The sequence below is a fragment of the Flavobacteriales bacterium genome, assembly GCA_021739695.1.
GTDB lineage: Bacteria > Bacteroidota > Bacteroidia > UBA10329 > UBA10329 > UBA10329.
In genome coordinates this window covers 57,672-115,342 of record JAIPBM010000012.1, presented here as the reverse complement: position 1 = coordinate 115,342, position 57,671 = coordinate 57,672, and the positions used below count along the sequence as shown (strand labels likewise).

Below are 57,671 nucleotides of genomic sequence, written 5' to 3'. Positions count from 1 at the left end.
ATTGGGAATTGCAGTGCGAACAGGACACCACTGTACGCAGCCGGTAATGAATTTCTTTGAAGTGCCAGGAACCGTGCGCGCCTCGTTTGCGGTATACAACACAAAACAAGAGGTGATCAGGCTTGTTGAAGGAATAGAACGCGTAAAACGAATGTTTTAATGGTAGGAACTGTGGGGAATATTGAACGGAAGGAACAAGAGATCATTGATGAGTTTTCACTTTTTGATGATTGGATGGATAAGTACGAGCACATCATTTCACTCGGTAAGGAATTGCCATTGATCGAGGAGGGCTTGAAGACAGAAGACCTGTTGATCAAAGGCTGTCAGAGCCGCGTTTGGCTACATGCCAAACTGGAAAATGGCAAAGTGATCTTTACGGCCGATAGCGATGCCATCATCACTAAAGGAATCATCAACCTGTTGATCAGCGTGCTTTCGAATGAAGAACCAGATGCGATTGTGAATGCCGATCTTTCTTTCATCGATCAGATCGGATTGAAAGAACATCTTTCTCCAACGCGTTCCAACGGATTGGTAAGCATGGTGAAGCAGATGAAATTGTATGCATTGGCATTCAAAACCCAATTGAACAACCCGTCATGAGTCTTTCGAACGAAGAAAAAAAGCAGATTGAAGAGCGCGTCATTGATGTGATCAGAACGGTTTACGACCCGGAAATTCCTGTGGATATTTACGAATTAGGATTGATCTATGAGGTGAAAGTGAACGATGACGCGCATGCAGAAGTACTGATGACGCTCACTTCTCCGTCTTGCCCAGTGGCAGAAAGCCTGCCTTTGGAAGTAGAAGAAAAAGTGCGTGGGGTGAAAGGTGTGCGAAGCGGAAAAGTAGAACTCACTTTCGATCCACCTTGGGATAAGGACATGATGAGTGAAGCGGCCTTGCTTGAACTTGGTTTTATGTAAAGAGCCCCTCCGACCTCCCCAAAGGGGGGCGGTTCCTCCTTTAAAAGGAGGTGCCGAGGAACGAGGCGGAGGATTTTATAAATGGCTTGAAGGATGACTGAAGAAAGCGAAATAAGAAACAAGGTTGCCGAAAGCAGCCTCATTACCTTCAACTTGGAAGACCTTTACCAAGTTGGTACTCGTCTTACATTCGACCTAAAAGATTTTTTGTTTGAAGGATTGATCCTACGGGAAAAGGACTACCGCGAAGAATTGAAAAACCTTGATTGGAGCGCGTTTCAATATGCTTTCGTGAACATTCAATGCTCGGCCGATGCCATTGTGCCGCAATGGGCATTCATGCTTGCAGCTACGTATTTGCAACCAGTTGCAAAGCGAGTGGTGATGGGAACTCCCGAAACCTTGGAAACCGTTCTGTACCAAGAATCGCTTGCCAATCTCGACTTAGAGCAATTCCGTGATGAACGCGTAATTGTGAAAGGTTGCAGCAAGTATCCTGTACCTACTTCAGCCTACGTTGAATTTGTCTCTAAACTCCGACCAGTAGCCAAAACCGTGATGTATGGTGAGGCTTGTAGTACGGTGCCGATCTTTAAGAAGTAACCACCACAAAAACAAAACCCCGCACGGGGCGGGGTTTCTTTCATTTTGATCGGTCTGATATTACTTGCTTCCAGTAAAATTCAAGATAACTGTTTGGCCATTTAGCGTTTGAGTTGCATTGAACGTAATCTGATTCCCGCTAAGAGAACCAGAACCTTCCATTGTGTAGGTTTGAACATCAACCACTTGTTGAAGCGGCATGTCGAATGAATTTGAGCCTGTAAGTTCGAAGTAATTGCTGCTACCTGTCAATCGGATACGCTGCACATTTCCAGAGAGCTCACTTAGTTCCAACGCACCGTTGGACGTTTGTCCATTCTGCGTATAAACGCCTACATAGTAACCGTAGAACTTCTCCCGCATTTCCACGCAGTCCTTATCTTCAAGTTCATACCAGTCATCACAGGTTTTCTTACATCCTGTTGTAGTTGTCAGCATCACAGCAGCAATACCGACCATCATCATTGCTTTTTTCATGGTTGAGATATTTGGAATCATTCATTTTGTTCAGCAATGATAATGAATGTTCGTCATAACGAACAAGTGTTTTTGCTAAAGTCCTCTCTTTCGGAAGGTGGATTCTGCCGAAAGACAAGTGTTGCAAAGATTAGGTGTGCGCATCAGGACGTTGCGTGAGCAACGTGGCATTGATCAGAAGCAATTTGCATTCGACTGTGAGATGAGTCGAACACAACTTCATCTAATTGAAAAAGGCGAGGCGAATCCACGTATATCCACTTTTATGAAGATTGCTAAAGGCTTTGAAATGGGACTTATTGAGCTATTCATGTGATAGAGACTAAACTCCGACCAATAGCCAAAACCGTGATGTTTGGTGAGGCTTGTAGTACGGTGCCGCTGTTTAAGAAGTAGTTCAAGGTTTAATGTTCAAGGTTCAAAGTAACGTTGACTTTGAACCTTAAACCGAGAAACTTACAGCTTCAAAACCCTGCTGGAAGTACGCTTGCCTGTTTCCAGATCCATTACCTGAATCAGGTAAGCACCCGCTGGAAGTTCGGTCAACGGAACATGGGTGCGTTGTTTCATTTTTATTGCGAACACCATTCTTCCCATGGCATCGTAAACCTCTAGCGTTTGGTCAGCATCTGAATTGGCAACAACCGTTACAACATCAGCGGCCGGATTCGGGTAGCACATAAGGTCGAAAGACGCTTCCATGGGTTCATCAACCGAAGTAACGGCACAGGCTATTGTAGATTCGATCGGTTCAGGTTCATAGTTGCCACCACCATTGGTTCCATTTGCCAACGGACCGGAATCATTATTTCCGCAGCCGAAGTAGGCGCCATCCGATCTTAGGAAAAGACTAATGTCGCCACCTGCAGCAATTTCAACGATGTTGCTCAACCCGCTCACCAATTGCACATATCCGTTTCCTTCAAACAGCGCATCATTGCCCAATTGGCCAAACAGGTCATCGCCAACGGTATAGACCGATCCGTCATTCAATAGGAACACCGAATGACCCCAACCTGCACTGATGGCACTTACCGAGCCCAGACCAATGGCAAGCACGGTGGGCGTATTGCCACCTCCGAAACCACCCAGTCCGAGCTGCCCCAGATCGTTTCTCCCACACGACCATGCCGTGCCATCGAACTTCACCATGATTGAATGCGCGAGACCTGCAGCGATCTTTTCCACACTGCTTACAACCATCTGAACGGGTACATCAGCGTTATTGTAGTTCTGCGTACCGAGCTGCCCGTCCTGATTGTAGCCACAGCCCCACACCTCGCCATTGGGCTTCAGAAACAATGAAAAGTACGAACCTGCAGCAATGGCACTTACTCCCGAAATGCCCACCTGCACCGGAACGTTGCTTGTGGTGGTACTGGCATTGCCGAGCGCACCGTAGTAGTTGTCGCCCGTGGCCCAAACAGTGCCATCGCTTTTGAGGAACAGCGAATGGAAATGCCCGGCCGAAACGGCAATGATGTCGGTGAGACCGGGTATCTGTAGCGGAACATTTGTACCCGTATAGTTGCCCAATCCGAGGCGGCCGTCCCAGTTTCGGCCACAGGCGTAAACCGTTCCATCCTCCATCAGGAAAAGTGTGTGCTCATCGCCAGCCGAAACAGCCGCAATGCCGGTCAGGTTCTGAACATCGACCGTTACGTTTGTTAGCGAGAGCAACTGACCCCAGCCCAATTGTCCGGCATTATTGCGCCCGGCCGACACGGCCGAACCAGTGGGGCAGATATAAACGGTGTGGCCGTTACCGGCAGCGATCGTTTGCGCATTGGCCGAACCAGCGCAAGCAAGCAAAAGGAAGAGTAGATATTTTTTCATGTTGAAGGAGTTGGAATTCAATCCCGAAATACGTTCAGACGGATTATTCTGTAAAAACAGAGTTTTACAAACATTAAAGGTCTGGAGCGAATCATCTAACTGAATTCTATCTTCGTTCCTTACACAAAATGGACGATTCACTGCGAAAACTGGTTAAAGGTCTGACGGCTTCTGAAAAGCGGTATTTCAGACTTTATGCCCAGCGTGGGGGCGATGGTGCCAACCATTTGTCGCTGTTCGAAGTGTTGGCAAAAGACCCACAGTTGGCCGATAATGACATACGCCAACGATACGGCTCAGAAAAGTGGGCCGCTAACCTGCCCGTAACCAAGAATCACCTCAAACACCAGATATTGGATGCGTTGGTCCACTTCGGTCGCGAAAGCGGAGAACGCAATTCCGTAGAGCATGGCATCCGAAAAGCTGGCACGTTGCACGCGCACGGTTGCACCGATGATGCCGTGGAACTGCTGAAAAAACTGGAGCAACGGGCAGCAGATGGCCTTTTCTGGAACACCGCGTTGCTAGCGGTTCAGTTGCTCAAGACCATGCAATATGGCGATGGAATCGTGGTGAATCGGCAGCTGTTGGCGCGCGAGCAGCAGTATCTGAACAACATGCTGAACGAATCGGCCTATTACGCGCTCATCCGCGAGCTACTCGACATCCGTTTGGGTTCGGGTTCGGTGAGGGATGAGGCAGAGCGGGAGCGACTTGAACAACTGATACAGCATCGGTTGGTGAATGATATGGAACGGGCCATGACACCTGTTTCCAAGTACTATTTCCACACGTTCTGGGGTATCTGCCATTCGCTTTTGTTGAATAGCGATGCCTCGGAACAGAGCTATCTGCAATCGTTGCAATTGCTGCGTAGCAATCCGGCATTGGCGGCAGGTCGCGCGCAGGATTACTTCAACCGACTGAACAGCTACGTCAGTAAACTCTCGGCAAAAGGTTTTACGCCCGAATTCACCGATTGGCTGAACGAACTGCGTGCTGCACCATCGACCCCAATCTTCAAAGATCTGGCGAACGTGAAGGAGTTTACGACCGTCTATGCTGCTAACCACGAATTGCAAGCCTATTTCCACGAACAGCGTTTCAATGATGGAGCAAAACGGGCCGATGAACTTTGGGCGGAGGTGAGGATAGCTTTTGCACCCGTGAAAGAGCCGTTCCGTTTGGTTTTCCTTTACAACGGAATGGTGTTGCACGTCATGGCCGGTGAGTATCAACGTTGTACCAAATGGATACGCGCCATCATTGATATGCCCGGTGAGGCGAGTATGCTGACACGGCAACTAGCTTCAATCTTAAACATCATCGTTCGTTATGAATTAGATGACCTTGAACTTGTAGAATCGTTGTTGCGAAGCCAGAAGCGTGATCCGCGAGGTTTTGGTTCAGCTACCGCGCAACGAACGTTGAAGCATTATGGCGATTTGCTTCGGGCCGATTCTTTTGAATTGAAAAAACTATGGCTGCAGTTGTATCAGGATTTCTCTGAGTTGGGAGATAAACCCGAAGAGAAGCCCTTGTTCGCGCTATTCGATTTCGGGGAATGGGTCAAGCGGTTCAAGGTCTGAATCAGACAAACGCCTGCATCTGATACAGCTTCTTGTAAACACCATTGTGAGCAATTAAACCTGTATGATTACCTCGCTCAATGATCTGTCCTTCATCGATCACAATGATCTCATCAGCAAACTGAATGGTGGACAAACGATGCGCAATGACCAACGAAGTGCGGTTCTCCATTAACTTGAAAAGCGCATCCTGAACGAGTTTTTCGCTTTCGGCATCCAAAGCCGAAGTAGCTTCATCCAAGATCAAAATCGGTGGATTGTGCAGGATGGCGCGTGCAATGCTGATTCGTTGCCGCTGTCCACCTGAAAGCTTACCGCCATCTTCGCCAATATTGGTGTGATAGCCTTTATCCAATTGAGAAATGAAATCGTGCGCATTGGCCACTTTGGCCGCAGCGATCACTTCGGCTTCTGTAATACCAGTCAGTCCGAAAGCGATGTTGTTGAACACCGTATCATTGAAGAGAATGGCTTCCTGTGTTACAATTCCAAGTTTAGCGCGAAGATCCCAAGCACGCACGTCTTGAATATCAATTCCATCAATGAAAACAGCACCTGCCGTAGGGTCGTAAAATCGCGGAAGCAGATCTACCAGTGTGGTTTTTCCAGCGCCCGAAGGACCAACTATGGCAATGGTTCTACCTCGCTTAACGATGAGGTTTATCCCCTTCAGAACGTTCACTCCGTTCTCGTAAGAAAAACTCACATCACGAAACTCAATTTCCTTTTCAAATGCAGGAAGCCCAATGGCGTTTGGTTTCTCCTGAATGGTCTCTTTCGCTTCCAGAACCGTGTCGATGCGCTCAACGGCTGCCATTCCCTTTTGTATCATGTACACGGCAGAGGTCAACGATTTGGAAGGTTGTATCAGTTGCGAGAACACCACAATGTAGCCAATGAACAGATCGGCCGTTAGGCCATCTCCACTAAGCACCAAAGAGCCACCGCGGTAAATGACCAACACCATCACCAGTGTTCCCAAAACCTCGCTCAGTGGGCTGGCCAAATGCTGCTTGCGGGTCATTCTGACCTTCAGGTTCATGTATTCTTGATTCTGATGCTGAAATTTCTGAATGGACGATTCGATGCCGTTGAATGCCTTGATGATGCGCAGCCCGGAAAGCGTTTCGATCATGGCCGAAACAAGCACGCCCATTTGGTTCTGAACCTTCTTGGAAGATTTCTTTAGACTCTTACCAATGCGACCGATTACAAGACCTGTAACGGGTAGAAGAATGAGCACAAACATGGTCAGTTCGGGACTCCAAACCACCAACGTTCCAAGAAAAAACACAATGGCGAATGGCTCCTTGAAAACCACTTCAACAGAACTCATGATGGAACTTTCCACTTCTTGCACATCGCTGGTCATTTTAGCAATGATGTCTCCTTTTTTCTCTTCAGAGAAATAAGCGATTGGAAGGTTCACTACCTTATGATACAAGCTGTTTCTGATGTCGCGCACCACGCCATTCTTAAGCGGAGCGCTTGCGTAAAGCGCCAAATAGCGGAACAGATTTTTGAGAAAGAAGGTGATGATGACGAAGATGCAGATGAACACCAACGCGTGCATCTGACCTTCAACGGTCACTTCGCCCGCATCATTCAGGATCAGTTGACTCACTTCGTAATAGAAGCGGTCTATCAGTGCATTTGGATTGAGTGTGAAGGCAGGTTTAACCGTTACAATGGGTTGAATGCCGAACAAAACGCCAAGCAGCGGAACCACCATCGTGAGTGAGAACAGCGAAAACACCACCGACAGAATATTGAAAAGCACCACGGTAAGCACGTGTCCTTTGTAATTCTTGAGAAGCCCGATGATGCCCCAATAATTCTGCATGGCGCAAATATACTTTTAGAAGAGCCTCTCCCAACCCCTCCAAAGGCGTGGAGAGACGGCCATCGGTCATTCTTTTCGGATTTTCATTTTTTCGGATTTGCCTGTTATAGCGAGTACTTTTGTACCAATGGAAACAACGCGACAGAAAAAGGTTTCGAGAGTGATCCTACGCGAGTTGGGCAATTACTTTCAGCGGAATGCATCGTTATACGCCAAAGGTGGTATGATAACCGTAACAGACGTGAAGGTCAGTCCCGATCTCGGTGTTGCAAAAGTGTATCTGAGCATTTTTGCGGTGGAAGACAAACAAGCAGTGGTAGACCTGATAAAGGAACGGAAGTGGGAAGTACGGAAGTTCCTAGCACACGAACGCAGCGAGCTTCGCGTAGCTCCAGAACTCATGTTTTTCATAGACGATTCGCTCGATCACATTGAGCGAATTGACAATCTCCTGAAGGGCGGATAGACCGATTCTTGAATCTTCCGATCCATATCGCCAAACGCTACCTCTTCTCTAAGAAGTCGCACAATGCGATCAATATCGTTTCTGGAATTTCGGTGGCCGGAGTGGCTGTTGTAACGGCTGCCATGGTTATTGTGCTGTCCGTTTTCAACGGATTTGAAGGATTGGTGATTTCGCTTTACAACGTGTTTGAAGCACCTATTGTCATCAAACCTACCGAAGGGAAAACGGTTGAATTGAGCGCCATTCCCACAGCAGAAATTCTTGCTACGGATGGCGTGCTCGGATATGTGGAGGTGTTGGAGGAAAGTTGCCTCATCCGTTATCGAGATAAGCAGTATTTCGCACGCATCAAGGGCGTTTCCGACAACTTTCTGGAACTGACCGACATGGATAGCATGATCGTGGATGGCGACCCTTTCATGCATGTGAATGGTGCACCGGCAGCGCTTATCGGTTCGGGCGTGGCCTATCATCTTTCGGCCAATGTGAACGACCCGATCAATCCCTTACAGATCTATGTGCCCAAGCGCGGTTCCAGTGCCACCATCGACCCGACAAAGGCATTCAACGTGAAACAGATCTACGCTACTGGTGTGTTTTCCATTCAGGCAGATTTTGACCTCAAATACGTGCTTACACCGATCAAATTCGTGCGCGAATTGCTTGATCACGAAGGCCGCGTTTCTTCCTTGGAATTGGCGCTAGACCCGAAGGCCAACATGGAATCTGTTCGTGAAGAAATTCAAGAGAAATTGGGGGCAGATTACGTGGTCAAAGACCGATTTCAACAGAATGAGCTGCTTTACAAGATCATGAAAAGCGAGAAATGGGCCGTGTTCATGATACTCTCATTTATCCTGATGATCTCCATTTTCAACGTCATCGGTTCGCTTACCATGCTCATCCTCGAAAAGAAAAAAGACATCAATATTCTGCGCAGCATGGGCGCTAGCGAGCAACTCATCCAACGCATTTTTGTGCTCGAAGGCATCTTCATTTCCATGATCGGTGCCGTTGGAGGACTCATCCTCGGACTTTTGGTCTGCTGGTCACAGATCCAGTTCGAACTCATCAAACTCAACTCGGGCGGAAACTACATCGTGCAGTCCTATCCGGTAGAAGTGCAGCCAATGGACGTGCTGTCCGTTTTCCTTGTGGTTGGCACCATCGGACTGCTGGCCGCCTGGCTTCCTGTCCGAAAGATCATCCGCCCTGCCGAGACGGTGAGGATTGTGGGGGAGTGATCTTGTAAAGTCGCGATGCATCGCGTCTCTACCTAGATGGATTCCTTAAATTTGATAGACGCAAAATTCCAACACCATGAAACAAGTGACCCTAAGAATTCCAGAAGACAGGTATGATTTTGTGATGGAGCTTATCCATAACCTAGGGTTGGAGGTGGAAGGCGAAACCGAGATTCCCGAATGGCACAAGAGTGTGTTGAACGAACGTGTGGAGCATTACCGCGCAAACCCAAGTACTGGTAGAGATGCCAATGAAGCGTTGGACGACCTCGAGCAAAAGCTATGAGTTATCAGGTAATACTTGAAAGTGTTGCCGAACAGGATATTACCGAAGCGGCCGAGTGGTACGAAACACAAAGTAAAGACTTAGGTAAGCGATTTGTTGCTGAGATAAGGGCTGTTTTTACTCAACTTCGAATGAATCCTCAATTATTTACAAAACGATATAGAGATATTCACACGGCCACGGTCAAAGTGTTCCCTTATCTGGTGCATTACCTTATAGAAGAACGTATGGTTATCATAATCGCGGTATTGCACACGTCAAGAAGTCCAAAGCGATGGTATTCCAGAGATTAGGGAGTTAAATTGTTTTACTTCTTGGCCATAATGTCGATCATCTTCTTCAGGTAGCCATTGTCTTCGCGTAGCTGGGCAAGCTGTGCTTTCAACTCATCTATCTGTTGCTGCAAGGCCAGTTTGTCTGCGTTCAAGGCTTCAATCTTTGCCGTGTCCGGGTTGGAGCGGATCTGCTCGGGCAGGTTGTCACTTAAGGGGCGAAAAAGGTCTACACCCATGGCAATGGACAGTTCGTGCAAGATGCTCGACTGAATGCTTTTTCGCCTACGCAGGTTCTTTATCGTGTTCGGATTGCGACATGTTCTGCGGGCTATTTCAGCCTGCGTCATCCGTGTCTTGCGCATGGCATCGCGGATAAGCGTAGCCGTATTGAATTCTTGGGGTATTGCCTTGCGCGTTAACTTCCCATTGCTTGTCGATTTTTTTCTGTTTCGGTACACCATGATCAAGAAATTAGTGAGTTGGCTCTATTTAAAACATACGTGATTATGTTTTAAAGATACATAACTGTGTCAAAAACAACGCTTACTATGTATAAAACATAGCTTGGTATGTGTAGAACACAGGTATTTATGTTTTATAGTAAGATGACTATTCTATAGCCATAGCTAACTATGCTATACACAGAAATGGCTATGTATTTAACATAGTTGTCTATGTTTTAAGCATAGCTATTTCAGCCCAATGGATGAAAGTATTGCGCGCGAAGCTGGGTGCTAAGAAGAATCCTGAGCACATAATGGATGATCCAATAAATGATTGGCTAACTCCTAAAACCTAAAGTCCAGAATCAGAACTTCCCTTTGGTTTTAGCAGCTTTCACAGAATCATTACGGGCCTTATCAGGCGCGCCATGTTCAACGATTTTCTTTACAGAAGTATCAGGCATGGTGCCTTCATACGCTGGTTTGGTGGATGCTGGTTTAGATTCCGGTTGATCGATGGCACCATCAACAGCAGGTTCTGCGGCTTCCATCACCACATTCTCCGAAGGAAGTCTTGCAGAGTCGATTCTGGTGGTAACAGCTGCTTCTTCGGTCTCGGTTTCTGTTTGTTTATCGGCCTTGCTATTGCAAACAGACAACAGCACAGACAGCAGACTAATTGATAATAAGCTTTTCATGTGCTAGAGTTTTTTCGTTGGATGTCACGTTGATCAAATAGGTTCCGCTGCTTAGCGCATTGCGGTTGAAGTGGAGTGTTTTCATTCCCGGTTTCATATTATCCTGTAGCAAAACCTTTACCAGATTTCCCTTGATGTCGTAAATGCTCACATCGATGTCCATGCGTTCCAACATTTCAAACTCAATGGAAAATCGTTCGATGGTCGGGTTCGGATATACGCGCAAGGCGGTGGACGCTTCCACATCGCCAACCGCTCCAGGCTGACCGCCATCGCTCAGCTCTGCAATCCACGTGTTCCAACCATTGTTCACGTTCCAGTGGTTGCCACTCATGCCGTAGCAGCCCGATGCCCAAACCGTTCGGCTTGCACCGTTTCTTCTGCTAATTCCCGTGTAATCGCCCCAACGGTCGGGGTTGTTTCCGCTGATGCTTACATCATCAGTGCCTTGCTTTATCAGCATGGAACTGCTCCATTGCATGTCGTGATCGCAGTTCACAGCACGGAATTCAGGAAAAATATCCTGTCCAGAGCGTAGGAACGCGATGATGACCGATTTATCGCTGGCAGATGAACCGGATGAGGCCACAGCGGGGTAGCAGTAATCGTGGGTTCCAACATTGCCAAAAGTGGAACTCTGCACAGAAAGATCGTTGGTGGCAATGCGTTTGTAATTGATGCCATTCCAACCTTGGCCAATATCGCTACAGAATACCAAGTGGATGATTCCATTCAGGTAGAATCCGCTCAATATACGGTTGTCGCCAATATCCAATTGCGTGCTCGAACCACTTTGAGCGGCATATCCACCCACATCGAAGGCCGATGTATTGGCGCTGTAGGCATTCAGCTGCTCATTGCTTGCGCTCATATCATCGGTAAGGTCAAAAAGCATGATCCGATCAGATGGTTCAGATGTTTCGTTGGCTGCCAACAGCACGCCTGGCCCGTAGTTTCCTTGCTGTCCCCAGCTAAGTGGAACCATGGTAAAGGCTGTTTCGCTGGTCTGGTCCTGCACGTTGGCCCAGTACTGATAATTGATGTTCTGACCATTGTAGCATGCATTTTTCTCAATCTGAAAAAGGATGTTCCCAGAGTTTTGTCCTGCATCGGTGAACATGTTGCCGGTAATGTAAAGCTCATTGTTGCTTACCGCAATGTTCGGGTAATCGAACCACGAACCAGGATGCGCCACATTGGCCTGAAGGCGGTATACCCACCAACTTCCCGTTGCGGGATTATTGGTCTGCGAAAAACAGATGAGCAACTCGCTTTGTTGCGAGGATGTTCCATGAAGGATCATGTAGATGAAACGGTCAGAACCACTATCGTAAAGTACTTTCGGGTCGTAGATGTTGGCTGTAGGAGCTGGATTCAGAAAACTGAAAAAATCGGAATGTGACGTAAGCGTGAAGAGATATGGATTCTGCGCATCGCCATTATACACTTCCATGGTAGAATTGTCTGCACTCACAATAATGCCTCCATTCGAAATACCCATGGTATTGTCTGTGGGAGTTCCTCCGAACATCTCATTGCCCAAAAAGTTGGTTCCTAATGTTGGCGTTACAGCCAAAGGGTTTGCCACTTCCGGGTTCTGATCGCGACTCGAATTCTCCAACTTCAATCGGGTTTTGGCGTCCTTTTTCAGTTGCAATGCCGATCTGTTTGGTGCACCATGGATCACGGCTCCAGAAGTAACCGAGCGCATCCACGGATCGCTAATGTCCGCGAAACTTCTCGAGCCCGAACACGGCAACGAGAATTCTTCTGATTTGATAAAATTGGCTTTTTGGGCCTGATGTTCGGCAGCCGAAGGTGTGACTTTGGCGTGCTGAGCCATTGCTCCTAAATGAATAATGCCGAAGGAACTTAGCAGTAGTAGACGTTTCAACATGAGTTCTAGACTAAAGGTTGGTCGTACTAAGGTAAAATGGATCTTGGAATTTTGAAATAGCGATTCCCAAAAATGCCAAGTGGAAAGCGCTATTCCTACGTGCTACTCCTTCATCACATTGATGGTCTGCTGCGTGCCTTGCTCCGCGTTTTCTACCGATATGATGTAAAGTCCAGTGGCCATTCCTTCAGTCGGAATGGTTTCGGTGTTGGCGCTTGTGTTGATCGAATACACCAACTTTCCGCTTGCATCAAGCATTTTAAGCACGTTTGTTCCCGAAAGGCCACTCACCGTTACACTTGTCTTCATCGGATTCGGGTATGCACTCAGCGCTGGCTCTTTTTCTTGGTCTTCAACACCCGTTACCACTTGGCCTGTCACACTCACATTATCGATGTTGGTGACGCAGCCATCTTTGGAAGCCGCCAATCCAACATAAACGGTTTGGTTAAGCGTCTGATTGAAGCTGTGATAAAGCGTCCAGTTCACACCATCGGCAGAATAATGCGTGGTGAGTTGGTTGCCGCTGCGCACGATCTTCAACCACATCGGCATCGGATAGGTGGTCACCAATTGGTAGCCCGTGTTGCCCGTATTGTTTGTGCGATAAATGTCGAACACACCTCGCGAATCGAGCGAATTGAGGAACAGATAGTTACTGTTTGCGGCCAGCGAATTACGCAGCATGATGCCGCCTGAATAGTTCCAAATGTCGGTCACGTCCTTCACACGGGCCACAATTTCGCCATCGCCCACCAATCCTTTAAAGATGAACGGGAAATTGTCGTTCGGATCGCTGATGCCTGAAGAATGACTGGTGATCTTGAAATTACCATCAGAAGGTGTGTAGCACACTTCGCTCGGTGTAGTAGTGGTTCCAATGTCAATATGGACCCATCCCGAAGGAAGGTCTTCGCAGCAATTTTCGGCTGTGTATGTAATGAAATCTTGGAGCGTTTGCGTGCTTGTCCCGTTCTCATCCGTCACAGTCAATGTCACATCGTAGGTGCCGGGCGTGGCGCCCAAATAACTCACCAAAGGCGTTTCCAGATTTGAAGTTGATGGTGTTCCGCCAGGAAAATCCCATTGATAGGTTGCACCGTTACCTGCATTGCTCACCACGCTGAAATCCCTGAACTGAACCTTTGGTTCTTGGCAAGTAGGCGTGAGGGTATTTGCCGATATCTGCGCCATGGTGTTCGAGCTTTCGTAGAGGTCGTGATCCCAAGCGCCACGGCTAGTTCCTATCAGCAGCTTGCCTTTGTAGTAATTAATGAACAGGAAGCGGATATCCATGGCAGGCAGTCCGTTGCCGAGTTCCACCCAATTGCTCATGGTATTGTTGCGGTAATAGATTCCCGATTCGTTACCCACGTAAACGCCACCATCTGTACCGCGTTGGAAGATCATTTTCGTAATTGGAAAGCTTGTAAGAACGCTTTGGGTGAGGTTGGTGTAGCTGCTGCCGCCATCGGTAGAATGCAGCACTTTGCAAGTGCTCTGTACGCCTGAGTAACTCACCCAAATTTCATTCGGATTCACATCGCTTACGGCAATATCGCTGATGTTGCGAATGGATGCACCCGTAACAGAAGTGGATGGCGTGATATCGGTCCACGTGGCGCCTCCGTCCGTGGTTTTCATCAACGAATTATTGGTAAGCCCCACAACCGCATAGATCCTGGACGTATCGCCTACACATATCTTTTCTCGGAAGAGTTGCGCGTTGAAGGTATGCACCACCGAAACGGTCAGGCCATTGTCATCACTTCGGATAAGTGAATTCTTCCAAATGTCGCGCGTTTCCTGCGGCACCGAACTTGGGTACTGCCCTGCGTGATGCGTGATGAGTGTATGATAACGATGCGGATGGAATTCCATCGAATTGAAATAGCTGTAAATGCCTCCCGGATCGATCTGCTGCGAACCGTTCACCCAATTCTGATTTCCAGTAAGGGTGATGTGATACGAATCATAACCCTGCGAATAGGCCGAAACGCTATCCAGCGGATTGAAATCGGAGTTGCCCTGATCGGCACCCAGAAGCGTGAACCAGCCGTTTGCACTTTCGCTATCGCGTACCATCAACGGACCATGATTTGTTCCGGCCGCCAAATGACTTGATTTGAAAGCCGAGCCGAATCCCCACAGTTCGTGGTTCGAAACGCTTTTGGTCACAATGCTGAAATGGTCGCCACCATCTGTCGAAACATCACCAGAACCATCCGTTCCTAATATCACTTTTCCGTTGTACATGTAAATACTGCGGAGGTCGGAATGAACAGAGGAAGTAGAGGTCGAAAAGCTCACGCCATTATTGGTGGAATACTGCACGTTCTGCTGGCTGTAAGATCCCCAAACAATCTTATTCTCATTGGTGATGTCCATGGCAATATCGCCATGATGCAGCGAAGTGGTAGAGCCATAATCTGTGTTGATGCCATCCACCATATTGATGCGCTGCAGATCAATGTTTCCGTTTGTTGCGTTCAGTTTGAATAGATGAACCGCCACATGCGAATAAGAAGAGGAACCGCTTCCGATCATGATATAAACCGCGTTCGTGTTATTGGTTGCTGTGCACACCTTCGACCATCCGGTCACGGTTCCGGTAGCATTTCCAGGCAGCGTAATGGTCTGAAAAAGGCTGAAGTTCTGTCCTGCATTGGTAGAACGGTAAACCGCTACTGAATTCTGACTATTGCCACGGTCGGTAGCATAAACAACGCTCGAATTGTTGTTGTCAAAATCGATCACTTCGCTGTTCAGGTTGCTGTCCCAAATGCTGAAATTCTGAAGACCTGTTTGCACTTCTGTCCAAACGGAGCCACCATCTGCTGTTCGGTAGATCTTCGTTCCCCAGCGCGCAATTACCACATTTGGGTCGCTTGGTGAAGCTGCAATATCGTAGGCCGTTCCGCTGTAGTTGGTGCTGTTCAAAGCGGTTGGCAACCACGATGCACCGCCATCTGTTGATTTGATCACTGCCGATCTGCTGATGGCATAGACCACATCGCTGTTGGCAGCGCACACATCAATATCGTAGTACGAATCTGCCGGAAGATTGGCATCCGTTAAACTCCACGAAACACCATTGTCGCTGCTCATCCACAGTCCGCCCGTCACAAATCCGCAGAAGAGTTTGTTCGTGTTGGTCGGGTCCATTCTCACACAATAGGCATAACCACCATTGTTGCCACCACCAGCACCCGGGCCGTTGTACGTATTTACGGGGCCGATCATGCGCCAATCGCCAGAATACGTATCCGTTGGCGCACCGCTCATCGCCCTTGGCTTGATGCGGTTCATATCCGCCTTTGGCGCATCCTGAACCCTTCCTTTCCTGTCGAGATAGAATATCTTGGTCTTTAACCAGCCAACGCCATATTCCTTAGGGCCGCTGCCTTCATCAGCATGCTCAGCAAAGTATTTTTCGTAGGCAGATTGCACCTTCGAATACTTGACGCGTGGCTTTTCCATCAGCTTATACCAACGTTGCTGTCCGTGCAAGATGGATGTTTCGATGGTCTCGTTTTCGTCTTTGTCATCTTCTGTGCGAAGCTGCTGGGCCCATACATTGGAAACGAGACTCAAAAACAAGACAGCAAGAACTAAGTGGCGGTATTTCATGAACGGCATGGTAAAGGATATAGCTTGAATGGCTGACAAGAAACTCAAACTTAACCTACGAACGTGTCGTCTCAAATTCCAATCAATAAAGAATTCAACACAGGAATGAAGATAACTGTTGAATGGAACCAACCTTCGTAGTGGCTAGAACTGAAAGTAGGTCAAAGGCTTCGCTTCACTACCAGCTATAGCCATCAACGGTCTCTTGGTCAGAGCAACCAACCCGACTGTTCCGTTGGGTGTGAAACTTCCAGCGCAAGGCAATTATACCCTTAATGCAAACAGCATCGCGGTGGTTGGAGACCACAAACAGAACAGACACACCGCGTATTACTCAACTAGCACGTCATTGCGAGCGAGATACGAGCGAGGCAATCTAGTTTAGACACAGATTGCTTCGTTCCTCGCAATGACGCTAACTCCTAATACCTATAACCTAAGCAATGAAAAATAAATACAGCAAACCCGCTGTCAAAAAAGTAACCATCGACAATGAGATAAGCATGGTGATGATGTCCTTCGGCCCAAGTTCGGACCCTGAGGCTTCTGTTATCAAAAAACTGAACCCACTCCGCTGGTGGAAGTGAAAGCGTTTTCCACATGCGGAACTGATCTGTTGTCCATCATCAGATTCTTATGAATACACACATATTGCAACCAATTCCGAATCTTGTCCATGGTTTGTCCATGGTTTGAGCGATTGCATTAATAGTTGGTGAGAGCTGACCAAAGTACCTTTGTTGGACTCAAAGGTTCGAGGTTATGCAATGTCTAAGATTGGCTCTATTTCTTCTGTTGTGGATTTTTCTATCCTACGATGCTTGGTGTCAATCAACAGGGGTGTTGGTAAGTGGGGCCAATGGTTCTCCAGATGCCTCTGCCATCATGGAAGTGCGATCGTCCGATCAGGGGTTTCTGTTACCACGTGTTGCCCTGACGGCTACCAATTCGGCCTCACCCGTTTCCAGCCCAGCAACATCTTTGCTTGTTTATAATACGGTAACGGCAGGTTCTGGGGCAACGCAGGTTACTCCCGGATACTACTACTGGTCAGGGGCGCAATGGGTACGATTGATTACCGCGGACAATTCGTTGACGGGTTCTGGAACTGCTGGTCAGGTGACCTACTGGTCGGGAAGCAACAGTTTGACAGGAAACAGTGGCTTTACGTTTGACGGAACCGACCTGACGCTGTCCACGGACGGCAATATCGTTATGCCAAGTAACACAAGCGAATTGCAATTCAACGGAAGCACGGGGCCACATGGGGTTTCGTTTGTCGGAGGCGAGGCGGCCATCTATTACCGCACTTCACCGAACAACCTTCTTATTGAAGACGCATTGGCCAATCCGATCTTCTCTGCCGATATCGATGACAGACAGGTTGGAATTGGCATAGATGAGCCTGTTTCCCTATTGCACGTAAGCGCTGGAACTTCCGGTGATGCGGAGTTGATTATTGAGGCAGATACGGACGATAGCAACGAATCTGACAATCCATTCATCACATTCAAGCAGGATGCGAACGCCAGCAATGGTTTCATTGGGCTTGAGGGTACGGACGGAACCCGATCAACAGGAACAACCGCCAATGCGTTGGTTATCGGTTCGGAAGATGCCGATCCAGATGTCCAGTTCATTACCGATGATTCGGTGAGGGTGACCGTGACAAACGATGGAAATGTGGGAATTGGAACTTCTGGTCCGCAGGGAAAGTTAGAGGTCATTGGGGATATTTGGATTAGCTCATCTTCTGATAATTCCCTTCGCATTCGACCTGACCTCGCGGCTGGAAGCCAATACGGTTTTGATGACACCTACGAGCATACCATGGCATTGGTGAATGAACAAGGGAGCACCAATCAGGCGATTGTGATCGGTGATTCTAATGATGGAGATGCCACCACATTATTCGGTGTTTCTGTGAACACGGGCGGAGCAAGCAATCCAAGTACAGGTTCGGAAGCTGAGTGGGATAAACGGTTTGAGATTCTTGGAACAGGCACCGTGAAGCTGAATGCGTACACCACAAATGGAGTTCTTACGGTTTCGGGAGGAGATGGAACTGTTTCCGTTGCTACTGGATCGGATCTCCCTTCTGGCAGCAACGACTACATTCAGAATCAGTTGGCCACCGACCAGGCAGCTGGATTTCGCATTGATGGCAATGGAATTTTCAATGGCGGGAATGTCGGTATTGGGCTCACAGCTCCATCGGCTCCGTTGCACGTATTGGAAGGACAAACTGTTTTGGGACGGTTTGAACAAAGCATCACATCAGGCGCAGACGCTAAACTGGAAGTAGTGGGAGCACGCAACGCCTGCACCACCTGCGAGATAGCAGCCATAGATCTGAACGATTACGATAGTAACGAAGGCAGTGGCACCGAATTCACCATGGCCCGTGTTTTCGGTGGAATGGCGGCTACTGGCGGACAACTGGGCTATTTGGGGTTCATGACAAACCCAGGTTCGGGCGTTGCCGAGCAAATGCGAATTTCCGAAATAGGTAATGTCGGGATAGGAGTTTCTGACCCAACGGCCAAATTACATATAGTAGGAACTACGGGCGGAGATGGTGGTTGGGACGATGGAGGAATTGTGGTTAAAAACACAGGAAGCAGTGGAGAGGCGGCCATTAGTTTCAACAACTCCGATGCTGGTTCAAATTATTGGATGATAGGTCTGAATCAGAGTGAACACTACGACATTTCATACGGGACCACATTCACGAATGGAAATACCAAAATGCGGATTGAAACAGGGGGAAATGTCGGAATCGGAACAGTTTCTCCAAATGCTCTCCTTGATGTGGAAGGAGATTTTCGAATTACGGGTGAAGACTCCAAAGTTGAGTTCAATACCAAGGAAAGCAACAATGGCTGGACCCTTATTTACCGTGACGATTTTAAAACCAGCAATGATGGCTGGAACCTCTACGAGAGCAACACCAGTTCATCGGTTGCAAGTGGTGAATTCCAACGGGACACCCCAGGAATTATTGGTGTAAGCTCGTTTCTGAACAACTATGCGAATGGTACAAACGACAGCGATAACAACAATGTTTTCAAGAAGCTATTTGACATGTCGGGGGTCAGTTGGACGGAGGCGCAGATAACCTTCGACTATTTCTTCATTGACAGTTGGGATGCTCGCGAGCGCGGATATGCAGGCGTGGCCAGCAGTCTTACAGGAAATCCGACCATTCTGTGGGTGGAAAACCATGACAATAGCGATGACACGCAGGGAAGGATCGATTACAGTTTTATCGGGGGCAGCGAAGGAGACCAAGTAAGAACAGCGATGCTTCATGTGCGAAATAATGTGATCGGAAACGGGAATTTTTATCTCATCATTGGTTCAACACTGAATGAAGACCGTAGTAATGAATCGTTCGGAATTGACAATGTGGAAATCTGGGCGCGGTGATACGCTGACCGTGATTTGATTCAATTCGATTTACTTTGGATTCAGATTTTTCTTAGCCGCTACAGACGTTGATTTTGAAACGAAAGCTTTTCATGCTCCTATCCGTGCTTACATGTATGTATGAGGCACAGGCGGGAAACATTGAAACGTATCGTGAGCGCCAGCAGGCAACGCAGAAACTGATACACAAGAACCCTGCGCAGGCCAAGGAAGACCTTTACGACCTGCTTGTGCAGAAAGCAGAAGTTCCTGATACCGTTTTTGCTTACACCTTGCAACTCGTAGGCGTCTATTATTGGACCACCAACGAACTGGATTCCGCTGAATATTATTTCAAGAAGAATATTGCCATCAATAAAGACCGACCGGAACATAGGGTCGGTAATCTCATAAATCTGGCAGCGGTATATAGCGAGTCTGGAAAGCTATCGGAAGCTGCCGACCTTTTGTTTGAGGCACTCGCGTTTTATCGACAATTTAAGAACGTTGCGGGTATGGCAAAATGCTATGTTGATCTGGCCAACGTCTATTCTTATTCAGGAGTTAATGATCAGGCCATCCAATACCTTCTTCAAGCATTGGAATTGTATGAACAGGACACGGTTGATCATGAACGTGACAAGGCGTTAGCCAATTTTAATTTGGCCAATTCCTTTACATCACAAAAGGATTACGAGTTTGCGCTGGAACGTTACAATAACGCGTTGCCCGTGCTTAAGAAAGACTTCGGAATGCTCACTTATTGCATTGGGCTGCTTACAAGATCGTATGTTCTTTCTCAGATCAACAAAGGAGCAGAAGCGTTGGAAACGACCGATTCCGTCATTGCCACCATAAATACGACCGAGGCCTTCAGCTATCTGATGGGTTATGCCCAAATGAACAAAGGGGTTGCACTGAAAAGTTTAGCGCGTAATGATCAGGCCATCGAATCATTCCGAACAGCTTTTTCTGAAGCACTGGTTGCCGAAGATGAGGTTTTGCTGATTACCACAGAGTATGTCTCATTTTTGAATGGAGTGGGCAAATTTGCCGAAGCCGATCAGGCGATCAAAAGGTTTGAGGAAACCACTTTTGAGCAGGACGAAAGGCTTGTGGACCGACTAAGGTACGAGGAGGTTAAGCTACAAACGCTTGAGGCGCTTGGTGAAGAGGCCAAGCAATTGGCCACGCTTAAAAAGATTGTATTGCTCAAAGACAGCCTGTCGGGTCTTTACGATCAATTTGTGGTCAAGGAACTGCACGAAAGGTACAAGTCGGAGATCATTGATGGAGAACGACAGCTTGCCCAGGCAAAGGTGGAACTGCTTGAGAAGAATAATGCACAGAATCGACTTTGGATCGCCATCAGCCTGCTGCTGTTTACGATTGCCACAGGCATCGGCATTTATCTATGGTACACCAAACGATTGAAACACCGATTGTCAGTACTTGAACTGCAACGCCTAAATGATGAGAAACGAGGTCTTGAAAAAGAAGCGCGGCTTCAGGAGGAGAATCTAAAACTGAGGGAAAGCGTTATTGAAAAGCAGAAGCAGGAACTGCTGGCAACCGCCATGGAAGTGAACAGCATCCGTGAGAACATTCGCAGAATACTTTCTGAACAGAAGGATGAAACAGATGCTAAAAGATTGCAAAAGTCCATCAGCACATTGGTGCGCGACCAGACATTCACGGAACGCTTGCTCGATAAGTTCAAGAGCATCGACCCGAATTTCATCAATCAACTCTCCAAGCAATTTCCAGACCTTACAGGTAGCGAATTGGAATTCTGCTCCCTACTTAAACTCGGGTTGCACAACAAGGAAATTGCGCATATTCTTCAGATATCGCACGACAGCGTCATTAAAAAACGCTATCGCATGGCGCAGAAACTCCGTGGTTCGGATGGCATGGAGGTGGATGAGGTGCTAAGAAACATCGACCGTCCATAGTACTTTGTGCTTGATGCTTGTTGTTGTCCATGTTTTGTCCATAAGTAGGGTATGGGTCGGTCGTTCGGTTTTCCTCAGGTTTGCAGCCAGTAATGATATGCTGTTGCCATAACCCGAACTCTTTCTAAAATGCCGGACAACGATTTGGATGTTTACAAACAATCATCTGCCGAAGAGGCTTCAATAAGGGGTATCGTCTCAGCCATGTTGACTGATGGAACGGAGACCATCTTGGCCGAGGTGCTGGTCACAGATACGGTATCTGACATAATCGCCCTGACAGATGAACGGGGTCAGTACCTCCTACCCTTGTTGCCAGAGGGCAACCGCCAAATCCGATTTTCCAAAGAACGCTTCGTGCCTCAGTACCACACGGTCGATATTACAGTTGGTCAGGTAACAGTATTGGACATAACCCTGCTGGAGATTGCTTCAGGTCATCTTTCAAACACTTGAATTAGAAATTGAATCCATTTAACCAAAAACTTCATCCATGAAAAAATTTTCATTCTTCATTTTGACCCTTTTGTCTGTGCTTGCGAGGGCTCAGGCGCAGCAGCAGATAACCTTGCTAAAGGAGATTTCTCCCGGCAGTGCCAGTACCAGTGTGTCAGGCTTTGTTGAATATGATGGTGCGTTGATCTTCACCGCATCGGAGGCTACTTACGGCAATGAGATGTGGAGAACAGACGGCACCGAGGCTGGGACCATGTTGGTAAAGGATATCCGTTCAGGAACTGGCTTTGCCAGCCCCTCTAATTTCACAGAGGTCAATGGTACACTTTTTTTCAGGGCTACCGATGGCTCCACAGGAGTGGAACTCTTTAAGACCGATGGTACTGAGTCGGGTACCGTTCTGGTTAAAGACATTTATCCTGGAAGTCAGCACTCAAATCCACAGAATCTTACCAATGTAAACGGAACTCTGATGTTTTCTGCCAAGGCGAGTAACGCTAACGGCATCGAACTTTGGAAGAGTGATGGTACTGAGTCTGGAACGGTCATGGTTAAAGATGTTTTCCCCGGTAGTGGCTCAAGTTCGCCACAGTTCCTCACAGAGCTTGGCGGAACGGTGTTTTTCCGTGCCAGTGATGGTGTCAGTGGTCTGGAACTTTGGAAAAGCGATGGTACAGAAACAGGTACTGTAATGGTAAAGGACATTCGCTCCGGCAACCTTAGTTCCAGTCCTGGTTCACTTATCAATTCAGATGGAGTGCTGTATTTCTCAGCCAATGAAGGAACCAATGGAACAGAGCTTTGGAAGAGTGACGGTACCGAATCGGGTACGGTTTTGATCAAATACATTAACACTGGTAGTAGTGGGTCCAACCCGAGTTATTTCGTCAATGTCAATGGAATCTTGTATTTCAGGGCCAATGATGGAACAAATGGAACGGAACTTTGGAAGACCGATGGTACTGAAGGAGGGACGGTTATGGTCAAGGACATCCAACCAGGTATCGGTTCATCGAACATCTCTTATCCCGTGGGTGCTGGCACGTCACTTTTTTTTGTTGCGGATGATGGTGTCAACGGTTCGGAGCTATGGAAAAGCGATGGCACTGAGGTCGGAACAGTAATGGTGAAGGACATTGGTCTGGGCAGTACCAACGCAGGGATTTCGTACATGGTCAATGCCAACGGAACTCTATACTTCAATGCCAATGATGGTGTCAGCGGTTCGGAACTGTGGAAAAGTGACGGTACCGAAGCTGGTACCGTAATGGTAGACGACCAGCCCGGAACAGATTTTAACCCGGCATTTCTTGCCGCCTTTGGCGATCATGTGATTTTCAAGGCCAATGGAGGAGCTGATACTGGAAATGAACTCTATCGCACTGCTATAAGACCGATCTGGGACGGCTCTACTTCTACCGATTGGAATACCGCTTCGAACTGGAGTTCTGATGCAGTTCCAACCGTTTGGGATAACGTGCTGATATCTACTGGCCCGAGCAATCAACCGCACATAACCTCTTCCTCCGGAACACCTGCGGTATGTAGGAAGCTTGAAACAGAAAGCGGGGCTATCCTCACAATTGACGTGGGTAAGGCCATGACCGTTGGCGGCAACATAGTTAATGAGGGTACCATTCTTGTCAAAGCAGATGCTTCTGGCATCGGTTCACTTATCACAGAGGGAGATGTCAGCGGTAGCGGCAGTTTCCAAATGGAACAGTATCTGACAGGTTCTGGGGGAATTACGCCAGATGGGCTCTTCTGGTACGTTGGCAGTCCGGTAGCAAGTGCAACCAGTAACGTTTATAACGCTGCTGGAACGGATAAACTCTGGAGGGCAGATGAGACCACGCAATCTTACCCTCAGATTGCGGATAACAGCACATCACTGAATGTGATGGAAGGATACGTTGCTCGTCTTGGTTCAAACAGTACTTTAACTTTTACCGGAGGAACATTCAATAACGGGAATCAGAGTGCGAGTGGATTGACCCGAACAGGAACCACGGAAACCAACCGCGGTTACAATCTGGTAAGCAACCCTTATCCGAGCACTGTAAGTTGGGATGATGCTAGCAGAACCAATCTGGAGACCACCATGTGGTACAGAACGCATCAGGGAAGTACCATGCTCTATGACACGTATAATGCTTCCAGCGGAATCGGTACCAACAACAATGGCAATGGTGCTGTAACAGGAGATGTTCCTCCAACGCAGGCATTCTGGGTTCGTGTTTCGGCAGATGGACTTACAGGGCAGTTGGATTTCACCAATGCCGACAGAAGCCACGGAACGTTGGCAGGCATTTATAAAACGGAAGCGCAGGATGGTCTTCTCAGAATGACGCTTTCAAACGGAAGTGTTTCTGATGAGGCGGTTGTGGCGTTCAATTCTGCTGCTCAGGATGTGTTTGATGACTATGACTCGCACAAGTTCTGGGCAGCTGCAAGTGTCCCACAGGTCTACATGAATGTGTTACAAGACACGCTGGCCATCAACGGACTTTATAGTACGGTTACCAACCCAATCGTTCCGTTGGGAGTGAAGATTCCCGCTTCAGGAGAATATTCGCTTACCGCAAACGATATTTCTGTAACGGGAGAAGACGTCTATCTCGAAGACCGCTATCTCCACTTTTTCCAAGACCTGAATTTGGATGCTGACTATACATTCACCTCAGATGTAGGCAACATTGGAGACCGTTTCATCCTTCACTTTGGAACGAGTGTTACGGGAGTTGAAGATGGTGCTTCGATGAACTCTCGCGTTTACACTTCCAACGGAAATCAACTGAACATCATTCTTTCTGAGAACACTAACACTGGAAACGTTCAGGTGTTGGATATGGCAGGAAGAATTGTCCGAACCGCAAACCTGAAAGCATCGCGCACTACCTTGGATATGAATACCTCAACAGGCATTTACCTCATCCGCGTGGAAACCGCCAAAGGAACAGAAACGCACAAGGTCGTCATTCAATAACCTACTTTGAACCTTAAACATTGAACCATGAACACCAAGAAGAAAACCTACAAAAAGCCAGAAGTCAAAAAAGTAACCATCGATAACGAGATAAGCATGGTCATGATGTCATTCGGCCCGGGCGGTGACCCCGAAGCATCGGTGATCAAAAAGCTGAACCCGCTGAGGTGGTGGAAATAGGTTAACTGCCTATTAGACGCCTTACCACATTTGACGGCAATCGGTCAAAAGCCACCTTTAGATCAACAACTGGGTCTTTCCGCAGTGCGTTTAGAAAATGTTCCTCGGAACCATCCCAGTCAAACAATTCGTTGGGCAAACAATCAAAGAACACACACAGCCGAGATAGCATCTTCATCCGAATTGATGTGCGTTTTGGGTCAAGCAATTTATTCGCCTCCATCTTCGTAAAACCGTTCAACTCTAAAAATCGTTGAGGATGTGGCTGTTGTCGCTCTTCTATCAAGCGCCTCACATTCACAAACAAACGTCCTTTCCCATTCGATGAAATAGGCGGCTTCGCTTTTAGTTCCAACTTCAGTTGTTCCAATAACAGCTGGACTTCTGCCTGAGACTTACCTTTCATCAGATCGTGCAATGGACGGACTGTTCCAATATTCAGCCGCTGAAACAGATCATTCTGTTTATCTGTCCAACTCATAAGATCATTCGGTTCGCACAAGAATGTTTCACACAACCGCTGTATCATGCTATCGCGAATAAGGCGAACACTCTTCTCGTTCATCAAGGTGCGAGCTTCTCGGGCCGTAAACCCGTGTTTGCGCAAAAAGGCCTGAGATTGTGTGAAGCCCTTGGCCTGTATCAATGGCGTGAGATTCAGCTTTAACATGTCGGAATTCTTGAATAGAGATAAGTCATAAACGCACATCTAAGCACGTTTAGTGTCCATCAGGCCATAATTTCCTCTCCTAAATGCACCTTTCCGCATTGGCATCGACTACTAACGATTGTTCCTAGACGGCTTCCGACTTCTCCCACGCTAGATTCGCCTTTGCACCGACTACTTAGGATTTGGAAAAGGCTGGTTAGACCTTGTCATAGACTGCTACGGATTTGACTTTGACTGGTTCCGACTGTTCCTTAGCATGTTGAATCTTCGAAACGATAAGATTAGACTTCGCTTAGACAGCTTGCTGACAAGAAATCGGGTCTTCCAGTTCCTCGCTCCTCGCTTACCACTACTCGCATCTCGATAATCATATCTCAATACCCCCTTCTCATTTCGGTTTCACCAGAATCCGCGGCTCCATCATATCAAGGATGGCATATTTCAGCCCTTCGCGGCCCAGACCGCTTTCTTTTATGCCGCCATAGGGCATGTGATCTACGCGGAAAGTCGGCACATCATTAATGATCACACCGCCACATTCAATTTTCTCGAATGCAAGGTTCATTTCAGCGATGCTATCGGTGTAAACACCTGCTTGCAGCCCAAACTTCGTATCGTTAAGCATGGCAATGGCTTCTTCAAATGCGTCAAAAGCCTCCACCGTTATCACAGGTCCGAAAACCTCTTCTGAACAGACGCGCATCTCCTTCTTCACATTCGTCAAGATGGTCGGAGCAAACATACCACCCTTCTCATAGCCGCCAGATACGACCTCAGCACCAGCTTTCACCGCTTCATCCAGCCATTCGGCTATCCTGTTTGTATTGTCTTTGTCAATCATAGCTGTGATGTCCGTTTCAGCATCGCTTGGGTCGCCCCATTTCAATGCTTCTGCGCCTGCCTTCATCTCCTCACAGAAATCTGCGAACAGCGAACGATGTACATAGAATCGCTGCGCGTGAATACATACCTGTCCTGAATAGGCAAAGGCTCCAACCAACAAGCGTGGCAAGGCTTTCGCTAGATTCGTCCCTTCGGAGATGATCACGCCTGCGTTTCCGCCCAACTCCAACACCACTTTCTTCTTGCCCGCTTGCTCTTTCATCTTCCAACCAACCACAGGCGAGCCCGTAAAAGAGAGCAGCGCAAACCGCTCGTCCGTCACCAACTGATTTCCCGTTTCTCTATCCATCGGAAGCACCGTCACACTTCCCTTTGGCAATGCGGTCTTTTCAATAATGCGCATCAATTCCAACGAAGAGAGTGGAGTAGAAGATGCTGGTTTGAGAATGATCGGACAACCGGCCGCAATGGCTGGCGCGATCTTATGCGCCACCAAGTTCATCGGGAAGTTGAAAGGTGCAATGCCCGCCACCAATCCCACAGGAAAGTATTTCACAATTCCCTCGCGCCCTTCACCTGCCTTGGTCGTATCTAATTGCAAAACCTCACTTGGCAAACGTTTCGCTTCTTCGCTTGCCACCTTAAATGTTTGCACCGAGCGATCAATTTCGCCCAGCGCATACTTCAAGGGCTTGGCACATTCCCGCGCAAGCAGCAACGCCAATTCCTCGCGTCTCTCGTGCAATTCATCCGAAATCTGTTCCAATGCCGCAGCACGTACATGAGATGGCAGATCCCAAAGTTCCTTCCGTGCTTTTTGCGCTGCGCTGATGGCGGCTTCCAATTCATCCTTCCCTGCCAGGTAACTCGTCCCTACAACCGAACCGTCAAACGGATTCTTCACCGTTAACACCTCCGATGTGGTCACTTCCTTTCCCTCAATGATCAGTTTGTATTCTTTCATAGTCATCGAAAGTAATAATCCCGTCTGTTGTCACCCTGAACTTGTTTCAGGGTCTCAATAAATCATGCTGAATGAGCTGTAATTGATGTCTTAAAACAAAAAAGGCCGCTATGCAGCGACCTTTTTCCGTACTCGTTTTTCATTTTCCCGTTTCTCTGCCAATTAGATCAGACCGAACAGATCATTCAACTTTAAGCAACGGTGGCAAGTTGCAATTCCCCCTTTAAAAGGGGGTGCCGAGGGACGAGGTGGGGGATTTATTGGAAACAGACCAGCAATCAACGTTCATCATACAACGACTAGCTATGCGCCTCATTCTCGTCTTTCACCTCATGAACAGCCTCCTCAGTCGTAGCCTCGTCTGTTTCAACCTCAGCATCATCTTCAACCACCGTTCCAGTGTAAATGCCGCCACCATTGGTGTTAGAAATGCACTTCAGAATATCTTCCTGAGAAAGAAGGCTCGCATCAAATGTGAAATAACCCATGCCTTCGTCAAAATTCACTTCGCTCTTGCCAACACCGGTCAGTTTTCCGCAATTTTCCTGAATTGGACCAGCACAGCCTGAAGGGCAACTCATGCCTTCGATCTTAACGGCCAATGTGGTCGGGGTCTTCATTTCATCAACGCTCATCATGTGCACCTCTTCGGTAGCTGTTTCGGTTGATGTTTGTCCGCAGCCGATCATTAATGCTGCTGATGCCATAATGGCGATTGATAAGATTCTCGTTTTCATTTCGCTGTTGCTATATAAACTTCTGAACTGTTGATATTTTCGATGATTGCTTCTGCATTGGTCTTGTTCGGGTCGAAATACACTTTCGCCTCTTTTTCCACAAGATTCACTTCGGCCGATTCTACTCCCTCCACTTCTTCAATCAGGTTTTTCACCGCATTGGAGCAATGGTTGCAGCTCATGCCCTCTACTGCTATGCTTGCTTTCTCACTCATTTCGTTTGTCAAAAGTAAAACATGTTCTGTGGTTTAATGTATGACGCTTGTCACATAAGCAACACTTACAATCAACAAAGGTTTGATCAGTGCAAGCAAGCTTTTCATAATCCGCCAACGACCCATAACCGCGTCACCCTGAACTCGTTTCAGGGTCTATGGCCTAGAAGTAAATTGCCACAGCTGATTAACCTGTCAAACTCATCTCCTCAACGCGTTTCTTTGCGCCATGCAAAATCCACTGCGCAATTGGCTCCTTCTTCTTCTCATAGGCGTCATTTGGGGTAGCTCTTTCATTCTGATGAAAAAGGGGCTGGTGGTTTTTGAAGACACCCAGATTGCGGCCTTGCGCATGGGCTTGGCCTGGCTGGTCACGCTCCCGTTTCTAATTGGGCGCTTCAAAGAGATCGCGAAGCGTCAATGGCTCATTTTGCTTTCCGTTGGTTGGCTAGGTAGCGGTATCCCTGCATTTCTCTTCGCCACGGCCCAGACCAAGATCGATAGTTCGCTCTCAGGAATGCTCAATTCACTCGTTCCTCTGCTCACCATGGTGTTCGGCTTGCTCTTTTTCGGCCTTAGAACATGGTTTTTGCAGGTAGTTGGCCTATTGATCGGATTGATCGGGGCGCTTCTTCTCATCGTTATGCCCGATGGTATCGATGGCTTCAAGCCGCAGGCCTTGTTTGTGGTCGCGGCCAGTACCTGCTATGCCTTCAATCTTAACGTAGTGCGCAAATACCTGAGCAATATGCCGTCCGTGCTTATAACTGCTGGCTCGTTTCTTTGGATCGGACCGCTATGCCTCATTTATCTCTTCTCAACCGATTTCACCTCACGCTTTGATCACGATTTTGCTTGGATGTCTTTCTCCGCCATTGCCGTTTTGGCCGTAGTAGGCACCTCCTTGGCCGTCCTCATGTTCAACAGATTGATACAATCTGGCGGAGCCTTATTCGCATCCATGGTCACTTACATTGTCCCGGTCATTGCCATTGGTTGGGGTGTGTTGGATGGAGAGCAAGTGAGCCTTTGGTCGATTTCTGGGGTTATTATAATCTTATTAGGTGTGTTTTTGGTTCAAAAGGCAAGAAAGTGACAGAATTATTCGGCTTGCATACTATTTTTGGAATTCAATTATTTCATGCCCCACACATTCAAATGAAAAAACAATTACTTCTCGCCCTTTTGGTGGCATCATTACCAAACCTTGTTTCTGCTCAGTCCACACTTCAATCAATTAGCAACATTTTTCAGGCAAATTGCACCACTGGTTGTCATAGTGGAGCAAATCCTAGCGCCAATTTGGATCTGAGTGGAAACCCCGCATCGCTTATTGCAGCCTTGGTTGGTGTAGATCCTCTCAATCCTGCCGCACAGACAAAAGGCTATAAGTTGGTGGACGCTGGTTATCCGCACAAGAGTTTTCTGCTATATAAGTGCGCTACAACAGACTGGGACGGTGTTTACGGAATGGATCTGGCAGAAGGCTCTTCAATGCCTCAGAATCAATCGGCACTTGCTAAAGAAGAAATTGAGCTGATGCGACAATGGATATTGGCCGGTGCACCACAGAATGGAACAGTAGTAGACCCTCAGGTCTTGGACGATTATTACAACAACAACGGAATGGCGCGTATAGCCGTTCCGGATGCTCCTGCTGCTGGAGAAGGTTTTCAGATGCACCTTGGTCCTTTTTTCTTAGAGCCGGGGCAAGAGGTCGAGTTCTATAAGAAGGAGAAGGTCAACAATCCGGAACTTCAAGACGTAGTTCAGTTCGAAGCCATATTCAACGATGAATCCCATCACTTTCTGTTGTTCGAATTCCTTCCAGGAACGGATGCTGGTATTGAAGAGGGCTTGCGTCCTGTAACTGTTCAGAATGCGTTCCAAGATGCAGAATATATGGTTGGTTGGGTAGATCCCGATATCACTTCGCTGCCTGCAGGAACTGCTTACAAGATAGATGAGAATGCAGTCATAGACCTCAACTATCACCTCATAAATTATGCGTCCAATGGCGATTCCATCTTGGCCGCTGAAGCATACATCAATTTCCACACTGACAATAACAATGCGAGTGAACTTATTGAAATGCACAGCGAATTGTTGATCAACCTGAACATTTTCATTCCTAACACCGACACCGAGGTGTCATTCACAGACCCTGTCACCTTTGGGCCAAGCGCTACCGATTCGCTTTACATTTGGTTCCTTTCATCGCACACCCATAAATACGGAACGGACTACGATATCTTCAAACGAAATCCTGATGGAAGTCAGGGCGATAAATTGTATGAGGGATTTTACAATACCACCTACGATTTTAATCAGGGATATTATGATTGGGAGCATCCAGGAAACCTATATCTCGATCAAGTTTATGGCGAGTTGGTGCCAATTGCTGAAAAGGATGGTGTGATCCAGGTAGCCAAATACCGAATTCCTGCGAGTGCAAACGAACCTGCCCTCTTCATCAATTTCGGACTGACAACAAACGATGAAATGATGCTTGCTTTCATTCAATACACGCGAGAACGTGTTCCTGCCAACCCGAACGGGATTTCTACTGTTGATGAAGAAGAACCTTCATTCATGTCGGTCTATCCGAACCCGACCAATGGAACTTCAAACATCAAATTCACCTTGCAAGAAACGGCTGATGTACAATTGAACGTGTTCAACAGTTTAGGACAGCAGGTAAAGAACCTCTATGGTGGTTCAATGGCTGCTGGTCAATCAACCTTCAGTTTTGATGCGGCAAACGGTTCAGACCCGAACGGATTGTACCTTATTCAACTCATCGTTAACGACAAGGTTTATACTGAAAGACTGCTTCATTTTAACCGTTGAACAAATTATTGTTTGCGGAAGTTGTAAGCAACACTTCTTTTTTTAAATTTGCAGCCCCGTTTTGGGGAGTTAAATACAATTCTGTTTTAAGATGTACGCAATTGTTGATATAGCTGGCCAACAGTTTAAGGTTGAGAAAGACACGAAAGTGTTCGCTCACCGTTTGGAAGGAAAAGAAGGTTCTAAAGTAACTTTCGATAAGGTTCTGCTTTTGGAGGAGAACGGTAAAGTATCTGTTGGAGCGCCAACAATCAGCGGAGCGACTGTTTCTGCTAAGATTGTTGCCCATCTAAAAGATGAGAAGATTGCCGTCTTCAAGAAAAAGAGAAGAAAAGGATACCAAAAACAAAACGGTCACAGACAAGCGTTGACTGAATTGTTGATTGAAGGTATTTCTGCAAAAGGTGGCGCTGCAAAAGCTGAAAAGAAAGAAGCTGCCCCAAAAGCTGAGGTTGCTGCTCCTGAAGTAGAGGCCAAATCAGACGAAAAAGAATAATAATCCGAATAAAAGAAAACAACCATGGCACACAAGAAAGGAGCCGGTAGTTCCAAGAACGGAAGGGAATCAGAAAGCAAACGACTCGGAGTGAAAATCTTCGGAGGTCAAGCTGCTGTTGCTGGTAACATCATCATCAGACAACGAGGAACACAACACCACCCAGGAGAAAATGTAGGTATTGGAAAAGACCATACACTTTTTGCATTGGTTGACGGTGTTGTAGAATTCAGAAAGAAAAAAGACAATCGTTCGTTTGTTTCGGTAGTTCCATTGAGCTAATCGAACCGATAAGATTATATAAGGAATCCCTTGTGCTTCGGTTCAAGGGATTTTTTGTTTTCAGTAGATAAATTTGCGCCACATTACAATTCATGTTACAGACCACATACATACAGGAGAATAAGCAAGATGTCATTGACCGTCTTGCAGTGAGAGGGATTGATGCAGCAGCCACAGTCAATCAGATCATTGCCTTGGATGACAAGCGCAAATCAACTCAGACCGACCTTGACGCTACGCTAGCAGAATCTAATCAGTTGGCGAAGGAGATCGGTGGCCTATTCAAGCAAGGAAAAGCAGAAGAAGCGAATGCCGCTAAAACAAAAGCTGCTGAGCTGAAAGAGCAATCTTCTGCTTTACAGGAAACGATGAATCAGGTTCAGCAGGAGTTAAATCAATTGCTATATCAACTTCCTAACCTTCCGCATACAAGCGTCCCGAAGGGAAAATCTGATACGGATAACGAAGTGGTTTCAACACATGGGGCCAAACCAAGTTTTGGGTTTGAGCCAGCTCCGCATTGGGAGTTGGTGAAGAAATACGATCTCGTTGATTTTGAATTAGGAGTGAAGATCACAGGTGCTGGGTTTCCAGTTTATATTGGAAAAGGAGCCAGATTGCAAAGATCGCTCATCAATTACTTCTTAGATGAAGCGAGAGACGCTGGTTACAAGGAATACATTCCACCATTTGTGGTGAACGAAGCCTCTGGTTTCGGAACAGGACAATTGCCTGATAAAGAAGGGCAGATGTATCACATGGAGGAAGACAACCTCTACATGATTCCAACAGCAGAAGTGCCGTTGACAAACATTTTCCGCGATGTGATTCTGAATACAGATGAACTTCCGAAGAAGCTGACTGCTTATTCTCCATGTTTCCGAAGAGAAGCGGGCTCTTACGGAAAGGATGTGAAAGGATTGAACCGCCTTCATCAGTTTGATAAAGTGGAAGTGGTGCAAGTGGTAGAGCCCGAAACCAGCTACGAAGTACTTGATACGATGGTGGCGCATGTAACGGGCCTCTTGGACAAACTTGGTTTGCACTATCGTGTGCTTCGTTTGTGTGGTGGCGATCTTGGTTTCACTTCTGCGCTCACATTTGATATGGAAGTTTGGTCAGGTGGTCAGGACCGATGGTTAGAAGTAAGTTCCGTTTCCAACTTCGAGACGTTCCAAGCAAATCGATTGAAGTTGCGTTACCGAAAAGGAAGCGATAAGCCGCAATTGGCGCACACGCTCAATGGAAGCGCTTTGGCATTGCCTCGAATCATGGCTGCTCTTATAGAGAACAATCAGACTGAGAATGGAATTGAAATTCCTGAGGTGTTGCACAAGTACACTGGATTCGACCGAATCGATTGATGGATATTCAACACGTCATTGCGAGGGAGGAACGACTGCGGCAATCTGTCTGCTGCAGCAAAGAGATTGCTTCGTTCCTCGCAATGACGGCTCTTTTGATAGTTGCGTTGACTAGCTGCAGAACGGATTTTACGGCAGAATCCAATGCAACGGAAAGTCTGCTGGGCGTGCTGAATAACGTGGAGCAGTCATCAAATGAAATTGATTCGCGGCTTGTACAGCAATACGTCAAAGACGTGTCTGAGAAATGCCAGAAGATTCAGAATGAGTTAACAGACACTCTGGAATTGGATCAAGCGCAAAAGTTGGTGAATTTCTGTGGTTTGCAGGAACATCTTCAAAGTTGTTTGCAGAGAAAGGAGTTGATTGATGCGCAAGTAGTTCAAACTCGGAACCAGCTTTTCAACCTAAAAACCGATCTGAAGGAAAGACGTGCCAATAAGGACAGCACAAACCTGTACATTGAGCAAGAATTCCTTTTTGTGGAAAGCTTGAATGAAGGAACAGAGCAGGTAGTAGCCGAACTGAACGCTTGTTTCGAAACCTACGCTGAACTAAAAGACGAAATAGACCGTTTACTGATCGCGTTGCCGAGCAAAGAGCTTGATGAAGCAGAATGAGATTGAAGAAATACATATCGATCGTTGTTTTGGTGCTTGCTCCGCTGTTGCTTTTGGCACAGACAGAGACAGACGAGCAATTGGCTGCGCAGTACTTTAAGAATGGCGAGTATGATAAGGCCGAGATCTATTATCAGAAGCTATATAAGCGCTACAACGATGAGTTTTTCTTTCAGTATTATGTTGATTGCCTGCTGAAACTTGAGAATTTCTCGGAAGCAGAGAAGACCGTAGAGAAGCGCATCAAGAAAGAGGAGAATCCTGTGCTTTACGTGTATCTGGGTTACGTGCAAAAGGCTGCTGGAGATGAGAAAAAGGCCGAACAGGCCTATACAAAGGCGATTCAAGAATTGCCACCTTTTCAGAGGCAGATTGATGCATTGGCGAATGCGTTTTCGGACAAAGGCGAATTGGATTACGTGGTACGTACCTATGACAAGGGCCGAAAATTGTTGAACGGTCTTTACAATTACCATTTCGAGTTGGCTAGCGTGTACAACGTTCAAGGGAAATTTGATTTAGCTGTAGAGGAATACTTGAACGCACTGGAAGAAGATGAGTCGCAGATAACGAAAGTGCGCACCGATCTTTTGGACCTTTTCATTGCTGATCAAACTGGCAAGAAGCAAGAGTATTTCGAAGAAGCTGTTGTGGGGCAGATCCAACGTCAACCTCAGCGAGACATTTATGCCGAATTGCTGATCTGGCATTTTGAACAACAGAAGAAGTTCATTCAAGCATTTGCCCAAGCGAAGGCTGTGGATAGAAGGAACAAGGAAGATGGGGCACGGATCATGCAGTTTGCGCACATCTGCCGCGGCAACGGATCATACGATCTTGCCATTGAAGCCTATCAGTATGTGATAAAAAAAGGACGCGACAGCTACTATTATCTGAGTTGCAAGAAAGACCTAGTGAACACACTCTACGAAAAGGCAGTGGCTGGCGGATCGTACACCGAACAGGAATTGCTCGACCTTGAGAAGACATTCCTGACAACCTTGGATGAATTTGGTCGCAATGGCAATGTGGCGAAGATGATGCTGAATTTGGCTGAGCTTTATACCTTCTACATCCACGATACGGAAAAGGGAATCAACCTGTTGTACGAGGTTCTCGATCTTCCGGGAATCAACAAGGAAGACCTTGCAATGGCGAAGATCCAATTGGCAGATGCCTTGCTTTTTACGGGTGAAGTGTGGGAAACCACGCTGCTTTATTCGCAGGCAGAGAAGATGTTCAAGACCAGCGAAATCGGTCGAACGGCCAAACTCAAGAACGCAAAACTTGCTTATTACACTGGCCAATTTGATTGGGCTCAAGCGCAGCTCAATGTGCTGAAAGCCGCTACCAGCGATTTTATCGCCAACGATGCGCTATATCTGGCCATGCTCATTGGCGACAATTCATACATGGATACGACCTATGCTGCGCTACGAACATTCGCTCGTGCGGACCTTCTCCTCTATCAGAACAAGCTCGATAGTGCTAAACTCGGGCTCGATAGCATCGAAGAATTCTATCCAGGTCACAGCCTACAGGATGATATTCTGTACAAACGAGCACAGATTGCTGAGCAGGAAGGCAATTACGAACTCGCTCAGGAAAATTATCACCGCGTTTGGAAAGAATATCCGACCGATCTTTTGGCAGATGACGCGGTTTACAGAATGGCACTACTCAACGAAAACCGTCTCAACAGTACTTCCAAGGCGATGGAATACTATCAGGAATTGCTGCTCAATTATCCAGGAAGTCTTTTCACAGTTGAAGCTCGAAAACGATATAGAACTTTGCGTGGCGACTTACTGAACTAATCCATCTGCAAATGATCATCTACAACGTAACCGTAAACATCAATGAAGAAGTGCATGACGAATGGGTAGCGTGGATGCGCGATGTGCATATTCCGGAAGTGATGGCAACAGGCTTTTTCTTGGAAAACCGCTTTGCAAAGGTGTTGCTAACGCATGATGAAGGTGGCGTGACCTATTCCATCCAGTATCTCTGTAAGAACATGGCCGACCTACAGTTTTACCAAGGTTCGCACGCACCACGTTTGCAAGCTGATGTAAAAGCGAAGTTTGATGGGAAGTTTGTGGCATTCCGTACAGTGCTTGAGACTGTAGAAGCCCCCTAAATCCTCCAAAGGGGGACTTGGCACCGCAACTGCTTCTGATGTTAGTTTTTCTTCGCGTTCTTTGCGCCAACTCTGCGTCTTTGCGGTTCAATTAATTGGTAATCCTTGGTCAAACCCAAAAAACATCTTGGTCAGCATTTTCTTAAAGACCAAAAAATAGCTTCTGATATTGCCGATGCGCTCACGGGTCACGGCAACTATAAACACGTATTGGAAGTCGGTCCCGGAACGGGAGTTCTCACGCAATACCTGTTACCCAAAGATCATACGATCCACGCCATTGAAATGGACCGAGAGTCCATCGCATATCTTCATCAGCACTTCATTCAACTCACCGACAACCTTATTGAAGGTGATTTTCTGAAGCTAGATTTCAACGACATCACTGATGGCCCACTTTGCGTCATTGGCAATTTCCCTTACAACATCTCTTCTCAGATTTTCTTTAAGGTCTTGGATAATCGAAATCAGGTTCCTGAGGTCATCGGTATGTTGCAAAAGGAAGTAGCCGACCGAATTGCGGCAGGTCCGGGTTCAAAGACCTATGGCATTCTGAGTGTATTGGTTCAAGCTTTCTATGATGTGGAATACCTTTTTACGGTTCCCTCAGAGGTCTTCAATCCGCCACCGAAGGTCAACTCTGCGGTGATCCGTTGCAAGCGGAATACCGTTGCTGAATTGGACTGCGATGAGAGTAAATTCAAGATGGTGGTGAAAACTGCGTTCAATCAAAGACGCAAGACCTTGAGGAATGCCCTCAGAAGCCTTACTTTTGCGACCGCTCCAGACGAGCATCTTCTAACACTCAGGGCCGAACGGCTTTCTGTGGCAGATTATGTTCAGATCACGAAGTGTTTGGCAGACTGATCCTTGAGCTAAGTTGAACGAATACCTACGCCCTTGAGCAATGCAGTTCGAGCTAACGAACGACTTCCTCGAAGAACTAAGAGAGGATATAGCAAGGTTTGACAGAGACACCGTTTCTGCCAAAGTAGGAGAACTGTACCCAGCCGATATTGCCGAAGTGCTTGATGAGGTCAACCTCACCGAAGCACGGTTCATCTTCAAATTATTGGATGATGAGCTAGGCTCTGAAGTGCTTATGGAATTGGACGAAGACGTCCGAGAACGATTCCTTGCTTCACTTTCCGATGAGGAAATTGCAGAATATGTCGATCAGCTGGATACGGATGATGCGGCCGACCTTATTGCCGAACTTCCAGAAGACAGGCAAGAGGACGTTTTGGCCCAGGTTGATGATGATGAACAGGCCAGCGATATTGCTCAGCTTTTACGTTATGATGAGGATTCTGCCGGTGGTCTGATGGCCAAAGAGCTAATCAAGGTCAACGTCAATTGGCCGATAGTCAATTGCGTGCGCGAAATGCGCAAGCAGGCAGAGGATGTGGATCAGGTTTTTACCGTTTATGTGGTCGATGACAATGACGTGCTGCTTGGAATTGTTTCACTCAAAAAGATGCTGTTGAGTTCAACAAGAGCACTCATCAAAGACATTTATAAGGAAGGAATCCTTTCTGTGGAGGCCAATATGAAGAGCGAGGATGTGGCCAAACTCATGGAGAAATATGACCTTGTGGTTATTCCTGTTGTAGATGGGCAGAAGCGACTTTTAGGACGAATTACCGTGGATGACGTCATGGATGTTGTCCGCGAGGAAGCATCAAAGGATTACCAGTTGCTTTCTGGTATTTCTGAGAATATCGAAACCACTGATAATGTTTGGGTTATGAGCCGTGCTCGGCTTCCGTGGTTGCTTGTGGCCATGTGCGGAGGAATTGCCGGTGCCATGGTCATTGGAAATTATGAGGATGAACTGCAGGTCAATCCGCAGATGGCGTTTTTCATTCCCTTGGTTGTAGGGATGGGAGGAAACGTAGGTATTCAGTCTTCAGCACTCATCGTTCAAGGTCTTGCCAACGATACGCTAAGCAAGGATGGAATGGTGAAGCGTATTCTGAAAGAACTTTCGGTAGGTCTTTTAAACGGATTGGCTTGTACAGCTGTCCTTATGGCTTATAGTTTCATGTTTGGATATCCGCTGGCGCTGAGCCTGACCATTGGAACATCTTTGCTCACAGTGATTCTGTTTGCAGCAGCTTTCGGCACATTTATGCCACTTACACTGAATAGGATGAAGATTGATCCCGCGTTGGCAACTGGCCCATTTATTACAACTACCAACGATATCATCGGTCTGTTTTTCTATTTTATGATTGGAAGACTGATGTATGGAATGGTTTTTTAAGCTCATTGCTTTGTTCTAATTTGCGCAGATGCACATCCTTTTCCTCGATACCGTTCACGAACACCTCGAATCACATCTCAAAAGGATGGATTTTGAATGCGAGGATGGTACTACATGGAGTAGGGCTGAAGTCCTTTCGCGTATCGGTCGATATGAAGGCATCGTCATCCGCAGTCGAATAAAACTGGATAAAGAATTATTGGACGCAGCCAGAAACTTGAGGTTCATCGCTCGTGCTGGCGCAGGAATGGAGAACATCGATGTGGATCATGCCAAGATGCTCGGAATTCAATGCTTCAATGCTCCCGAAGGAAATCGAGATGCGGTGGCCGAACACGCCATCGGGATGTTGCTTAGCCTTTTCAATAAGATAAACACGGCCGATCTTGAGGTTCGGAAAGGTCTTTGGCTGCGCGAAGAGAATCGTGGTGTTGAGTTGCTTGGAAGGACCGTTGGAATTATCGGTTATGGTAATACCGGACAGGCATTTGCCAAACGGCTAGCCGGATTTGGCGTACTTACTTACGCTTACGATAAGTTCAAGAAAGGATTTTCAAGTGATCTTGTCATCGAAACCAATCTTGAAAGCATTGTCCAAGAAGCGGAGATCGTTTCATTGCACGTTCCATTGACAAAGGAAACGCATCATATGATCAACGATGCTTTTTTCGAAAAACTCAATTATCCGATCTACCTCATCAATACCTCTCGCGGTCAAGTGGTAGATACTGAAGCATTGGTCCGTGCAATGGAAAGCGGAAAAGTGTTGGGTGCGTGTTTGGATGTGCTGGAGTTTGAAAAATTCAATTTCGAACAAATCGAAAACGAGCAGATTCCACCAGCCTTCCAATATCTGATAGATTCGCCTAGAGTTATCCTGACGCCTCACATTGCAGGATGGACCGTTGAAAGCAACGCAAAAATTTCGCACGTACTAGGCGAAAAGATTCAGCAGGCCTATTCGAAGGTTCACTGAGATTTAACCACCAACTGAGCCGAGGTGGCCGTTCGGTGATCCAGCAGCACTTTCATTCCTTTTGTGGTTCGGGCAATCGTCTCGTCATCGTAATAACGGATTGTAACCAGCTCAGCATTTTCAATCAATCCGATGTAGTACTCGCCACTTAATTGTTCTTGAAGCTGCTTCATTTTTACAGGGTCATCATTGGTACTGAATGAGAAGTTCACTGCAGAATTCTGCGCACAGTTGGCTTTCATTCTTATATCACTTAGCACAGAATAAATGTTGGTGAAATGCGCTTCCGTCACAAACGAATAGTCTTTTGGAGTGAGCGAAACCAACACCTGATTTGGCTTCACAATAAAAGAAGGAACGATTTTCAGACCTTCTTTATTTGAAACCGTTGTGCCAGGTGCTTCTGGATTGACAAACGATTTCACGTAAAGCGGAATGTTCGCGTTTTGAAGTGGTTTTATGGTTTTCGGGTGAATGACACTTGTACCGAAATAGGCCAACTCCATCGCATCGAAAAACGACATTTCAGGTATCAGAACCGTGTTGTCGTAATATTTCGGGTCAGCATTCAATACACCTGGAACGTCTTTCCAAATGGTCACATCATCTGCCTGTAGACAATGGGCCAAAATGGCCGCGGTAAAATCCGACCCTTCTCTACCAAGAGTGGTAGTGAAGTTTTCGCTTGTTCCACCTATGAAACCTTGCGTAACTACCACATTTGCTTTCTTCAAAGCAGCATCAATTGTAGCCGAGGTCATCGCACGCGTCTCATCCCATTCAATCTTCGCGTCCTGATAATTGTTGTCTGTTCGGATAAGATCGCGGGCATCGATCCACGTGTTTGCAACTCCTTGGAATTTGAGGTAAGCCGAAATGATCTTCGTGGAAAGCATTTCACCGATGGAGACAATCTGATCATACTGGAAATGGCGGTTCAATCCATCTGGATCGTCCAATGCCCATTCCACCTCAACCAAGGTATTGTTGATGTCTTCTAGAACGGGTTCTGAAGCATCACCGAACAATTCCCTCACAATATCGCCATGGCAATTTCTCAGGTCTTCTAAAATGGCTGCGGTGGGCTCTTTTGCGAAGTATGCATTCACTAGCGCCTCCAATTTATTGGTGGTTTTGCCCATGGCTGAAATAACCACGATCAATGGCTCCTTATCGAAACTTGAGATGATCTGGTGCACGTTGCGCACACTTGGCGCATCCTTAACCGATGCGCCTCCGAATTTAAAAACCTTCATGCTAATTGAATTCTTGAATCTGTTCGCGGGTGAGTTTCCCGTTCAACCACTCTCCATCAAGAGTGGCTTTATATTTCTTATAAAAGTTGATGGCGGGCTCGTTCCAATCCAACACCTGCCATTCCATACGTGCTGAATTCCTTGCCTTTGCCACTCCTACCACGGCCTCAAAAAGTTGGTGTCCGATTCCGTATCCGCGTTTGCTTTCTGTAACGATGATGTCTTCCAAAAAAAGGCATCGGCCCTTCCAAGTAGAGTACTTTTCGTAGTACAGCGCGATTCCCACGATCTGCGATTCGTGCTCTGCCACGAACAGACCGTATATCCGTTTTGGACCAAATCCATCAGCTCGAAGTTCTTCCAAAGTCAAGGTTACTTCGCTGGGTGCTTTCTCATAAAGGGCAAGTTCTTTAATCATGCCAAGCACAGCTTCGGCATCATTTTCAGTTCCTTTTCTTACAGAAAATCCAATGGCTTTGTTCATCCCTCAAATGTAGAAATTGCGGCTTAGTTGAGATTGTTGGGCCTCACGGTCGGTTTCAAAAAGAAACCTATATTTAACCGTCCAAAAAAATAGTGTTTTTACTATTTACTGGACGTACTTGAACCAACTAGATTTACAATGTTAAGTATTTTGAAAAGTGCTGGTTTTCTAACCGTTCTGATGGCAATTTTGACCACTTCGGTGGTTGTTGCTCAAACAGACAATGTGGGAATTGGAACAACAACGCCTGCTCCATCAGCAATTCTTGATGTTGCAAACCCTTTCAACGTCATTTTAGGAACTCCTTCAAAAGGACTTCTTATTCCTCAGGTTAATCAGCTTCAGCGAGACCTTATGGAAAGTCAATATAACGACACGTTGGCAAACGGTCTTTTGGTCTATGAACCAGATTCTGGAAATTTCTGGTACTACCGTTACGATTTTCCAGTGCCTTCAACACCTCCTTTTGGTAACTGGATTAAATTGAGCACATCTGTTTCAGTTGCCAACAGCGGCATGCCAACAGGTGGAATCATCATGTGGTCCGGTACAATTGCTTCTATTCCTTCTGGATGGAACCTTTGCGATGGGTCAAATGCCACACCTGATCTCACAGATAAATTCATCATTTCTGTGGCCAGTTCGGCTGAAAACCCAGGAACAGCACCAGTGCCAGGTTTCTTTGTAAATGTGGATGCTGGCTCGACCATTGCACCAGATAGGCGATTCTTCAAATTGGCCTATATCATGAAACTTTGACAATAGAGATATAGAAAGTACCTAAGGCCTGCTTCGTGCAGGTCTTTCATTTTAAAATACATCCAACAACGATAATGGGCAACGTCACTTCCTTAGGAGAATTCATTGTAGAAAAGCAGGACGATTTTAAATACGCCAAAGGCGAGTTGTCGCGCTTGCTAAGTGCCATTGGTTTGGCCGCGCGCGTGGTTAACCGAGAAGTGAACAAGGCTGGGTTGATGGAGGATATTATGGGCGATGTAGGTGGAATAAATGTTCAAGGTGAAACACAGAAGAAATTGGATGTGTATGCCAATGATGAATTCATTCGCGCCTTAAAGGATAGAGGAGAAGTCTGTGGACTTGCTTCGGAAGAGAATGAAGGAGTAATTGAATTCAAATCGGGTTACGCGGTTGATGGACAGTATGTAGTTGCCATCGATCCATTGGATGGTTCTTCCAATATTGATGTGAATGTATCTATCGGAACGATTTTCTCCATTTACAGAAGAACCTCTAAATCTGGCCCTGCAACCTTTGAGGATTTTATGCAAAAAGGAACAGAACAGGTGGCAGCAGGATACGTGATCTACGGATCGAGCACCATGCTTGTTTACACCACTGGAAATGGCGTGAATGGCTTCACTTTGGATCCATCAATCGGTGCATTTTTCCTTTCGCATCCTAACATGAAAATTCCAAAATCTGGAAAGATCTATAGCGTGAATGAAGGTAATTATGCACGTTTTCCTGAAGGCGTGAAAAAATACATTAAGTATTGTCAGGTAGAGGATGAGGCAACTAGCAGACCTTACACTTCTCGCTACATTGGATCTGCGGTTGCTGATCTTCATCGCAACCTGATCAAAGGAGGAATCTATATTTATCCAACCACTACATCATCGCCAAAAGGCAAATTGCGTTTGCTTTATGAAGCGAATCCTTTCGCTTTCATTTTAGAGCAGGCAGGTGGCTTGGCAACAGATGGATTTAATCGCATTCTCGATATTCAACCAACATCGCTGCACCAGCGCGTACCACTTTTCATTGGTTCGGAAGACATGGTGAAAAAGGCGATGGAATTGATGGCGGAACATTCACCCAACGCCTAGGTTTAGTAGGTAAAACGTAGCATGACAAAGGATGAACTGGTAGGGCTCTTTGAGAAATCAAAGACACTGGAATCTATTCGCCTGACACTAAAGGACAACAGTGCTAAGATCAGGCTGAGAGGTGTTGCTGGTTCTGCTTACGCATTTCTGGTTTCGGAAATAATAAAAACCACTGATCAGGATCACTTAATAGTTCTCTCAGACAAAGAAGAAGCCGCCTATTTTCTGAGTGATCTGGAGCTGCTTACGGGGAAGAAAAAGGTTCTTTTCTATCCAATGTCGTACAGACGAGCGTACGAATTGGATGAGACAGATAACAGTAATGTCATTCAGCGTGGCGAGGTGCTCAATGCACTGCAGGTCGGCACTTCGCAGCAAATAATTGTGACTTACGGACAAGCGCTTTCAGAGAAAGTCATCTCTAAAAAGATGCTGCGCAAAAGCACCTTCAACATTGGTGTTGGCGAGCAACTCGATCTCGATTTCATCAACGAAATGCTGCACGAGTATCATTTTGAAAGGGTTGATCAGGTTTATGAACCAGGCCAATTTGCTATTCGAGGTGGTATCGTTGACGTGTTCTCATTTGCCCAAGAACTTCCATATAGGATTGAACTTTTTGGCGATGAAGTGGATAGCATCCGAGCCTTTGATCCTGCTGAGCAGCTTTCAGTTAAATCGCTGCGAAAAGCCACGATTGTACCGAATGTGCAAGACGAGATTCTGCTGGCCGAAAAAGTGAATTTCTTTGAATTCCTATCATCCAAAACCATTGTATGGGTAAAAGATGTGGAAGATGTGAAGCTCCAAGTTGAAAAAGAACTTCGCGAAGCGAAGCAGGCGTACGCTGCTCTCAGTTCAGTCATCAATCAAACTCCACCCGAAGCAAAATATGCGTCTTCGAAAGAGGTGATGGATTCCATTACAGAAAGACGTGTAATTGAGTTTGGACAGCGAACGTATTTCTCGAATGCTGAGGAATTCAAGTTCGATATGGCGCCTCAGCCAGCTGTCAACAAGGATTTTCACCTGCTCCAACAGATTCTTATCGAGAATATAAAGCAAGGATACAAGAACATAATGTTGGTGGATAATCCTGGTCAGGCCACGCGCTTGGACTCCATCTTTGATGATCTTCCGTTGCCCAAAGGCGTAAATGTGGCAAAGCCATATTTCACACCGATGTTGTTGTCAATCCATGAAGGATTTGTTGATCACGATCTCAAATTGGCGTGTTTTACCGATCACCAGATATTCGAACGGTATCATCGTTTCCGAATGCGTCAAGGATACAAACGCGGAAAGGAGGCACTTACGCTAAAAGAGATATCAGGACTCAATCCGGGCGATTTTGTTACGCATATTGACCACGGTGTAGGAAAGTTTGCCGGATTGGAAAAGATCGATGTGAACGGAAAGATGCAGGAGACGATACGGCTTGTCTATAAAGACAACGACATTCTCTATGTCAGCATCCATTCGCTTCATCGCATCACTAAATATTCCAGCAAAGACGGCTCAGAACCGAAGATCAATAAGATCGGTTCGCCAGCTTGGAAAACCCTTAAAGCGAAAACCAAAAAGCAGGTTAAGGATATTGCTAAAGACCTGATAAAGCTTTACGCAAAACGAAGAGCGCAAAAAGGTTTTGCATTCACGCCTGACACATACCTTCAAACGGAATTGGAAGCGTCTTTCATTTATGAGGACACACCCGATCAAGAGACTGCCACAGAAGCCCTCAAGGCTGATATGGAAAAGGAATATCCGATGGATCGGTTGATCTGCGGGGATGTGGGTTTTGGGAAAACCGAAGTGGCGATAAGAGCTGCCTTTAAAGCCGTATGCGATGGAAAACAGGTGGCTGTTCTTGTACCAACCACCATTTTGGCGTTGCAACATGCGCGTACTTTTCGCGAAAGGCTAAAGGATTTCCCATGCACGGTAGATTACATCAATCGTTTTAAGACCACTAAGCAACAGAACGATACGCTCAAGCGTTTGTCGGATGGGCAGGTGGATATTCTCATTGGCACGCACCGCATTGTTGGTAAAGATGTTCAGTTCAAAGATCTTGGTCTGTTGATCATTGATGAAGAGCAGAAATTCGGAGTTTCGGTAAAGGATAAGCTGAAAAAGATGAAGGTGAACGTGGATACGCTAACGCTTACCGCAACACCAATTCCACGAACGCTGCAATTTTCTTTGATGGGCGCGCGCGATCTTTCAGTAATCAGAACTCCGCCACCAAATCGCTATCCGGTAATTACCGAGTTGCACACGTTCAATGAGGAATTGATCCGTGATGCGATCATGTATGAAGTAGGTCGTGGCGGACAGGTTTTCTTCGTCAACAATCGGGTTGAGAACATCAAGGAAGTGGCAGGAATGATCTCTCGTCTTTGTCCTGATGTACACGTTTGTGTGGGTCACGGACAGATGGAACCGACCAAGTTGGAAGATACCATGATGCGTTTTATTGAAGGCGAATATGACGTATTGGTTGCCACAACCATTATTGAAAGCGGATTGGATATTTCAAACGCCAACACCATCATTATCAATAATGCGAACCATTTTGGATTGAGTGACCTGCATCAAATGCGCGGACGCGTTGGTCGTTCCAATAAAAAGGCGTTCTGCTACTTACTTGCGCCTCCGGTAAGTATGCTATCTGCCGATGCTAAAAAACGATTGAAGGCCATTGAGGAATTTTCCGACCTCGGAAGTGGATTCAATATCGCCATGCGCGACCTCGATATTCGTGGAGCAGGAAACCTTCTTGGTGCTGAGCAAAGCGGTTTCATCAGCGATATCGGTATTGATATGTATCACAAGATATTGGACGAGGCCATTCATGAATTGAAGGAGAACGAGTTCAAAGAGCTCTTCAAGGATGAACCTAAGAAACCATTCGTACAGGATTGTCAGATTGACACAGACCTTGAGATACTTCTGCCAGACCAATACGTGAATAGTATTGCCGAACGTTTGGCACTCTATCGCGAGTTGGACGATATTGAATCGGAAGAAAACTTACAGGCGTTTGAGAAGCGGGTGATTGACCGTTTTGGACCGATTCCGAAACAAGGAACGCAGTTGCTGGATACAGTTAGATTAAGATGGCTTGCCGCATCCATCGGTTTCGAAAAACTGATTCTGAAGAATCAGCGACTTGTCTGCTATTTCGTGTCAGATCCACAAAGCAATTACTTCCAAGGAAGCATATTTTCTTCCGTGTTGGATTTTATAAAGCGAAACCCACAGAAATGTGTGATGCGCCAAAAGAACGATAAACTGATGTTGACTTTCGAGGGAGCGTCAACAATCAGTGATTCGCTGAGGGCTTTACGCCAAATTATTCCTGAACCGATTCCTGAGATTGCTCCCGCGCATTCGACCGAAGAATAAATTCGTGAATGTGCTCGGCAATCACTTTGCCTTGATCTTCTTGAAGAAAATGCCCAGCACGTTCTACAATGATCTCAGGCTCATTCTGAACACTTGGAATATTCTCTCTGAACCATTTATCAGCACCTTTCAGAATCGGGTCATGGTCTGAAAAAAGCACAAGAGCGGGCTTCTGCCATTGACTTAGTACCTCTCTCGCCCGTTTCATTTGCCGAACACCATCATCCTTCGGGTTTGAAGGCACAAGACTAGGCCAAGCACGTGCTCCGGCCTTGTATTTCGAATCTGGGAATGGCGCTTCGTAACCTGAAATTACCTGGGCTTGAATGGAACGATAGGTTCCATACTTAATGATGTTTTTGATTGGAAACGTTGGCCAATACTTCGAAAAAGTCCTCCACAGCCTGAAAGGAAGAGGCATTCTTTTATTTCCTAACGGCAATGAAGTGTTCATGATCACCACTCGCTTGAACAGTTCTGGATGTTTACCCAATACACTCAAGCCAATCAATCCACCCCAATCTTGAACAACCAAGGTGATGTCTTTTAGCCCTGTTTTCTCGATGAATTTGATCAACGAGCGATAATGCATGTAGAACGAATAGTCTTTCTGACGTGTGAACTTGTCTGAACGGCCAAAGCCAAAAAAATCGGGGGCGATAACGCGATAATCCTTCTTTAAAGGCGCAATCATTTTCCGGTAGAGATAACTCCAAGTTGGCTCTCCATGAAGACAAAGGATGATTTCGCCCTTTCCTTCATCTACATAATGCATTCTTCCTCCATTGATTTCAACGTAGTGCGCATCGTAAGGAAAATCAGGAAGTCCGTAGAAGCGCTCATCGGGCGTGCGTAGCATCTCAATCATGGCAACAAGATAAACACCGCATCATTTGGCTGTGTAGTCAATCGTACAATTGTCAGGAGATAAACAGAACTGAGATTTACTTGGTTGCTTCAACGTAAAGCGATTCTGCTCTTCTTAGTTCACTATCTACAAGTAACGTTGTATCTCTTCCTGACCGGTATGTTTCTTTCTTAATGTTTTTGAATCCAGCCTCCTTTAGAATCAATTCCATAGTTTCAAAATCATAAAGAAATAGATGTCCATAGCCTCTAGCAACCTTGTTTAAGGTCATCATAACTGTTCGTTCCTCAAGTTCTTCTGGATGTGGGATGCTAAATGGTTCATTATTCTTTGATTTCGCATAAGCATCAATGAATATTTCTCCATCTGGAACCGCAATACGAACGGTACCGCCAGGTTTCAGAATTCGATAAAACTCTTTCAAATTATTTACAACGGCATTGAAGGGTATGTGCTCTAAGCAATGCTCCGTGTAAATTCCTTTTAACTGATTGGTTTTTATCGGATAATTGTGTTTTTCGATGGTACTGATATCCCAAGGTAGAACACCAGGTTTCCATTCAATATCAGTATTGATGAAATTCTCAAAAATGTTATACCCACATCCAACCTGAAGATATTCCTTGTCTTTGATGAGTTTTTGTGGGACCAGAAAAGGAATATTGATAATCAGAGGAGTGAAGTACTTATTCACAAACAAGTGAAACCTCGTATAAGAGGTGATAGGTCGGTTCCACGAAAATTTACCAGTTGCTTCCATGCTTAGATTTACAACACAAATGTAATGTCATTTACTGCGGATGGCTTCTACTGGGCTAAGTTGTGATGCCATGTAGGCTGGAATGACTCCAGCAATAAGCCCGATCGTGACCGATATTGCAAGTCCTTTTATGATGTTAGTTCCGGTCAAATAGAGTTCCACATCGAAGACCATCGATGCTAAAAAGGTGAGTCCGAATACGATCAGAAGGCCGGCAATTCCGCCCATCAGACTTAGAAAAACCGCTTCCGATAGGAATTCCATCATGATGAACCAGTTTTTCGCACCAAGCGATTTTTCAATACCGATCAAATGCGTTCGTTCTTTTACAGAAACAAACATGATATTGGCAATGCCAAAGCCACCGACAAGAATTGAAAATCCTCCAATTATTGTTCCAGCGATATTCATGATCTGAAAAAGCTTCTCAAGCGAATTTGATAGCAAACTGATCTCATTCAGTGCAAAATTGTCATCAGCTTTCGGTTTTAGTCTGCGAATGCTGCGCATGATTCCTCGAAGTTCATCTATCAGTTCTTCCGTTTCAATCCCAGCCTTTGCTTTCACCATTATCAATGGTTGCGATGATCCTTTATCTATGGGCATTACTTGCCTTGCAAAATTGATCGGAATCAGCACTTGATTATCTACCGAATTGCCAAAAACGCTTTCGCCTTCAACTCCAAACACACCGATCACGAAAAGTTTTCTGCCAAAAACCTGAATGGATTTTCCAACTGGGTCTTCCTCTTGGAAAAGGCCTTGCGCCACAGCCATTCCAATGATGCAAACATTCCTTCCAATATTCGATTCTGCCATAGTGAAATACCTACCAGAAACAACATCGAACGATTTGATGCGCTCGTAATCGTGCGTCACCGCCACGATACTTACGTTCTCGGCTGAGTTCGAACCGTGCTCAACGGTTTTGGTTTTTGATGCCATGAACACCACCGCTTCCGCTGCTTGGCTGCGATGCTGGACTTCTTTGAATTCCGAGAGATCTGCTTCCGGTCGCTGCCAATATTTCCACCATTCTTGCATGGCTCCGGTATCCCAAGGCCATTTCTGAATGTAAACCGTGTTGTCGCCCAGCGATTGAATGTTGTCTTTGATGTTCTTCTCCATCGAATCCACGAAGGTGAAAACCAAGATGATGGCCATAATTCCGATGGTGATGCCAAGCAAAGAAAGAATGGTTCTGAGCTTGTTGGCCACCAGCGCATTCCAAGCCATTTTAATGCTTTCGTTGAATAGCTTGAGGAATATGATCATTCGCTGTTGAAAACTTCGGAGGAAATGCCCTTTGGCAAGGGTGTAAAGGTAAGTGAATTGAGTGAAAAAGGCTACCTTTGAGCGGCTTGGAAAAAGCTTCCGAAACCCTTGATTTTATTAGAGTTGAGAACTTTTCAGGAAACACTTTCCCAGTATTTTCTTTTGTCGAATTTCTAATTGAACAGCGTGGGTAACAAGACCATTAAAAACGCACTTATTTCCGTTTACCACAAAGAAGGTCTGGAGCCGATAATCAATCAGCTCATCAAGCACGGAGTGAACATTTATTCAACCGGTGGAACACAAACTTATTTGGAACAACTTGGTGCTTCGGTACTTCCAGTTGAGGAATTGACATCTTATCCTTCCATTTTAGGAGGAAGAGTGAAAACACTTCATCCGAAGGTTTTCGGTGGCATTTTGGGAAGAAGGGAAGATAAAGGCGACCTCTTGCAATTGGAGGAATATGAAATTCCAGAGATCGATCTTGTGATTGTGGACCTGTATCCGTTTGAAGATACGGTTGCAAGTGGTGCTTCGGAGCAAGACATCATCGAAAAGATTGATATCGGTGGAATTTCGTTGATCCGTGCAGCAGCTAAGAATTTCAAGGATGTGGTGATTGTTCCTTCAAAAGACCAATACGCGCCACTTTCTGCGTTGCTTAATGATGCAGCTACCACCACATTGGAGCAGCGCAAGCAATTTGCCACTGCGGCATTCGCGGTTTCTTCACATTACGATACTGCGATTCACGGCTATTTTGCCGGAAGCGGATTTGCTCATCAAGAAAGCGGAACCAAGGTTTTGCGTTATGGCGAAAACCCACATCAGCAAGGATTTTTCCATGGCGATATTTCAGCTCTTTTCGACCAGATTCATGGCAAGGAATTGAGCTACAATAACCTGTTGGATATTGATGCGGCAGTGAGCTTGATCTCTGATTTTGAAGAAACGACATTCGCCATACTCAAGCACAATAATGCTTGCGGATTGGCCAGTCGACCTAAATTGGTGGATGCTTGGAAAGCAGCTTTGGCCGGTGATCCGGTTTCAGCTTTCGGTGGAATTCTCATCACGAACGTTCAGGTTGATGAAGAAACTGCCACTGAAATGAACGATCTTTTCTTCGAAGTGGTGATTGCGCCTTCGTATAGCAACGCTGCATTGGAAGTTCTAATGAAGAAGAAGAACCGCGTGATTCTGATTCAGAAACCATGTGAATTCCCACAACGACAGTTCCGTTCGTTACTGAACGGGGTGCTGGAGCAGGACAAAGACCTAAGTACGCAGGCTTCCTCAGACATGGAATCTGTAACAGAGGTCAAGCCAACAGAAGCTCAGTTTGAAGACCTCGTTTTTGCCAACAAGTTGGTGAAGCACACGAAATCCAATACCATTGTTCTTGCCAAGAACAAGCAACTTTTGGCAAGCGGATGTGGCATGACCTCTCGGGTAGATGCGTTGAGATTTGCCATTACCAAGGCAAAGTCCTTTAACTTCGATCTGAAAGGAGCCGTCATGGCATCAGATGCATTTTTCCCATTCCCAGATTGTGTTGAAATTGCTCACAACGAAGGCATCGATACCGTAGTGCAACCAGGAGGTTCGATAAAAGATGGTGAATCTGTTGAATATTGCAACAATAATGGAATGGCCATGGTAGTTACAGGCGTACGACATTTTAAACACTAAAAGAATGGGTCTTTTCGACTACTTCAGACAAGAAATTGCCATTGACCTAGGCACGGCAAACACACTTATCATCTACAATGATAAGGTGGTTGTTGATGAGCCATCCATCGTGGCCCGAGATATTCAAACTGGGAAGATTGTTGCCATAGGCAAGAAGGCCCAGCAAATGCATGGAAAAACCCACAAGAATATCGAAACCATTCGTCCGCTTAAGGATGGTGTGATCGCAGATTTTGAGGCTGCCGAGCAGATGATCAAAGGATTTATTCAGATGATCAATCCAGGTAGAAGGTACTTTCTTCCACCTCAAATCAGAATGGTCATCTGCATTCCTTCGGGAATTACCGAGGTTGAAAAACGCGCGGTTCGTGACTCTGCAGAACACGCTGGCGCTAAAGACGTGCGTTTGATCCAGGAGCCGATGGCTGCCGCTATCGGAATTGGTATTGATGTGGAAGAGCCGATGGGTAACATGATCATCGATATTGGTGGTGGAACCAGCGAGATTGCGGTGATTGCTTTAGGAGGAATCGTTTGCGATCGTTCTATCCGTGTGGCTGGCGATGATTTTACTGCAGACATCGAAGATTACATGCGCAGACAGCATAATATCCTTATTGGAGAACGTTCTGCTGAACGTATTAAGATTGAAGTTGGGTCTGCGTTGGCCGAATTGGACAATCCTCCACCTGATTACGCAGTTCATGGGCGTGACCTTATGACCGGAATCCCGAAAGAGATCACGGTTTCCTATCAAGAAGTTGCTCACGCACTCGACAAATCCATCACTAAAATAGAAACAGCCATTCTCAATAACTTGGAGATGACTCCGCCCGAGCTTTCGGCAGATATTTACCGAACGGGTCTTTATCTTGCTGGTGGCGGCTCTATGCTTCGTGGTTTGGATAAGCGTATTTCGCTCAAGACAAAACTTCCGGTACATATTGCAGATGATCCGCTAAGGGCTGTAGCGCGTGGAACTGGAATTGCACTTAAAAACATCGACCGATTCCCATTTTTGATGAGATGATCGGTTGCAATTGGGATGAAGCATGAAGAATGTCCTGCTTTTTATATACAGGAATCATGTATTCTTCGTCTTCCTATTGCTTGAATTGACATGCTTTTGGCTGATTGTCGGAAACAACAACTTTCATCGCGGAAGCATTCTCAATTCTAGCAATCAACTTGTTGGAAATGTGTATGAATTCAACAATGGAATCACCGAATATTTCCGATTGAAGACCATCAACGAGGAGTTGGCAATTGAAAACGCAGCATTGCGAGCTCTTCTTAAGGATTCCAAATTCAAAGTTTCCACCAACACCACCGAAGTAATTGACTCGGTCACGCGTCAGCATTATACTTATGTCCCGGCAAGAGTGATCAATAGCACCACCGATCGAAGGAGCAATTACTTGACCATAAACCGTGGCATTTTGCAAGGCGTGCAGCCCGAAATGGCGGTCATTTCATCAACTGGAATCGTGGGGATTGTGAAGGACGTTTCTAAGAATTTTGCTTCGGTTATTTCTGTGCTCCACAAGAATTCAAGTATCAGCGCTAAGCTGAACGGCTCTGAATACATTGGCTCCTTGGTGTGGGATGGCAGTGATCCGCAAGTGGCACAGCTACTTGACATTCCGAATCACGTGCAGTTGTCCGAAGGAATGTTGATCCAGACCTCAGGTTATTCGGCCATGTTTCCTAGCGGAATTAACATCGGTACGATTCGTTCGTTCGAAGTAGAAGACGGAGATAATTTTTACACGATAGAAGTTGATCTTTTGACCGACATGAGCTCAATCAGCGTGGTTTACGTGGTAAATAACCTGATGCGAATAGAGCAGATAGAATTGGAAAAACAGGCCGAAATAAGTGACAACTGATCTGCTTAAATATGGTTGGCAATTTGCCTTGATGTGCCTCTTGCAGGTGCTTGTGTTCAATCATTTGAATTTGGGCGGTTACATCAACGCCTATCCATACATTTATCTTATTCTTATACTTCCTATTTCCATTGGAAGAATTCCGCTATTGCTCGTTGGATTCATGCTTGGGCTTTGTATCGATGTGTTTTCCAACACAGGAGGAATGCACGCGGCAGCCACAACACTCATTGCATTTTATCGTCCGCTTTATATTAAAGCGCAGTCGCCTAGAGAAGGTTACGAACTCACTGCACTTCCGCACCTGAAGAATTTCGGTTTTGCATGGTTCATTCCGTATGCCGTTCTGATGATATTCATTCATCATGCAGCGCTGTTTTATTTGGAGATCTTCAGGTTTTCAGAATTTTTCGGAACGCTTTTCAAAACGCTGTTGAGCTCTACGCTGACCTTGTTCTTCGTTTTACTTGCAGAATACCTGTTTGTAAGTAACAGACGCAGGTAATGGCGTTTCAAGCAAAACATACCGATAGGATGTATGTGGTAATGGGCATTGCTGTGCTCATTGCCATATCGTTTCTTGGTCGACTTTTTTACATTCAGGTAATAGACGATTCTTATCGGCTATCAGCCGAGAATAACGTTTTGCGCTATCAGGTAGAATATCCTGCGCGGGGCCTTGTTTATGACCGCGATGGGGAACTTCTTGTTTACAATGAAGCTGCTTATGATCTGATGGTTGTTCCGCAGCAAGCAATCAATATCGATACGGCCACGATCTGCCGAATATTGAAAATCACTACCGAACAGTTTACGCAACGTATGAATGATGCCAAGGCATTTTCGTGGCGAAAACCAACCGTTTTTCAGAAGCAGATATCTGGGATAACCTATGCCAATCTGCAAGAGAAATTATATCGGCTGAATGGGTTTTTCGTTCAGAAAAGAACGCTGAGAAGATACCCACAGCCAATTGCCGCGCATTTGTTAGGCTACGTAGGCGAAGCCAGTCAGAGCAGATTGGAACAAGATAGTTACTACAAGCGAGGAGATTATGTTGGGATAAGCGGCCTCGAGAAGTCGTATGAAGAAGAATTGAGAGGCAAAAAAGGCGTGAAGGTGATCATGGTTGATGTGTTCAATCGCCAAAAAGGAAGCTATAAAGAAGGTAAATATGATACTGTGGCTGTTGCTGGAAAAACGCTTGTTTCCAGCATCGATGCTGAGTTACAGGCTTATGGCGAACGGCTCATGCAGAATAAAACGGGAGCCATTGTTGCCATCGAACCATCCACGGGCGAAATTCTTGCTTTGATCAGCGCACCAACGTTTGACCCAAATCTACTGGTCGGTCGCGTTCGTTCAGAGAATTACAGCCTTCTGATGAAAGATACGCTGAAACCGCTTTTCAATCGAGCGTTGATGAGTGAACAGAATCCGCCAGGTTCAACCTTCAAACTGATCAATGCCCTTATTGGGCAACAGGTTGGTGTGCTCAACGAGAATACAACCTATCGCTGCCCGCGCGGCTATGTTTCCGGCAATTTCAGAATGGGATGTCACGATCACCGCTCACCTTTGAATTTACGCGAGTCGATTCAGCATTCGTGCAACGCGTATTATGGAAACGTTTTCCGAAATATCATCGACCACACAGGTAAACCTTGGGAAGGCTACGAGATATGGAGAAATCATGTGATGAGTTTCGGATTGGGTACCAAGTTCAATACCGATCTGCCAGTTGAATATGCTGGAAGTGTGCCCACCAAACAGTTTTATGACAAACATTATGGTGTGAATCATTGGAAATCACTCACCATTATTTCCATGGCCATTGGGCAAGGTGAGTTGGGAACAACGCCACTTCAGCTCGCAAACATGACAGCGGCTATTGCCAATCGTGGTTATTATTATCCACCACATTTGGTAAAAGCCATTGATGGAGTGCCGATTGGCAATCGATTTACAGAGAAACATGTGACCACTATTGATCGAAAATATTTTGATCCGGTGGTGGATGGAATGGCCTTGGTTTTTGAGCAAGGTGGGACAGGTTATCGTTCAAGATTGGATAGTTTGGTGATGTGTGGCAAGACCGGAACAGCTCAGAATCCGCATGGTGAAGACCACTCTATTTTCATTTGTTTCGCCCCGAAAGACGATCCGAAAATTGCCTTGGCCGTGTTTGTAGAGAATGGTGGTGGTGGAAGTAAATATGCCGCTCCAATCGCCAGTTTGATGGTTGAGAAATACTTGCGCGATACGATCAGTCGTCCTCAGTTCGAACAGGTTATTTTCGAGGCTGATCTTGTCACCAATCCGCCTAAGAAGACGAAGAAATGAGAAGGCAGGAAAGCATATTTGCTGGAATTGATTGGGTGACAGTTATTCTGTACCTGACACTCGTTTTCATGGGATGGGTGAATATTTACGCAGCGGTTTACAACGAAGAGCATCAGAGTATCTTAGACACAACGCAGCGCTACGGGAAACAGTTGATCTGGATCACGCTGTCCTTTTTTGTTGGAATGGTCATCATGATCATTGATGGGAAGTTCTATTCCACTTTTGCGATACCGATCTATGCCATCGTTCTGCTTTTGCTGATAGTGGTTTTGGTCACTGCGCGAGATGTATCTGGAGCTCGTTCTTGGATCGATATCGGCTCATTCAAACTACAGCCTTCTGAGTTTGCTAAAAGTGCTACCGCACTTACGCTCTCTTATTATCTCAGCACGCTGAATATCCGGATGGATGACCTGAAGACCAAGATCATAGCTACGATCATTCTTGTTGTTCCCGCAGCATTGATCTTACTTCAGAACGACACAGGTTCAGCGCTTGTTTTCGGTGCGTTCGCGCTCGTATTGTACCGCGAGGGATTATCTGGGAACTTCCTGCTTTTCGGTCTGGCAATGGCTGTGTTGTTCATCTTTTCATTGCTTTTCACTCCGCTTACAATGCTCATTCTGCTTAGCATCATCGCGTTGCTCGTTTTCTTGTTTCAGAGAAGGAAAACATGGAAGCTCGGCATTTCCGTGGCTGCTGGACTTCTGGTGTTGATGGGTTTTGTTTACAGTGTAGATTACATTTTCACGCAAGTGCTAGAGCCGCACCAACAGATAAGAATTGATGTGCTACTCGGCAAGAAAGATGACCCCAAAGGTGCTGGCTATAATGTCAATCAGAGCAAGATTGCCATTGGTTCTGGCGGTTTTGCTGGAAAAGGTTTTTTGAAAGGCACGCAAACGAAGTACGATTTTGTTCCAGAACAGACCACCGATTTCATCTTCTGTACTGTGGGCGAAGAATGGGGTTTTCTCGGAACATTTGTGGTCATTTCCCTTTTCACTGCACTGATCTTGCGAATAGTCTACATATCAGAACGCCAACGATCATCGTTTACTCGCATCTATGGCTATTGCGTAGCCAGTATTCTGCTCTTCCATTTCCTCATTAATGTGGGAATGACCATAGGTCTGATGCCCGTTATTGGAATTCCATTGCCATTCTTCAGCTACGGAGGTTCCTCGCTGCTTGGATTTACCATGCTGCTGTTCATCTTTGTGAAGCTGGACGGTTACCGTTTACAGCAGCTACGGTAGCATGAAGCTCTGAACTTCTGAAAGAACTCTCAAAATATTTCGGACTGATGCTCGGCTTGGCCGTTGCAACCATTGATCTGGTTGGATTTAGCAGCGGACTCACAATCAATTACGTGCTATTTGTACTGTTAGCCGTTAGCGGAGCTTTTGGTATGAATCAGATTCTGAAAAAGAGTTCATCTAAGTTCGGATATCTCGTGCTTTCCGTCTTTGCAGCCGCATTCACCTACACCGTTTTGCCAAACATTTTTGTTGATGATACTGGTTTTGTGGTTCGGTATATGAACATGGCGCGGAAAGGCTGTTTCTATTGTTACAATGTTTCCGATGGACCGGTTTTCGGCATTTCCAGTTTTCTATATGGTTTGGCCACCATTTCATTGGCAATGGCCGATATTGCTTCCAATTCTGCCATAATCATTGGGCTCAACTTTGTAGGACTTACAGTTGTGTTTTATCTGCTGCTGTCCATTTTGCAGCGGAAATTTCAGAACCACATCATCACCATTTCTTCAGCGGTTTTGGTAATTATGATGTCCACGCGGTTTCTGTTCTCGACTACTGCGGGCTTGGAAACCAATTTTCATTTGGCCATCGTCTTTGCAGGAATCTATTTCTTCTTCTCAGAAAGAAGAAATTGGATGTGGCTTTTCTTTGGGCTTTCGGTGGTTTCAAAGCTCGATACGGTTCCGCTGGTCACGGTGCTCTCGCTTATTCATCTTTATGAAAATCGGACAGATTATTTTGGTTCTGATTGGATTGCCAGCTGGCGCGCTGGAGCATTGTACGCAGGTATTCCCATCGCACTATTTGTATGTGCTTCTTTCGCCCTGTTCGATGGACCACTGCCGCAATCGGCATACGCCAAACTTTACCATCATTCGCATCCGTCCAATCATTGGTTTCCATTTTTGGAGTTGATGATGGACAAAGGCGCCCGTAAAGCGTTGTTCG

55 protein-coding genes (2 of these 55 cut by a window edge) are annotated in these 57,671 nt (G+C 46.2%); 39 read left to right on the top strand and 16 right to left on the bottom strand.

Features of this window, described 5'->3' with window-relative positions; translation table 11 throughout:
- The 4 genes from K9J17_09545 to K9J17_09530 all read left to right on the top strand — a co-directional run.
- Nucleotides 1–160, top strand: the final stretch of a protein-coding gene (locus K9J17_09545; protein ID MCF8276967.1) for a cysteine desulfurase. 1,067 nt of this gene lie to the left of the window's left edge; 160 of the gene's 1,227 nt are visible here — the last part of the coding sequence; the start codon falls outside the window, past its left edge; it ends in the stop codon at nucleotides 158–160.
- The gene (locus K9J17_09540) at nucleotides 160–606 is read left to right on the top strand and encodes a SufE family protein (GenBank protein ID MCF8276966.1); all 447 of its coding nucleotides are present in this window, start codon (nucleotides 160–162) and stop codon (nucleotides 604–606) included. The genes K9J17_09545 and K9J17_09540 overlap by 1 nt, the downstream gene beginning before the upstream one ends.
- On the top strand, nucleotides 603–929 hold the full coding sequence (locus K9J17_09535) for a DUF59 domain-containing protein (GenBank protein ID MCF8276965.1): 327 nt from the start codon (nucleotides 603–605) through the stop codon (nucleotides 927–929). The genes K9J17_09540 and K9J17_09535 overlap by 4 nt, the downstream gene beginning before the upstream one ends.
- 93 nt (nucleotides 930–1,022) lie before the next feature.
- Nucleotides 1,023–1,532 carry a DUF2480 family protein gene (locus tag K9J17_09530; protein MCF8276964.1) on the top strand — a complete coding sequence of 170 codons (510 nt, stop codon included), beginning with the start codon at nucleotides 1,023–1,025 and terminating at the stop codon, nucleotides 1,530–1,532.
- Between the two features lie 60 nt (nucleotides 1,533–1,592).
- Here K9J17_09530 and K9J17_09525 read toward each other — a convergent pair whose 3' ends face one another.
- The gene (locus tag K9J17_09525; GenBank protein MCF8276963.1) at nucleotides 1,593–2,009 is read right to left on the bottom strand and encodes a hypothetical protein; all 417 of its coding nucleotides are present in this window, start codon (nucleotides 2,007–2,009) and stop codon (nucleotides 1,593–1,595) included.
- 97 nt (nucleotides 2,010–2,106) lie between these two features.
- Between K9J17_09525 and K9J17_09520 the strand changes: the two genes are divergently transcribed.
- Both K9J17_09520 and K9J17_09515 read left to right on the top strand, forming a co-directional pair.
- Nucleotides 2,107–2,325 carry a helix-turn-helix domain-containing protein gene (locus tag K9J17_09520; protein MCF8276962.1) on the top strand — a complete coding sequence of 73 codons (219 nt, stop codon included), beginning with the start codon at nucleotides 2,107–2,109 and terminating at the stop codon, nucleotides 2,323–2,325.
- Nucleotides 2,316–2,405, top strand: coding sequence for a DUF2480 family protein (locus K9J17_09515; GenBank protein MCF8276961.1), 90 nt, complete (start codon nucleotides 2,316–2,318; stop codon nucleotides 2,403–2,405). The genes K9J17_09520 and K9J17_09515 overlap by 10 nt, the downstream gene beginning before the upstream one ends.
- Nucleotides 2,406–2,465: 60 nt before the next feature.
- Here the strand turns inward: K9J17_09515 and K9J17_09510 are convergent, their stop codons facing one another.
- Complete coding sequence (locus tag K9J17_09510; protein MCF8276960.1) at nucleotides 2,466–3,845, bottom strand: T9SS type A sorting domain-containing protein; 1,380 nt, start codon at nucleotides 3,843–3,845, stop codon at nucleotides 2,466–2,468.
- Nucleotides 3,846–3,973: 128 nt separating this feature from the next.
- Between K9J17_09510 and K9J17_09505 the strand changes: the two genes are divergently transcribed.
- On the top strand, nucleotides 3,974–5,434 hold the full coding sequence (locus K9J17_09505) for a hypothetical protein (GenBank protein ID MCF8276959.1): 1,461 nt from the start codon (nucleotides 3,974–3,976) through the stop codon (nucleotides 5,432–5,434).
- Nucleotide 5,435: 1 nt separating this feature from the next.
- Here K9J17_09505 and K9J17_09500 read toward each other — a convergent pair whose 3' ends face one another.
- Nucleotides 5,436–7,277 (bottom strand): ABC transporter ATP-binding protein/permease, encoded by a 1,842-nt coding sequence (locus tag K9J17_09500; protein ID MCF8276958.1) that lies wholly within the window; start codon nucleotides 7,275–7,277, stop codon nucleotides 5,436–5,438.
- Between the two features lie 127 nt (nucleotides 7,278–7,404).
- On the opposite strand from K9J17_09500, the gene rbfA reads away from it, so the two are divergent.
- The 4 genes from rbfA (at nucleotide 7,405) to K9J17_09480 (ending at nucleotide 9,566) form a co-directional block, all read left to right on the top strand.
- Nucleotides 7,405–7,743: a 30S ribosome-binding factor RbfA gene (gene rbfA, locus K9J17_09495; GenBank protein MCF8276957.1), complete on the top strand. Its 339-nt coding sequence runs from the start codon at nucleotides 7,405–7,407 to the stop codon at nucleotides 7,741–7,743.
- An 8-nt stretch (nucleotides 7,744–7,751) separates the two neighbouring features.
- Nucleotides 7,752–8,987, top strand: coding sequence for an FtsX-like permease family protein (locus tag K9J17_09490; protein ID MCF8276956.1), 1,236 nt, complete (start codon nucleotides 7,752–7,754; stop codon nucleotides 8,985–8,987).
- 76 nt (nucleotides 8,988–9,063) lie between these two features.
- The gene (locus K9J17_09485) at nucleotides 9,064–9,273 is read left to right on the top strand and encodes an addiction module protein (protein ID MCF8276955.1); all 210 of its coding nucleotides are present in this window, start codon (nucleotides 9,064–9,066) and stop codon (nucleotides 9,271–9,273) included.
- Nucleotides 9,270–9,566 (top strand): type II toxin-antitoxin system RelE/ParE family toxin, encoded by a 297-nt coding sequence (locus tag K9J17_09480; protein MCF8276954.1) that lies wholly within the window; start codon nucleotides 9,270–9,272, stop codon nucleotides 9,564–9,566. Before K9J17_09485 ends, K9J17_09480 begins: the two co-directional genes overlap by 4 nt.
- A 14-nt stretch (nucleotides 9,567–9,580) precedes the next feature.
- Here the strand turns inward: K9J17_09480 and K9J17_09475 are convergent, their stop codons facing one another.
- The 4 genes from K9J17_09475 to K9J17_09460 all read right to left on the bottom strand — a co-directional run bounded on the left by K9J17_09475 (nucleotide 9,581) and on the right by K9J17_09460 (nucleotide 16,255).
- Complete coding sequence (locus K9J17_09475) at nucleotides 9,581–10,009, bottom strand: hypothetical protein (GenBank protein ID MCF8276953.1); 429 nt, start codon at nucleotides 10,007–10,009, stop codon at nucleotides 9,581–9,583.
- Between the two features lie 347 nt (nucleotides 10,010–10,356).
- The gene (locus K9J17_09470; protein ID MCF8276952.1) at nucleotides 10,357–10,689 is read right to left on the bottom strand and encodes a hypothetical protein; all 333 of its coding nucleotides are present in this window, start codon (nucleotides 10,687–10,689) and stop codon (nucleotides 10,357–10,359) included.
- A complete protein-coding gene (locus K9J17_09465) occupies nucleotides 10,667–12,586 on the bottom strand; it encodes a T9SS type A sorting domain-containing protein (GenBank protein ID MCF8276951.1) in 1,920 nt (639 codons plus the stop codon). The genes K9J17_09470 and K9J17_09465 overlap by 23 nt, the downstream gene beginning before the upstream one ends.
- A 102-nt stretch (nucleotides 12,587–12,688) precedes the next feature.
- The gene (locus K9J17_09460; protein MCF8276950.1) at nucleotides 12,689–16,255 is read right to left on the bottom strand and encodes a PKD domain-containing protein; all 3,567 of its coding nucleotides are present in this window, start codon (nucleotides 16,253–16,255) and stop codon (nucleotides 12,689–12,691) included.
- 166 nt (nucleotides 16,256–16,421) lie between these two features.
- Between K9J17_09460 and K9J17_09455 the strand changes: the two genes are divergently transcribed.
- The 7 genes from K9J17_09455 (at nucleotide 16,422) to K9J17_09425 (ending at nucleotide 25,201) form a co-directional block, all read left to right on the top strand.
- Nucleotides 16,422–16,601: a hypothetical protein gene (locus K9J17_09455; GenBank protein MCF8276949.1), complete on the top strand. Its 180-nt coding sequence runs from the start codon at nucleotides 16,422–16,424 to the stop codon at nucleotides 16,599–16,601.
- Nucleotides 16,602–16,659: 58 nt separating this feature from the next.
- Entirely contained in the window at nucleotides 16,660–16,803 is a 144-nt protein-coding gene (locus K9J17_09450) for a hypothetical protein (GenBank protein MCF8276948.1), read from the top strand.
- Between the two features lie 190 nt (nucleotides 16,804–16,993).
- Nucleotides 16,994–19,645: a hypothetical protein gene (locus K9J17_09445; protein ID MCF8276947.1), complete on the top strand. Its 2,652-nt coding sequence runs from the start codon at nucleotides 16,994–16,996 to the stop codon at nucleotides 19,643–19,645.
- A 74-nt stretch (nucleotides 19,646–19,719) separates the two neighbouring features.
- A complete protein-coding gene (locus tag K9J17_09440; protein ID MCF8276946.1) occupies nucleotides 19,720–21,579 on the top strand; it encodes a tetratricopeptide repeat protein in 1,860 nt (619 codons plus the stop codon).
- A 129-nt stretch (nucleotides 21,580–21,708) separates the two neighbouring features.
- The gene (locus K9J17_09435; protein ID MCF8276945.1) at nucleotides 21,709–22,035 is read left to right on the top strand and encodes a carboxypeptidase-like regulatory domain-containing protein; all 327 of its coding nucleotides are present in this window, start codon (nucleotides 21,709–21,711) and stop codon (nucleotides 22,033–22,035) included.
- A gap of 37 nt (nucleotides 22,036–22,072) precedes the next feature.
- Nucleotides 22,073–25,021 (top strand): T9SS type A sorting domain-containing protein, encoded by a 2,949-nt coding sequence (locus tag K9J17_09430; protein ID MCF8276944.1) that lies wholly within the window; start codon nucleotides 22,073–22,075, stop codon nucleotides 25,019–25,021.
- Between the two features lie 27 nt (nucleotides 25,022–25,048).
- Nucleotides 25,049–25,201, top strand: coding sequence for a hypothetical protein (locus tag K9J17_09425; GenBank protein ID MCF8276943.1), 153 nt, complete (start codon nucleotides 25,049–25,051; stop codon nucleotides 25,199–25,201).
- 1 nt (nucleotide 25,202) lies between these two features.
- Here K9J17_09425 and K9J17_09420 read toward each other — a convergent pair whose 3' ends face one another.
- From K9J17_09420 to K9J17_09405, 4 genes are all read right to left on the bottom strand, one after another.
- On the bottom strand, nucleotides 25,203–25,871 hold the full coding sequence (locus tag K9J17_09420; GenBank protein ID MCF8276942.1) for a hypothetical protein: 669 nt from the start codon (nucleotides 25,869–25,871) through the stop codon (nucleotides 25,203–25,205).
- 388 nt (nucleotides 25,872–26,259) lie between these two features.
- Entirely contained in the window at nucleotides 26,260–27,678 is a 1,419-nt protein-coding gene (locus K9J17_09415; protein ID MCF8276941.1) for an aldehyde dehydrogenase family protein, read from the bottom strand.
- 299 nt (nucleotides 27,679–27,977) lie between these two features.
- Nucleotides 27,978–28,415, bottom strand: a complete 438-nt coding sequence (locus tag K9J17_09410) for a hypothetical protein (GenBank protein ID MCF8276940.1) — start codon at nucleotides 28,413–28,415, stop codon at nucleotides 27,978–27,980.
- A complete protein-coding gene (locus tag K9J17_09405) occupies nucleotides 28,412–28,630 on the bottom strand; it encodes a cation transporter (protein MCF8276939.1) in 219 nt (72 codons plus the stop codon). The genes K9J17_09410 and K9J17_09405 overlap by 4 nt, the downstream gene beginning before the upstream one ends.
- A 229-nt stretch (nucleotides 28,631–28,859) precedes the next feature.
- Here K9J17_09405 and K9J17_09400 point away from each other — a divergent pair, with 229 nt between their 5' ends.
- The 11 genes from K9J17_09400 to K9J17_09350 all read left to right on the top strand — a co-directional run bounded on the left by K9J17_09400 (nucleotide 28,860) and on the right by K9J17_09350 (nucleotide 39,624).
- Entirely contained in the window at nucleotides 28,860–29,726 is an 867-nt protein-coding gene (locus tag K9J17_09400) for a DMT family transporter (protein MCF8276938.1), read from the top strand.
- Between the two features lie 62 nt (nucleotides 29,727–29,788).
- Complete coding sequence (locus tag K9J17_09395) at nucleotides 29,789–31,480, top strand: T9SS type A sorting domain-containing protein (GenBank protein ID MCF8276937.1); 1,692 nt, start codon at nucleotides 29,789–29,791, stop codon at nucleotides 31,478–31,480.
- A 91-nt stretch (nucleotides 31,481–31,571) separates the two neighbouring features.
- Nucleotides 31,572–31,976, top strand: a complete 405-nt coding sequence (gene rplU / locus K9J17_09390; GenBank protein ID MCF8276936.1) for a 50S ribosomal protein L21 — start codon at nucleotides 31,572–31,574, stop codon at nucleotides 31,974–31,976.
- 24 nt (nucleotides 31,977–32,000) lie between these two features.
- Nucleotides 32,001–32,258 carry a 50S ribosomal protein L27 gene (rpmA, locus tag K9J17_09385; protein ID MCF8276935.1) on the top strand — a complete coding sequence of 86 codons (258 nt, stop codon included), beginning with the start codon at nucleotides 32,001–32,003 and terminating at the stop codon, nucleotides 32,256–32,258.
- Nucleotides 32,259–32,350: 92 nt separating this feature from the next.
- Complete coding sequence (serS, locus tag K9J17_09380) at nucleotides 32,351–33,622, top strand: serine--tRNA ligase (GenBank protein MCF8276934.1); 1,272 nt, start codon at nucleotides 32,351–32,353, stop codon at nucleotides 33,620–33,622.
- Nucleotides 33,622–34,242: a hypothetical protein gene (locus K9J17_09375; protein ID MCF8276933.1), complete on the top strand. Its 621-nt coding sequence runs from the start codon at nucleotides 33,622–33,624 to the stop codon at nucleotides 34,240–34,242. Before serS ends, K9J17_09375 begins: the two co-directional genes overlap by 1 nt.
- Nucleotides 34,239–36,059 carry a tetratricopeptide repeat protein gene (locus K9J17_09370; protein MCF8276932.1) on the top strand — a complete coding sequence of 607 codons (1,821 nt, stop codon included), beginning with the start codon at nucleotides 34,239–34,241 and terminating at the stop codon, nucleotides 36,057–36,059. The genes K9J17_09375 and K9J17_09370 overlap by 4 nt, the downstream gene beginning before the upstream one ends.
- Nucleotides 36,060–36,070: 11 nt before the next feature.
- Entirely contained in the window at nucleotides 36,071–36,382 is a 312-nt protein-coding gene (locus K9J17_09365; GenBank protein MCF8276931.1) for a DUF4286 family protein, read from the top strand.
- Nucleotides 36,383–36,487: 105 nt separating this feature from the next.
- Nucleotides 36,488–37,249: a 16S rRNA (adenine(1518)-N(6)/adenine(1519)-N(6))-dimethyltransferase RsmA gene (gene rsmA / locus K9J17_09360; GenBank protein ID MCF8276930.1), complete on the top strand. Its 762-nt coding sequence runs from the start codon at nucleotides 36,488–36,490 to the stop codon at nucleotides 37,247–37,249.
- Between the two features lie 40 nt (nucleotides 37,250–37,289).
- A complete protein-coding gene (gene mgtE, locus K9J17_09355) occupies nucleotides 37,290–38,648 on the top strand; it encodes a magnesium transporter (protein MCF8276929.1) in 1,359 nt (452 codons plus the stop codon).
- Between the two features lie 28 nt (nucleotides 38,649–38,676).
- On the top strand, nucleotides 38,677–39,624 hold the full coding sequence (locus K9J17_09350; protein ID MCF8276928.1) for a hypothetical protein: 948 nt from the start codon (nucleotides 38,677–38,679) through the stop codon (nucleotides 39,622–39,624).
- Here the strand turns inward: K9J17_09350 and K9J17_09345 are convergent.
- Together K9J17_09345 and K9J17_09340 are read right to left on the bottom strand one after the other, a co-directional pair.
- Entirely contained in the window at nucleotides 39,618–40,880 is a 1,263-nt protein-coding gene (locus K9J17_09345; protein ID MCF8276927.1) for an aspartate kinase, read from the bottom strand. The two genes, K9J17_09350 and K9J17_09345, sit on opposite strands and share 7 nt — an antisense overlap.
- A gap of 1 nt (nucleotide 40,881) precedes the next feature.
- Nucleotides 40,882–41,364: a GNAT family N-acetyltransferase gene (locus K9J17_09340; protein MCF8276926.1), complete on the bottom strand. Its 483-nt coding sequence runs from the start codon at nucleotides 41,362–41,364 to the stop codon at nucleotides 40,882–40,884.
- A gap of 138 nt (nucleotides 41,365–41,502) precedes the next feature.
- Here K9J17_09340 and K9J17_09335 point away from each other — a divergent pair, with 138 nt between their 5' ends.
- The 3 genes from K9J17_09335 (at nucleotide 41,503) to mfd (ending at nucleotide 46,625) form a co-directional block, all read left to right on the top strand.
- Nucleotides 41,503–42,123, top strand: a complete 621-nt coding sequence (locus tag K9J17_09335; GenBank protein ID MCF8276925.1) for a hypothetical protein — start codon at nucleotides 41,503–41,505, stop codon at nucleotides 42,121–42,123.
- 74 nt (nucleotides 42,124–42,197) lie between these two features.
- Entirely contained in the window at nucleotides 42,198–43,214 is a 1,017-nt protein-coding gene (gene fbp / locus K9J17_09330; GenBank protein ID MCF8276924.1) for a class 1 fructose-bisphosphatase, read from the top strand.
- A gap of 21 nt (nucleotides 43,215–43,235) precedes the next feature.
- On the top strand, nucleotides 43,236–46,625 hold the full coding sequence (gene mfd, locus K9J17_09325; GenBank protein MCF8276923.1) for a transcription-repair coupling factor: 3,390 nt from the start codon (nucleotides 43,236–43,238) through the stop codon (nucleotides 46,623–46,625).
- On the opposite strand, the gene K9J17_09320 is transcribed toward mfd, so the two are convergent.
- The 3 genes from K9J17_09320 to K9J17_09310 all read right to left on the bottom strand — a co-directional run bounded on the left by K9J17_09320 (nucleotide 46,573) and on the right by K9J17_09310 (nucleotide 49,525).
- Nucleotides 46,573–47,493 (bottom strand): alpha/beta fold hydrolase, encoded by a 921-nt coding sequence (locus K9J17_09320; GenBank protein ID MCF8276922.1) that lies wholly within the window; start codon nucleotides 47,491–47,493, stop codon nucleotides 46,573–46,575. The two genes, mfd and K9J17_09320, sit on opposite strands and share 53 nt — an antisense overlap.
- 76 nt (nucleotides 47,494–47,569) lie before the next feature.
- Complete coding sequence (locus K9J17_09315) at nucleotides 47,570–48,253, bottom strand: methyltransferase domain-containing protein (protein ID MCF8276921.1); 684 nt, start codon at nucleotides 48,251–48,253, stop codon at nucleotides 47,570–47,572.
- 27 nt (nucleotides 48,254–48,280) lie between these two features.
- Nucleotides 48,281–49,525 carry an ABC transporter permease gene (locus tag K9J17_09310; protein ID MCF8276920.1) on the bottom strand — a complete coding sequence of 415 codons (1,245 nt, stop codon included), beginning with the start codon at nucleotides 49,523–49,525 and terminating at the stop codon, nucleotides 48,281–48,283.
- A 189-nt stretch (nucleotides 49,526–49,714) separates the two neighbouring features.
- On the opposite strand from K9J17_09310, the gene purH reads away from it, so the two are divergent.
- The 7 genes in view from purH to K9J17_09275 are tightly spaced (at most 47 nt apart) and all read left to right on the top strand, a layout consistent with a single transcriptional unit that may run on beyond the window.
- On the top strand, nucleotides 49,715–51,223 hold the full coding sequence (purH, locus tag K9J17_09305) for a bifunctional phosphoribosylaminoimidazolecarboxamide formyltransferase/IMP cyclohydrolase (GenBank protein ID MCF8276919.1): 1,509 nt from the start codon (nucleotides 49,715–49,717) through the stop codon (nucleotides 51,221–51,223).
- A gap of 4 nt (nucleotides 51,224–51,227) precedes the next feature.
- The gene (locus tag K9J17_09300) at nucleotides 51,228–52,253 is read left to right on the top strand and encodes a rod shape-determining protein (GenBank protein ID MCF8276918.1); all 1,026 of its coding nucleotides are present in this window, start codon (nucleotides 51,228–51,230) and stop codon (nucleotides 52,251–52,253) included.
- A gap of 22 nt (nucleotides 52,254–52,275) precedes the next feature.
- Nucleotides 52,276–53,112, top strand: coding sequence for a rod shape-determining protein MreC (gene mreC / locus K9J17_09295; GenBank protein MCF8276917.1), 837 nt, complete (start codon nucleotides 52,276–52,278; stop codon nucleotides 53,110–53,112).
- A gap of 31 nt (nucleotides 53,113–53,143) precedes the next feature.
- A complete protein-coding gene (locus K9J17_09290; GenBank protein ID MCF8276916.1) occupies nucleotides 53,144–53,617 on the top strand; it encodes a rod shape-determining protein MreD in 474 nt (157 codons plus the stop codon).
- Nucleotides 53,617–55,455: a penicillin-binding protein 2 gene (gene mrdA / locus K9J17_09285; protein ID MCF8276915.1), complete on the top strand. Its 1,839-nt coding sequence runs from the start codon at nucleotides 53,617–53,619 to the stop codon at nucleotides 55,453–55,455. The genes K9J17_09290 and mrdA overlap by 1 nt, the downstream gene beginning before the upstream one ends.
- Nucleotides 55,452–56,717 (top strand): rod shape-determining protein RodA, encoded by a 1,266-nt coding sequence (rodA, locus tag K9J17_09280; GenBank protein ID MCF8276914.1) that lies wholly within the window; start codon nucleotides 55,452–55,454, stop codon nucleotides 56,715–56,717. The genes mrdA and rodA overlap by 4 nt, the downstream gene beginning before the upstream one ends.
- A 47-nt stretch (nucleotides 56,718–56,764) precedes the next feature.
- Nucleotides 56,765–57,671, top strand: partial view of a hypothetical protein gene (locus K9J17_09275; GenBank protein MCF8276913.1) — the 5' portion only. It continues 659 nt past the right edge of the window; 907 of the gene's 1,566 nt are visible here — the first part of the coding sequence; its start codon is at nucleotides 56,765–56,767; its stop codon lies off the right edge, out of view.

Bases quoted from the DNA above. Each gene is read 5' to 3' on its own strand.
- K9J17_09370 (MCF8276932.1), top strand. From the start codon at position 34,239: ATGAGATTGAAGAAATACATATCGATCGTTGTTTTGGTGCTTGCTCCG.
- K9J17_09510 (MCF8276960.1), bottom strand. From the start codon at position 3,845: ATGAAAAAATATCTACTCTTCCTTTTGCTTGCTTGCGCTGGTTCGGCC.
- K9J17_09375 (MCF8276933.1), top strand. From the start codon at position 33,622: ATGGATATTCAACACGTCATTGCGAGGGAGGAACGACTGCGGCAATCT.
- K9J17_09540 (MCF8276966.1), top strand. From the start codon at position 160: ATGGTAGGAACTGTGGGGAATATTGAACGGAAGGAACAAGAGATCATT.
- K9J17_09365 (MCF8276931.1), top strand. From the start codon at position 36,071: ATGATCATCTACAACGTAACCGTAAACATCAATGAAGAAGTGCATGAC.
- K9J17_09410 (MCF8276940.1), bottom strand. From the start codon at position 28,415: ATGAAAACGAGAATCTTATCAATCGCCATTATGGCATCAGCAGCATTA.
- K9J17_09420 (MCF8276942.1), bottom strand. From the start codon at position 25,871: ATGTTAAAGCTGAATCTCACGCCATTGATACAGGCCAAGGGCTTCACA.
- K9J17_09475 (MCF8276953.1), bottom strand. From the start codon at position 10,009: ATGGTGTACCGAAACAGAAAAAAATCGACAAGCAATGGGAAGTTAACG.
- K9J17_09350 (MCF8276928.1), top strand. From the start codon at position 38,677: ATGCACATCCTTTTCCTCGATACCGTTCACGAACACCTCGAATCACAT.
- K9J17_09435 (MCF8276945.1), top strand. From the start codon at position 21,709: ATGCCGGACAACGATTTGGATGTTTACAAACAATCATCTGCCGAAGAG.
- K9J17_09320 (MCF8276922.1), bottom strand. From the start codon at position 47,493: ATGATTGAGATGCTACGCACGCCCGATGAGCGCTTCTACGGACTTCCT.
- K9J17_09500 (MCF8276958.1), bottom strand. From the start codon at position 7,277: ATGCAGAATTATTGGGGCATCATCGGGCTTCTCAAGAATTACAAAGGA.
- K9J17_09300 (MCF8276918.1), top strand. From the start codon at position 51,228: ATGGGTCTTTTCGACTACTTCAGACAAGAAATTGCCATTGACCTAGGC.
- K9J17_09525 (MCF8276963.1), bottom strand. From the start codon at position 2,009: ATGAAAAAAGCAATGATGATGGTCGGTATTGCTGCTGTGATGCTGACA.
- K9J17_09415 (MCF8276941.1), bottom strand. From the start codon at position 27,678: ATGAAAGAATACAAACTGATCATTGAGGGAAAGGAAGTGACCACATCG.
- K9J17_09335 (MCF8276925.1), top strand. From the start codon at position 41,503: ATGTTAAGTATTTTGAAAAGTGCTGGTTTTCTAACCGTTCTGATGGCA.
- rplU (MCF8276936.1), top strand. From the start codon at position 31,572: ATGTACGCAATTGTTGATATAGCTGGCCAACAGTTTAAGGTTGAGAAA.
- K9J17_09485 (MCF8276955.1), top strand. From the start codon at position 9,064: ATGAAACAAGTGACCCTAAGAATTCCAGAAGACAGGTATGATTTTGTG.
- K9J17_09530 (MCF8276964.1), top strand. From the start codon at position 1,023: ATGACTGAAGAAAGCGAAATAAGAAACAAGGTTGCCGAAAGCAGCCTC.
- rbfA (MCF8276957.1), top strand. From the start codon at position 7,405: ATGGAAACAACGCGACAGAAAAAGGTTTCGAGAGTGATCCTACGCGAG.
- K9J17_09345 (MCF8276927.1), bottom strand. From the start codon at position 40,880: ATGAAGGTTTTTAAATTCGGAGGCGCATCGGTTAAGGATGCGCCAAGT.
- mgtE (MCF8276929.1), top strand. From the start codon at position 37,290: ATGCAGTTCGAGCTAACGAACGACTTCCTCGAAGAACTAAGAGAGGAT.
- K9J17_09315 (MCF8276921.1), bottom strand. From the start codon at position 48,253: ATGGAAGCAACTGGTAAATTTTCGTGGAACCGACCTATCACCTCTTAT.
- K9J17_09470 (MCF8276952.1), bottom strand. From the start codon at position 10,689: ATGAAAAGCTTATTATCAATTAGTCTGCTGTCTGTGCTGTTGTCTGTT.
- K9J17_09290 (MCF8276916.1), top strand. From the start codon at position 53,144: ATGTGCCTCTTGCAGGTGCTTGTGTTCAATCATTTGAATTTGGGCGGT.
- K9J17_09405 (MCF8276939.1), bottom strand. From the start codon at position 28,630: ATGAGTGAGAAAGCAAGCATAGCAGTAGAGGGCATGAGCTGCAACCAT.
- K9J17_09400 (MCF8276938.1), top strand. From the start codon at position 28,860: ATGCAAAATCCACTGCGCAATTGGCTCCTTCTTCTTCTCATAGGCGTC.
- mreC (MCF8276917.1), top strand. From the start codon at position 52,276: ATGAAGAATGTCCTGCTTTTTATATACAGGAATCATGTATTCTTCGTC.
- mrdA (MCF8276915.1), top strand. From the start codon at position 53,617: ATGGCGTTTCAAGCAAAACATACCGATAGGATGTATGTGGTAATGGGC.
- K9J17_09340 (MCF8276926.1), bottom strand. From the start codon at position 41,364: ATGAACAAAGCCATTGGATTTTCTGTAAGAAAAGGAACTGAAAATGAT.
- K9J17_09535 (MCF8276965.1), top strand. From the start codon at position 603: ATGAGTCTTTCGAACGAAGAAAAAAAGCAGATTGAAGAGCGCGTCATT.
- K9J17_09505 (MCF8276959.1), top strand. From the start codon at position 3,974: ATGGACGATTCACTGCGAAAACTGGTTAAAGGTCTGACGGCTTCTGAA.
- K9J17_09395 (MCF8276937.1), top strand. From the start codon at position 29,789: ATGAAAAAACAATTACTTCTCGCCCTTTTGGTGGCATCATTACCAAAC.
- K9J17_09480 (MCF8276954.1), top strand. From the start codon at position 9,270: ATGAGTTATCAGGTAATACTTGAAAGTGTTGCCGAACAGGATATTACC.
- K9J17_09450 (MCF8276948.1), top strand. From the start codon at position 16,660: ATGAAAAATAAATACAGCAAACCCGCTGTCAAAAAAGTAACCATCGAC.
- rpmA (MCF8276935.1), top strand. From the start codon at position 32,001: ATGGCACACAAGAAAGGAGCCGGTAGTTCCAAGAACGGAAGGGAATCA.
- rodA (MCF8276914.1), top strand. From the start codon at position 55,452: ATGAGAAGGCAGGAAAGCATATTTGCTGGAATTGATTGGGTGACAGTT.
- K9J17_09465 (MCF8276951.1), bottom strand. From the start codon at position 12,586: ATGTTGAAACGTCTACTACTGCTAAGTTCCTTCGGCATTATTCATTTA.
- fbp (MCF8276924.1), top strand. From the start codon at position 42,198: ATGGGCAACGTCACTTCCTTAGGAGAATTCATTGTAGAAAAGCAGGAC.
- K9J17_09425 (MCF8276943.1), top strand. From the start codon at position 25,049: ATGAACACCAAGAAGAAAACCTACAAAAAGCCAGAAGTCAAAAAAGTA.
- K9J17_09430 (MCF8276944.1), top strand. From the start codon at position 22,073: ATGAAAAAATTTTCATTCTTCATTTTGACCCTTTTGTCTGTGCTTGCG.
- serS (MCF8276934.1), top strand. From the start codon at position 32,351: ATGTTACAGACCACATACATACAGGAGAATAAGCAAGATGTCATTGAC.
- mfd (MCF8276923.1), top strand. From the start codon at position 43,236: ATGACAAAGGATGAACTGGTAGGGCTCTTTGAGAAATCAAAGACACTG.